Genomic DNA, 52,823 nt, shown 5'->3' with positions numbered 1-52,823 from the left:
CGTCCAGTGCAACACGCTCCACAGCCCAGGGCGCGGCCAGCCCCAATGCCTGGCAGAACAACGCTTCTTGCATGGGGAGGGCTCCTGTTCGGGGGGTGTCAATGGGTTTATTTGTACTGTAGTGTTCCACCCGAAACGGAAGAGAGCCGAAAAAAACGGCCTTACCGCGCGATGGTATTGCCTTTGTAGCTATCAAATTAATAGTATCTACTTGATGCCCAGCCTGCGCGCCAGCTTGTGCAGGTTGCTCGCATCCACCTCCAGCGCCCGCGCGGCCTGGGCCCAGTTGCCCCCGTGCTGCGCCAGGGCGGTGGTGATGCTGGTGCGCTGGCAGGCGTCCACGGCCTCGCGCAGCGGGCCGGTGGGGGCGGCCGGCAGGGCGGCACGCGGCCCGGCGGATTGCGCCGTGGCATCCGGCGGCGTGGCCGGTGTGCGCACGGCATCGGCGTCCAGGTCCAGCAGCGCGGGCTCCAGCGTCACGATGTCGGCGCGGCTCACGCCCCGGCTCAGCGCCTTGAGGGCAGCGCGGCTGACCACGTGTTCCAGCTCGCGGATGTTGCCGGGCCAGGGGTAGCGCCGCAGCGCCTCCTGCGCCGGGCCCGACAGCCGCAGGCTGCGCAGGCCCAGCCGCGCGCGGTTCAGCTCCAGAAAGCGGCCCGCGATCAGCAGCACGTCGTTGCCGCGATCGCGCAGCGGCGGGATGGGCACGGGGTACACCGACAGCCGGTGGTACAGGTCGGCGCGGAAGGCCCCGCCCGTGACCTGCTCGCGCAGGTTGCGGTTGGTGGCGGCGATCACGCGCACATTCACGCGGCGCGGCCGGTCGGCGCCCAGGCGCTGGATCTCGCCGTTCTGCAGCGTGCGCAGCAGCTTGGCCTGTACGGCCAGCGGCAACTCGCCCACTTCATCGAGGAACAGCGTGCCGCCTTCGGCCGCCTCGAAGCGGCCCGGCCGGTCGGCCACTGCGCCCGAGAAAGCGCCGCGCACGTGGCCGAACAGCTCGCTTTCGGCCAGCGACTCGGGCAGGGCCGCGCAGTTCACGTGCACCAGCGGGCGGGCGGCGCGCGGCGACTGGCGGTGCAGCCGCCGTGCGAACAGCTCCTTGCCCACGCCGGTCTCCCCCAGCAGCAGCACCGGCAGGTCGGAGCCTGCCACCACGTCCAGTTCGTGCAGCAGGCGCATCAGGGGCTCGCTCTGGCCGACGATCTCCATGTCTGCATCGCCCGCGCGGGGCGTGCGCTCGTCGTCCACGCTCCGCAGCGGCGGTGCCGTGCGCAGCGCCTGCACCTCGCGCTCCAGCCGGGAGATGCGCACCGCCGCTTCGGCCAGCACGCGGCAGTCGGCCAGCGCGGCGCGCGCGTCGTCGCCGAAGGTGCCGGTCTGCAGCGCATCGAGCGTGAGCACGCCCCAGGGCTGCCCGTCCACCGACAGCCGGATGCCCATGCAGTCGTGCACGGGCAGGGGCTCGCCCACCAGCGTGTCGAGCAGGCCGTCGTAGGGGTCGGGCAGCGTGCTGTCGTGGTGGAACCAGGTCACGTCGGTGCGCGCCAGGATGGCCGCCAGCCGGGGGTGCTGGCTGACGGCGAAGCGCCGGCCCAGCGCCTCGCGCACCAGGCCCTCCACCGCGACCGGGCGCAGGTGGTCTTCCTCCAGTTGCAGCAGCGCCACCGCGCCGCAGTGAAAGCGGTCCCGCAGGTGCGCCACCAGGCGCTGCAGGCGCACGGCCTGGGGCAGGTCGGTCGCCAGGTCGGCAAGCAAGGGCGTGTGAAGCATGGTGAATTTTACCTATCGATGGTGTTTATCACCTGATTTGTGAAGGGTGAAAAAAACCCTGATTGCGCTAAGTCATTGATGTGCATGGGCCAGGCCGCTGGCCTGCCGCTTGCGATAGGAGAGCGAACCGTTTTTGACTTGTTCGTTTTCAGTTTCAGGATTGCCATGACATCGAGCCCTCACCTTCCGCCTGCGCGGCGCACTCCGATGCCGCTCGCGTGGCGCCCCGCCGCCCGCCCGGCCACTGTGGCCCCTTTCACCGCTCTGGAGGCCCGCCATGGGTAACTACCGCAAGCTCTGGTTCACGCTGATCGGCGTGCTCATCGTCACCTTCAGCCTGCTGGGCTACTACGGGGCCGAGGTCTACCGCACCGCGCCACCCATCCCCGCCCGGATCGCCACGGCCGGGGGCGAGATCCTCTACACGCACGACAGCATCCTGGACGGCCAGACCGCCTGGCAGTCGGTGGGGGGCATGCAACTGGGCTCCATCTGGGGCCACGGCGCCTACCAGGCGCCCGACTGGACGGCCGACTGGCTGCACCGCGAGCTGCTCCACTGGCTCGATGTGGCCGCCGAGCGCGCGCACGGCAAGCCGTTTGCCGAGCTGGATGCCGCCGCTCAGGCCGTGCTGAAGGACCGCATGAAGACCGAGTACCGCACCAACACCTACAACCCCGAGACGGGCGTGGCCACGGTGTCGTCCACCCGGGCCGATGCGATCGCGATGACCGCGCTGTACTACGACCAGCTGTTCAGCGACGTGCCCGCGCTGCACAAGACGCGCGAACACTTCGCCATGAAGGAGAACACCCTGCCCAGCGCCGAGCGGCGCGCGCAGATGACGGGCTTCTTCTTCTGGACGGCCTGGGCTGCCGCCACCGAGCGCCCCGGCATCACGGCCACCTACACCAACAACTGGCCGCACGAGCCGCTCATCGGCAACCAACCCACGGCCGAGAACATGGTCTGGTCGGTGATGAGCGTGGTCGTGATGATGGCGGGCGTGGGCTTCCTCGTCTGGGGCTGGGCCTTCCTGCGCAAGCACGACGAGGCCGACCCTGAGCCGCCCAAGCACGACCCGCTCTCGCGCGTGCCGCTCACGCCATCGCAGCGCGCCCTGGGCAAGTATTTGTTCCTCATCGTCGCGTTGTTCAGCTTCCAGGTGCTGCTGGGCGGATTCACGGCGCACTACACGGTGGAAGGCCAGCAGTTCTACGGCATCAACGTGTCGCAGTGGTTCCCGTATTCGCTGGTGCGCACCTGGCACATCCAGAGCGCGCTGTTCTGGATCGCCTCGGGCTTCCTGGCGGCGGGGCTGTTCCTTGCGCCGCTGATCCATGGTGGCAAAGACCCTGCCTACCAGAAGCTGGGCGTGGACATCCTGTTCTGGGCACTGGTCGTGGTGGTGGTGGGCTCGTTCGTGGGCAACTACCTGGCGATTGCGCAGATCATGCCGCCCGAGTGGAACTTCTGGCTCGGCCACCAGGGCTACGAATACGTGGACCTGGGCCGCCTGTGGCAGATCGGCAAGTTCACGGGCGTCGCCTTCTGGCTGGTGCTCATGCTGCGCGGCATCGTGCCCGCGTTCCGCCAGCCTGGCGACAAGAACCTGCTGGCGCTGCTCACTGCCTCGGTGGTGGCCATCGGCCTGTTCTACGGCGCGGGCTTCTTCTACGGCGAGCGCACCCACCTGTCGGTGATGGAGTACTGGCGCTGGTGGGTCGTGCACCTGTGGGTCGAGGGCTTCTTTGAAGTGTTCGCCACCACAGCGCTGGCCTTCATCTTTTCCACGCTCGGCCTCGTGTCGCCCCGCATGGCCACAGCGGCCAGCCTGGCCTCGGCCTCGCTGTTCATGCTGGGCGGCGTGCCTGGCACCTTCCACCACCTGTACTTCGCGGGCACCACCACGCCGGTGATGGCCGTGGGTGCATCGTTCAGCGCGCTCGAAGTGGTGCCGCTCGTGGTGCTGGGCCACGAGGCCTGGGAGCACTGGCGCCTGCAGCACCGCGCGAAGTGGATGGCCAACCTCAAGTGGCCGCTGATGTGCTTCGTGGCCGTTGCTTTCTGGAACATGCTGGGCGCGGGCGTCTTCGGCTTCATGATCAACCCGCCGATTGCGCTGTATTACCTGCAGGGCCTCAACACCACGCCGGTGCACGCCCATGCCGCGCTGTTCGGTGTGTACGGCTTCCTGGCGCTGGGCTTCACGCTGCTGGTGCTGCGCTATATCCGCCCGCAGCTGGTGTTCAGCGAACGGCTCATGAAGGCCGGCTTCTGGTGGCTCAACGCGGGCCTGGTGCTGATGATTGCCACCAGCCTGCTGCCCATCGGCCTGTTCCAGTTCCATGCCAGCGTGAGCGAAGGCCTGTGGTACGCCCGGGGCGAGGCCTTCATGCAGCAGCCCTTCATCCAGACCCTGCGCTGGGTGCGCACCTTCGGCGACGTGGTCTTCATCGTCGGCGCGCTCGCCGTGGCCTGGCAGGTGGTGAGCGGGCTGTTCGGCTCGCGGGCCCCGGCAGCCACCGCAGGGGTTTACCTGGCGGAGTCCCGTCGCTGATCCGCGCCGCGCGCTGCCGCCACCACCCCCGGCGGCAGCGCAGGCCCTTCATCCCTGCATTCATTCATCCCACAAGGAGCGAACATGAACCTCGACAAATTCAAGCACCAGCACACCGACATCCTGCGCAGCATCGCCACCTTGCGCGCCCTGGCCCAGGCGGGTGTGGAAGGCAATGCCAGTGCCATCGCGCAGGGCATCGTGGCCATGAGCGGCACCATCAAGCTGCACCTGGCCGTGGAAGACCAGGTGCTGTACCCCGCGCTGCAGCGCGGCGGCAACGTGGAGCTGGCGCGCCTGGGCCGCCAGTACCAGAGCGAGATGGCCTCGATTGCCAGTGCCTACGACGCGTTTGCGCGCCGCTGGAACACGGCCGAGAACGTGCGCCGCAACGCCCAGGGCTTTCGGAACGAGGCCAACGTGGTGCTGCGCAGCGTGTTCGAGCGCATGCAGCGCGAAGACCACGACTTCTATCCCCGCATCGAGGAAGAGGAAACCGCCGACTGCCATTGAGCCATTGAGTCACCGCGCCATCGCGCACCCATCGCATGCCTTCGCATGCACCCTGATCCATCGGTAGGGCCTGACGGCACCTTCCTTTTGCCGGCCCTTGTGCCGGCTTTTTTTTACCCCTGCTTACCGTCCCGGTTGTGTTGGGTCAAACTACCTATAGTGTTTGATGGGTATCGTGGACACCATAGGTAGTGTTTTAAACCCCTGTTGGATTGTGAGAACCCATGGCGCCCACCCTCGTCACTTTGCCGCGCGAAATCACTTTGCGCAGCGGCCAGCGTGTTCCTTTTGACCCCGAACGCATCCGTGCTGCGCTGGCCAGCGCGGGCCAGGCATCGGGCGAATATGGCGCCGAAGAGGCCGCGCTGCTCACCGCGCAGGTCACCAAGGTGCTGATCCACCGCTTTCACGGCGAAGCGCCCACGGTGGAGCAGATCCAGGACGTGGCCGAGCAGACGCTGATCGCCGCCAACCACCTGGCCACCGCACGCGCCTACATCGTCTACCGCGAGCAGCACGCCACGCTGCGGGCGGACAAGCAGACGCTGGTGGATGTGGAAAGCTCCATCAACGAATACCTCACTCGGGCCGACTGGCGCGTGAATGCCAACGCCAACCAGGGCTACTCGCTGGGCGGGCTGATCCTCAACGTGGCGGGCAAGGTCACGGCCAACTACTGGCTGTCGCACGTCTACACGCCCGAGATCGGCGAGGCGCACAGGAGCGGCGACATCCACATCCACGACCTCGACATGCTCAGCGGCTACTGCGCGGGCTGGTCGCTGCGCACGCTGCTGCACGAGGGCCTGAACGGCGTGCCCGGCAAGGTGGAGGCCGGGCCGCCCAAGCACATGTCCTCGGCCGTGGGGCAGATCGTCAACTTCCTGGGCACGCTGCAGAACGAGTGGGCGGGCGCGCAGGCGTTCTCGTCGTTCGACACCTACATGGCGCCCTTCGTGCGCATCGATGCCATGGACTACGCCGCCGTGCGCCAGTGCATCCAGGAGCTGGTCTACAACCTCAACGTGCCCTCGCGCTGGGGCACGCAGACGCCGTTCACCAACCTCACCTTCGACTGGACCTGCCCCGACGACCTGCGCGAGCAGGTGCCCGTGATCGCTGGCAAAGAGATGCCCTTTGCCTATGGCGACCTGCAGGCCGAGATGGACCTCATCAACCGCGCCTACATCGACGTGATGACCACGGGCGATGCCAAGGGGCGCGTGTTCACCTTTCCCATCCCCACGTACAACATCACCAAGGATTTCCCGTGGGAGAGCGAGAACGCGCAACTGCTGTTCGACATGACCGCCAAGTACGGCCTGCCGTACTTCCAGAACTTCATCAACTCCGAGCTGGAGCCGAACATGGTGCGCTCGATGTGCTGCCGCCTGCAGCTCGATCTGCGCGAGCTTCTGAAGCGCGGCAACGGCCTGTTCGGCAGCGCCGAGCAGACGGGCAGCCTGGGCGTGGTCACCATCAACTGCGCGCGCCTGGGCTACCAGCATGCGGGCGATGAGGCGGGCCTGTTTGCCGCACTCGATCGCTTGATGGAGCTGGGCAAACAAAGCCTGGAGACCAAACGCAAGCTCATCCAGCGGCTCATGGACCAGGGCCTGTTCCCCTACACCAAGCGGTATCTCGGCACGCTGCGCAACCACTTCAGCACGCTGGGTGTGAACGGCATCAACGAGATGGTGCGCAACTTCACGAGCGGCCGCGAAGACATCACCAGCGAAGCAGGCCATCGCCTGGCCTTGCGCCTGCTCGACCATGTACGCGCGCGCATGACCGACTTCCAGGAAGCAACCGGCCACCTCTACAACCTGGAGGCCACGCCCGCCGAGGGCACCACCTACCGCTTCGCCAAGGAAGACAAGAAGCGCTGGCCCGGCATCTTGCAGGCGGGTACGGCCGAGCAGCCGTACTACACCAACTCCTCGCAGTTGCCCGTGGGCTTCACCGACGACCCGTTCGAAGCCCTGATGCGCCAGGAGCAGCTGCAGTCCAAATACACCGGCGGCACTGTGCTGCACCTGTACATGGGCGAACGCGTCTCCAGCGGCGCTGCCTGCCGCGAGCTGGTGAAACGGGCGCTGACGAACTTTCGCCTGCCCTACATCACCGTCACACCCACGTTCTCCATCTGCCCCACGCACGGCTACCTGGCGGGCGAGCACCCGTTCTGCCCACGCTGCGACGAAGAGCGGCTGGCTGCTAAACGCGCGCGTCTGGCGGCATGATTTATGAATAAAAAAGGGCATTTCCGCCCGTCTATCAAGCATTGACAGCTATCAAAACCATAGTATTTCAACCCCAAGGAGCACACCATGAGTCACTTTTCCCCCGCTGAACACACCGCCCTGGCCGCCGTGCAGCTCACCGACGACGAGCGCCAGCCCTGCGAGGTCTGGACCCGCGTAATGGGCTACCACCGCCCGGTGGCCAGCTTCAACACCGGCAAACGCGGCGAGCATGCCGAGCGCCGTTTCTTTGCAGAGCACGCTGGTGGTTGCCGCAGCGGCGCCTGCTGAAGCGCAGTCCTTGCGCCTGGGCGGCCTCACGCCGCTAACCACCATCGACTTCCCCGGCCGTCTTGCGGCGGTGGTCTATTGCCAGGGCTGCCCCTGGCGCTGCGGCTACTGCCACAACCCCGAGCTGCTCGATGCCACGGCGCCGCCCGCGCTGCCGTGGGAGCACGCACTGGCTTTTCTGCAAAGCCGCCGTGGTTTGCTCGACGGCGTGGTGTTTTCCGGCGGCGAGCCCACGCTGCAGGCCGCACTGCCTGCAGCGCTGGCCGAGGTGCGGGCGTTGGGCCTGCAGACGGCGCTGCACACCGGTGGCATGTACCCCGGGCGGCTCGCGGCCCTGCTGGCGCAGCTGGACTGGGTGGGCCTGGACATCAAGGCCTTGCCGCAACGTTACGACGCCATCACCGCCACGCCCGGCAGCGGTGCGCGCGCCTGGGACGCGCTGGAGGTGCTGCTGGCCCACGGCACCGACCACGAATGCCGCACCACCTGGCACGCCGGGCTGTTCGGCGTGGACGAGCTGCTGGACCTTGCCCGCACCCTGGCCGCGCGCGGCGTGCGCCGCTGGGCGCTGCAGGAATGCCGCACGCCCGGCGCACCAGCCTGGGCGCTGACGGACGCGCACCGGCAGCAGCTGGCCGCGCTGTTCCCAAGCTTTGCACTGCGCCGCGCGTGAACGCTGCACGCTTTTTTCCTGCGCAAGAGCGCTTGGTTTGAAATGAACATGCGAACTTCGGCGATACCCCACGCGCTTTGATGCGCATCAGAGGCACCTTGCACAGCCCGCGCGGATCATCCGCCATCGCCGCACAACGGCACCCTCTGCAAGGAACCCTGCCCATGAACCCCCTTGGCCTCCAGCTGCTGCACGCGCTCAAAACCCACGGCGCGCGCGAGATTTTCGGCATCCCCGGCGACTTCATCCTGCCCCTGTTCAAGCAGATTGAAGAGAGCGGCATCCTGCCCCTGGTCACGCTCAGCCACGAGCCCTCGCTGGGCTTTGCCGCCGACGCGGCCGCGCGCATGCACTGCGGGCTGGGCGTGGTGGCCGTCACCTACGGCGCGGGCGCGCTCAACGTGGTCAACGCCGTAGCCGGGGCGTATGCCGAGCGCTCACCCCTGGTGGTGCTGGCCGGCTGCCCGGGCGAGGTCGAGGCGCACTCGGGCCTGGTGCTGCACCACCAGGTGCGGCATGTCGATTCGCAGTGGCGCATCTTCCGCGAGATCACCTGCGACCAGGTGCGCCTGTCCGACCCCGCCACTGCGCCCGCCGATCTCGCCCGCGTGCTGCGCAGCTGCCGCGAATACTCACAGCCCGTGCTCATCGAGGTGCCGCGCGACATGACGCTGCATCCCATGGCCGAGGTGCCCCTGCTGCCGCCCAGCCCCTTCAATGAAGCCGCCGTGGCCGAGTGCGCCGACGAATGGATGGCCCGCATTGACGCCGCCCAGCGCCCCGTGCTGGTGGTGGACGTGGAGGTGCGCCGCTTCGGCCTGGAGGGCCGTGTGGCCGAGCTGGCGCGGCGCCTGCAGCTGCCGGTGCTCACCACCTTCATGGGCCGGGGCTTGCTGGCCGAGGAGGGTGTGCCCTTCCACGGCACCTACCTGGGCGTGGCGGGCGCGCCCGAGACGAGCGCGCTGCTCGACGATTCCGACCTGCCCATGATGCTGGGCGCCATCCTGTCGGACAGCAACTTCGGCGTGAGCGCCCAGCGCATGGACTTCCGCCGCGCGCTCATCGCCGCGCACCGCGAGGCGCGCGTGGGCCACCACCTGTACCCGAACATCCCCCTGGCCGCGCTGGTGGAGGCGCTGTTGGCGCGCGCCCCGGCGGTGGGCCAGCAGGCCACGCGCACACTGCCGCCTGCACCGGTATGCCCCGAAGGCCTGGTGGCTGACGACACCCCCGTGTGCGCGGCCGACCTCTCCCGCGCGCTCAACGACCACATCCGTGCGCAGGGTCCCATGAACATCGTGGCCGACATTGGCGACTGCCTCTTCGCCGCCATGGAGCTGCTGCCCACGCCGCTGGTGGCGCCGGGCTACTACGCGTCCATGGGTTTTGGCGTGCCTGCGGGCATCGGCGCACAGGTGGCCTCGGGCCAGCGCAGCCTGGTCCTGGTGGGCGACGGCGCCTTCCAGATGACGGGCTGGGAGCTGGGCAACTGCCCGCGCCTGGGGCTGGACCCGGTGGTCATCGTGCTCAACAACCAGACCTGGGAGATGATCCGCGCCTTCCAGACCGAATCGCGCTGCGCCGCGCTGGGCGACTGGCACCTGGCCCAGGCCGCCGACGCGCTGGGCGGGCGCGGCCACCGGGTGCATACCCGCGCGCAGTTCAAGGCGGCGCTCGATGCCGCATTTGCCGAGCGCGGGCGGTTTCAGCTCATCGAACTCATGGTGCCGCCGGGGGACAGCACGCCCACGCTGCGGCGGTTTTCCGAAGGCATTCGCGCACTGCGGGCACGGGCGGCGTCGGCTGCCTGAGTTCGAAGGATCTGTTCACGCAGCCCTGCAGCCATCGCATCGCGGTGCAGCCACGCGCGGCCGCTGGGCTACCCCGCGCGCACCACGCGCAGGACGTCCGCTCCGTAGGCTTCCAGCTTTTTCGCCCCCATCCCGCTGATGCCCTGCAGGTCGTCCAGCGACGCGGGGTTGCGCTCGGCAATCGCCGCCAACGTGGCGTCATGAAAGATCACATACGCGGGCAGGTTGTGCTCGCGTGCCACCTCGGCGCGCCAGGACTTGAGGTTGATGAAGCGCACCTGCGCATCCGGGCCCAGGTTGGCTGCGGCGGCGGGCGGCGCGCTGCCCGTGCCTTTGCGGGTGCGTGCGCGCTTGGCCGGTGCGGCAGCGGTGGATTCGCGCAGCTGCACCGGTACCTCGCCCTTGAGCACGGCGCGCGAGCCTTCGGTGAGGCTCAGGGTGTCAAAGCTGTGGCCGCTTTCCAGCATCACTTTGTGCAGGCCCACGGCACCGGTGGCCAGCAGCTGGCGCAGCACGCCGCGCAGTTGCGCTTCGGAATACTCCTTGCCCACACCAAAGGTCGAGAGCTTGTCGTGGCCGAACTGCTGCACTTTCTCGGTGTCCTTGCCACGCACGATGTCCATGATGTGGCCCGTGCCAAAGGTCAGCCCGCTGGCCGCGTGCACCCGGTAGATGGTGGACAGCAGCTTGCGGGCCGCATCGGTGCCGTCCCACACCGCCGGTGGGTTCAGGCAGTTGTCGCAATTACCGCAGGGCGTGGACTCCTCGCCGAAGTAGGCCAGCAGCCGCACGCGGCGGCAGTCGGTGGCCTCGGCCAGCGCGAGCAACGCATCGAGCTTGCCGCGTAGCGCCTGCTTGAACTCCTCGCCCGCCGGGCTCTCGTCGATCATGCGGCGCTGGTTGACCACGTCGTTCAGGCCATAGGCCATCCAGGCATCGGCGTTCAGGCCGTCGCGGCCCGCGCGGCCGGTCTCCTGGTAGTAGCCCTCGATGTTCTTGGGCATGTCCACGTGCGCCACAAAACGCACATCGGGCTTGTCGATGCCCATGCCGAACGCGATGGTGGCCACCATCACGATGCCTTCCTCGCGCAGAAAGCGGTCCTGGTTCTTCTGGCGCACCTTGGTGTCCAGGCCTGCGTGGTAGGGCAGGGCCGTCAGGCCCGCATCGCACAGCGTGGCGGCCAGCTCTTCCACGCGCTTGCGCGACTGGCAATACACCACGCCCGCCTCGCCTGCATGCTCGCGCTCGATGAAGCGCAGCAGCTGCGTGGTGGCATCCTTCTTTTCCTCGATGCGGTAGCGGATGTTGGGCCGGTCGAAGCTGCTGATGAACAGCCGCGCGTCTTCCAGCTGCAGCCGCTCGATGATGTCGGCGCGTGTGAGGTCGTCGGCCGTGGCGGTGAGTGCAATGCGCGGCACGCCCGCATAGCGCTCGTGCAGCACCGTGAGCGCGCGGTACTCCGGGCGAAAATCGTGGCCCCACTGGCTCACGCAATGCGCTTCGTCAATGGCAAACAGCGAGAGGTGCCCGCCCTGGTACAGGCTGTCGAGCAGACCCAGGAAACGCGGCGTGTTCAGCCGCTCGGGCGCGGCGTACAGCAGCGTGATGTCGCCGGTCTGCAGGCGCAGCTCCACATCCTGCGCCTCGTCAAAACTCAGCGTGGAGTTGAGGAATGCCGCATCCACCCCTGCCTCGTGCAGCGCGCCCACCTGGTCGTGCATCAGCGCGATCAGCGGCGAGATCACGATGGTCACCCCGCGCCCCTGCTGCTGGCGCACGATGGCGGGCACCTGGTAGCACAGGCTTTTGCCGCCGCCGGTGGGCATGAGCACCAGGGCGTCGCCGCCACCAATCACATGCTCGACGATGGCCTGCTGCGGGCCGCGGAACTGTTCGTAGCCAAAGACGCCGTGAAGGACGGTGTGGGCGGGGGACGAAGCGGGGGACAGGCGGGAAGACAAACGAATACTCTGAAATTGATAGCTGGTAGCGCTTGTACATCAAGCGCTAGAGGCCAATTTGATCAATGTTTTGCGCAGCAGGCGTTCCCGACTACGAAGGCCGCTATTGTGCGCTTGGCACTGCGCTTTTCAGATAGCCCCGCTTGGGCGTCACTCCAGCGTCAGCGCACGGATGGGCTTGGGTGGGTGGCCGTGTTCCAGCAACTTGCCACGCGGCGCTTGTAGCAACAGCGAGACCAGCCCATCCTGGTCCGTCAGCCGCCGGTACTCAGACACAGCCAATACCACCAAGGCGTCACGACCCTGTTTCGTGATCAGTTGCGGGCCTTCGCGCAGAGCGCACTCCGTGAGTTCGTTGATGCGGTGTTGGGCGTCTTGCAATTGCCAGCGGCGCATGGTGGATTCCTTTCGTCTGGCCAGACCAACAGATGCGTGTGGTGCGGGGTCCGCTGGCGTCAGTCCGTCAGCCTTGATGCAACTTTGTTTTCGCACAGTGCAACTAGATTTGACAGCACGCAGCGCTTGTTCACCAAGCGCTACAGATTGATTTCACCTGGTTTTTAGCGCCATACATAGGTGTTGTTTACGCCGCCAGCCCCGCATCCGCCAGCGCCAACACATACAGCGCCGCCCGCGCCCGGCTGGCCCCCACATACAGGTTCGCAGGGTGGCGCATGCAGCGCAGGTCGATGCCGACCAGAACCACCACATCCGACTCCAGCCCCTTGAAGCCCTGCACCGTGCCCACCCGGACTAGCCCCGGCAACGGCGCAGCCAAAGCATCGGTCGTGGCGCAGGCATCCAGCCCCGCAGCCCAGGCAGATGCGGCGTTGTCACGCCGATAGGGGGACAGCACCACAATCTGCTCGGGGCGTAGGCCTTGGTTGCCCGTGAGGTCGCGCAGCAAGGTGCGCAGCTGCCCCGCCATCTGCGCGAAATCGCTGCTTTGCAACACAGTCGGCGGCACGCCCTGGTCCACGCGAAAGGTCGGAGGCACCGCGCAGCGGCCCATGCGCGCTGCGGCTTCACCGATGGGGCGGGTATTGCGCAAATTGGCGTCCAGCACCATGGGGCTGGCAGTAAACGGCGGCTCCCAATGGTCGGTGGACTGAAACAGGCACTGCTGCCGGTCATAAAAGCAGTACCAGCTGAAGTGCGGTGCACCCAGGGCCTCCAGCGCCACCCACCAAGTAGCGGCAAAGTCGGCCGCCTCATCCACGATCACGGTGTCATACCGGGCACCAGCACCGGTTTCAGCGGCTTGCAGCAACAGCTCGGCAGACCGCTCGTTGAAAAACAGGCCTTGTTCTCGCGAGTCTGTGGGCACTTCATAGGCCAGGCCAGCAGCCAGCGCCTGTGTGCGGGCCAGCTCGTGGAACGGTTGCACCGTCACACCCGGCACATCGGCTAGCAACGCAGTCAATGCCTGCGCCAGGGCCTTGTTGAAACACGTCAACAGCACCGAGCGGCCCAGCGCCGCATGTTCGCGCGCCAGCGCCACCGCCAACACCGTCTTGCCTGTGCCTGCACCGCCCTCTACCAACAGGCGCGGCTGCAAGCGCAACATGCGTAGCACCGCCACCTGCTGCTCGGTGGCCTGGTGCAGGGCGTGTGCCGCGTCGTCCACATGGGTGGCCAGCGGCACCAGTTGCTGGCAGTCGGGCGCTAACAGCTCCTTGAGCGCATGCTGTTGCGCGCGCGTCCATGGCTGCGCATTGGGCGCTGCTTCGCGAAAGATGCGCAGCAACGCGGGCGCCGGGTCGGCCAGCGCCGCGCGGTCGAGCAGGAATGCGCGTGAAGGCGCCTCCGTGCCCGGCAAGCTGCCCTTCCACAACACATCGGGGAACCACACCGCGTGCGTTACCGTCAGCGCATCCGCCGCGTCGCGGCCCAAGCGTTGTCGCAGTTTATCGATCAGTGCGTACCGGGTGCGCCGGGCCTGGGCGAACGGCGACTGCTTCATCTGCAAGCCGGAGGCATAGAACCACTGGCCGTCTTGCACTCGCACTGCGCCCGCCTTGATCTCAAAGACGATCAAACCTTGGTGGGGGTGGAACACCACCATGTCTGCTTCGCCGACTGACTCGCCTCGGTTTTCTAGATGGCGCCATTCGACAGTGGGGAAAGATTGCCATGGTGGTGGAAGTTTGAGAAGAGCCTTCACTACATGCGTCTCGGCGCGCAGACCTGTGGCTGTAACAAAGTCTATAGGTGCATCTTGCGATTGTCTCAGCAGTGAGGGCATAGGCAGTTGGAGTCGCAAGATGCGTTACTTCAGTCGCAGTACAAAACTGTCATTCGAAAGCTGCTCCCGCATTTCGGCGATATCTTTGAATGGTGTGCTTTGGATGGTTTTGACCATTCCGTCCATCACAACATGCAGTGCGTCCACATTGCCGTTATCGATGGCTTTGTCCATCGCTCGGATTTGCGCTTGAAGCCCCGTCTTTCGCAGTTCAAACGCATCTCCCAATGCCTGTTTTATGACATCACGCTGCGCTCGAATCTGCTCAATAGTGGCGTCGCGGTCGGCCAAAATGGCGACCCGTTTCGTCTGTTCCACTTCACGTAGCTTCTGATAGTCAGAATGCGCCTGGTGTATACGCCCCAAGCCTTCGATGAGCGAGAGTCCCGGCACCTGTTTCGCAACGTTCTTCGCACCCTTGCTACCTACGGTACGTGCAACCACGTCCACGATACTTTCTTTTTTCGTCATACATGCTCCAATAGTTGCTGCATTTCTCCGACGATCTTTTCACTCTTTTTGGTGACCCGACCTTGCTTGTCGATAATTTCTATCTTTGCAACCTGATATAGCGCAGAACCGAGAGCAATCATCATGTTGAAACTGTTTTGATCTTTTTCGGTGAGCTTCGCATATTCGACTTTGCGCGTCACTAAGCTTGCGGGAACCGGCTTTCCCTTGTCGAGATAAACGGCCTCGCGTTCACGTCGTACGCGTCCCAGCATGCGTGATACTCGACTTGCGGCGCCTTGAAAACGCTCGTCAAGCGCATCTAGTACCCATGCTATCTCTTGAGAGCGCAGGTCAATTGCATCCAGCGCGATGCGGGCATTCTCAAGTTGTTCCGCCGCTTCGTCTAGTTGGGCCGAGTGCGCTCGGGCCTTGGTCAAGGCTTCTTCTGATTTGCCGGCGGCCAGATAGCCCATCACCAGTAGTACAGGGCCAGCCACCACGCCTCCCAGTACAGCGGTGCCGCCTGCCATACCTAGCCCACCAGAGGCAAGAGAGCCGCCGCCGAGCCAAGCTAGCGTGGCATTGGTAGCTGCCGCGCCCGAAAGACCAGAAATCGCCGCCCCAGTGGAGGCTGCTCCAAACATGCTGACGGCTTGCCCCACACCTGCGCCCACCATTGCGCCAGATGCAGCGCTTTCAAATCCATGTTGTAGGAAATCGGATGCTTGATAGCTTGCTTTTTCAAGCTCTGGTACAGGGATGATTTCAATGGGGAGCTCATGCCCATCCACGCTAATTTCATGGAAATCACTTGCGGCCACCTGATCCATCAAATGTGCGAACTTCGATATGCTTTTGCTCACTACTTGCACTCGCAGCATAGCCAGCGCATTCAACTGAGTACACACTTCCACCCGGCGGGATTCTAGGGCTCGCGCAGATTGGTGCCACTGTTGCTCGGACGCCTTTACCCACTGTTGGGCGTTGGAAAAATTCTGTTTAGCATCCCAAGCCTTCTTGAGCCCAGTGACTGCTGAGGCCAGAGCGCTTGCGCCGAGCGCTACAGGAATTAACGGGAGTACCATTTTCTCTCCTTAGTTCAAAAATCGGATGACATCGCCTGGGTGTGACACTAGGAATAGCAGCACGCCAATTACGCACCCAACCGCCGTCCCGCTGATGCGGATGTATTGAAGATCCGGGCCAATGCTCAATTCAATCTGGCGCGACATGTCTTGTGCGTCCCATTTGCGTACTGTGTCGCTGATGTGACCTGTCAAAAAATCAGCAAACTGAGGAGCTGCATCATTCGCGAGCGATTGCATGTGGTCGTTGATGGATGTACGCAACTCCTCGTCCTCTTCAAGCTTCTGGCCAAGCCATAGACCCATGCGCTCCACCCGCTGCTGCAGTTCTGAGGAGTTGGTCTCCAGGTCATTCGAAAGCCAGTCGCGCAGCGCTGCCCACAGGCTGCGCGCGTACTCCGTCAATTCGGGGTTGTTCTGCACATATGCCTTGATCTCCTCACCCTTGTGGCGAAATTCCTCGTCCGTCTTGAGTTTTGTCACGAGGGTCTTTAGCGCCTGATCAAATGCTTCGCGCAGCTCGTGCGCAGGGCTGTTGGCGACTTCGTCGAGAAAGCGGTTCAGACCAGCACTTGCCGCCTCCGCAGCTTGATCACCAATCCAGTCTGTGGGTAGAAGCAACTGCTTCAATTTGTGCTCCTCCTTCAGCCAGTTGACCACGCGCACTGCTACTTTGCCGCGCAGCTCTGGCTCCCGTAGCTTTTCTGCCAGGTAGTCGAGCGCCGTATCCAATATCTGCTGGTGGCGTCCGCCGTGGGTCAACATTTCCAGCACGGAACCCAGTGCCTGCGAGAAATCCAGTTTTCCCAGCACAGTGCGTGCTGCATCGCCGATAAATGTTTGTATGCGTCGGTCGTCTACTAAATCCAGCCAGCCACTAACAAGATCTGCCGTATGCCGCCCCACTCGCCGAGCATTGGAGGGCTCGGCCAGCCAAGTAGAAAAGCGATGCGCAGGATCACTGCGCTGTATCAGTTCCGTCAGCACCTGAGGGTTGAGAAACTTCTCGCGCACGAAGTCCGCCAGGTTGTCGGCAATACGATCCTTGCTCTGCGGGATGATGGCGGTGTGCGGTATCCGCAAGCCCAGTGGGTGCCGGAACAAAGCCACTACAGCAAACCAGTCAGCAAGCCCGCCAACCATCGCCGCCTCGGCACCCGCCTTAATCAAACGCACGGCGAATGTGGGGGGCATGAATAGAGTGACTATAAAGACAACCATTGCCGACGCCAGGCATCCGAGGGCCAAGTACTGCTTGCGTCGTAACTCGGCTTCTCTATCGATCACTGCTTTCACGTTGTTCATAGTTTTTCGCTATTAAGGTAAAAAATGTCTTTGAGGGTGTTTCGGGTTTGGGCCGGACTGCTACCAAATCGATTCTTTCAGCGCTGAACTGGTCGCACACGTAAAGCCATCTGTGCAATTGCTGCGCGTAAGACATTGGCGGTCACCGTATCAAGCGGTGCATACCCGCAACCCGGACATACACTGAAATACTCTCCTGGCATCAACGCATCGCTCCTGGGGGCGACAGTTTTCGACCACCCGCATGCTGAACACTGGTAAGTCACGGGCGGAGGAGCGATAGGCATGGTGACTTGTCTCTTTGTTTTGTTTGAAGCATCAGCGCACAGGTTTCCCGTTTTCACTCAACGGTCCTTGGACGTTCCATCTGTACACAGCCTTGGTCATAGCCGCCTTCTTTCGGTCAGCAATAGGCTCAAACGGCCCACGAAACCCCACCATAGCCACAGTCACGCCCACCTTCGAATCAAAGGTTGGATAAATGATGTCCGAACAGGTGCCAAATTCCGGCGAAACCCGCAGCACGCCACCCGGGCTGATATTGACGAACCGGAACAGTGCGGGGCAGGCAGTGCCGCCACTGCTTTGCAACAACAGCACGTCGATGGCCCCTAGCTCGTAGTTGGCAACGATGTCCAAGCCGCTATTGCCTTCAATGGCGGGCTTGATGGGCTTGCCTTTGAGCAACAAGGTGTTGTCTTCCTCGCGCACGCTGACCATGCCATGGCGCGTCTTCAGCGTCTTTTCGTAGCCGAACACGACCGGGGCCATGCCGATATTTCGGGCTTGGGTGATTTCGATCCACCCGGCGGGTTGGGTCGCAAATTTCTGGCCCAAGGTGTCACTCAGGGCATCGCTGACGGGGCGGGTGGCTGATTTTTCGATCTTGCAGAGCAGGCCGGGCAGGCAGCTTTGCAAGATCGCCCGGCCCACGGTGGACTGGGTTTTAAAGGCAAAACCGATGAGGTCGCCCGACTCGGGGCTGGCGCTGAAGAGTGCGGAATACGCGGGGCCTTTTTCGAGCACGCCTTGGGTGACTTCGGCGGTGGCGAGGCTGGCAAGGCAGAGGGTGGCAAGAGCAACAGCGGTGGTCTTTTTCATGGTGAGGCGGTCAGTCGCCAAGCGCCGGAGTTTCATAATGTAACCACACAATCTGGGGTTGCTTACGAATGAATGTCAGACGGCTGGCGGGTTGGGTTGAGAACGTTGGGGTGGTGTTGTTGGGCCAGCTTCTCACCACAAGAATGAAAACGGCCCGTCCATGCGCGCGGCCTTCTGCGCGAACTCCGGTTGTTTGAGCGTGAGGTAGCGAATGCCCTCCACCAGTGCCACCAGGGCCGGGATGTACGTCCAGCACAGCACGATGTACACGATGCCCCAGCCCCAAGCGCCCGTGTAGAACTTGTGGATGCCAATGCCGCCCAGCAGCAGCGCCAGCACCCCGGCGGTGACCTTGCTTTTGGGTTCGCTCCGGTTGACGCTGCGCATGGCTTCATCAGGGCCTGGCTGGTTTGACAGGGTTTGAATGGCTCCGCAGTGCGGGCACGACGGTGCAGAGATGTGCAAAGGCTTACCGCAGCCGAAGCAGGGGTTCATGGATGGGTTGTTCATGGTGTTTCCTCACAGGTGGGGTTTCAGGGGCTTTGGACCTCAGGCCAGCAAACCGATTGCGGCGAGCAGGCCGATGCCGCCCAGAACGACCCCGGCAATGGCCATTCCTTTGCCGCGTTTTTGGCGTGCCAGGGAAATGCTTCCGAACACAATGGCGGTCGAAGCAAAAAGGAAGATCCCCAGCACTTGGTCCTTGTCGGGCTCTTTGGGGGCGAGCAGCCCCAGAACGGGGATCAGCCCGCAAATCAGCGCCGGTACCGGGAGCCACAGGGAGCCGTCTGCACTGACCTGCTGGCTGTGGGTGTTGTGTTGGGCCTGCAATGCGCCGCATTGGGGGCAGCTGATGGCGGTTTCGTGAATCTGGTGGCCGCAGCCTCGGCAATAAGACATTGAGATACCTTTGTCTGAAGTGGTTGGTGGATGGAGACGACTTATTTGGGCAAGGCTTCGCCCATCCGGTGCCTGGGCATCGGTTGCAGTAGGAAGGGGGTGTGTGAGAGGCCTGCGCCGCAGTGGCCGCTGAAGGCTGTTAGTCCGTCAGCATTCGGCGCCATAGGCGCCCTTGGCCAGGGCTGGCCGGTGTGATCAGCGACCCGATACTGGGTCGCCTGAGGTGCCGCCTTGTGCTGTTGCCTTGCGCCGCAGTCCGCTGATGTAGGCGCCCAGGCCCGCAGTGGAGACGACACCTGCGACGAACACGATGGCGAAGGCGGCCAGGGTTTCCAGGGGGGAGTTGTTGTTGATCATGGCGAGGGTCTTTCTGAGGGGCTCAAGAAAAGTGGGGTTGTGCGCACTTGGGCCGGGTCAATGCGCATCCAAGTAACCGCGCAACTGCTGCTCCAGCTCAACCTGCAAATGCTCAGGGCTGATGATTCGCACATGGGGCAGCCATGCACGCACCGTGGGCCAAATCTGGTTGGGGTGTGCGATCTGGCCTGACACGATGAGCCCGCCGTCCTCCAGCGCCTTCACAATCTTTTGCCCGCCAATGAGCTTGCGCCGCTCGAAATAGCTGGCCACGTCTTTGTTGATCTTGAGCACCACTTCGGTTTTGACGAAGTTGAGCCAGATGCTGTCTTCCTGCTCCAGCTTTTGGATAACCGAAGGGTCGGGCTCGAAATGGTCGTCGTGGTTCAGCAGCAGGCCCTCTATCTTGGTGAAGGTGTAGGCCTTGAGTTGCCCGGCATCCATGGCGGCCAGGTACCAGATTCCGTCGTGATTCACCAATTGGTAGGGCTGTACGTCGTTCACGTTCTTGGCGCCATCGGCCTTGCGGTAGCGGAACCCCACGGTGCAGCGCTTGGCAATGGCTTCTTTCAGCTGGCTGAACTGCAGTTCCAAGCCGCTCAGGTCTTCGTAGTTGGGGCCTCGGACCAACAAGGCGTTTTGCAGCTTGGTGTTCAGCAAGTCCTGCAAGAGTTCGGTGGACAGGCGCGGGTGCAGCCCATCCAGCCCAGCCAGTTCGGCGAAACGCTCCATGTCATTCATGGACAGCAGACCCAGCCGCGCGGGCTTCACGGTGAAGTAGCCGTCGTTGTTCTCCAGCTCCAGAAACGCCAGCTTCTCGTTCAGATCGCGCTGGATGGTGCGCAGACTGACGGAAAACTCTTCGGCCAGAGCTTCTGGTTCGAGTCTTTTTCCCTCATTGAGCCGACGCAGCATGCTGGTAAGCCGGAAGGCGACGGTTTGGGCGGAGGTTGTTTTGGTGCTCATGTCAGCTGTCGTTCTTTGCTCTTTTGAAAGCGATGGGTGAATCGTAGGGATACGTTTTGCCAAACCATGTCGTTTGCCGGACTGGAAGGGAAAAATGCAGGATTTTTTCGCTCCCACTGCACCGAGCCGTGCTTTCTACAATAGAGGGCTATGCAAGCCCTCCACTACACGCGCGCCGCGCAACTGCCCGACATCCTCGCCCAACGCATCGTCATCCTCGACGGCGCCATGGGCACCATGATCCAGCGCTTCAAGCTGGGCGAGGCGCAGTATCGGGGCGAGGGCTACACGGGCCCGGGCAAAGCGGGCGACCGCTTCAAGGACTTTGCCTACGACGTGAAGGGCAACAACGAGCTGCTCTCGCTCACCCGGCCCGACGTGATCAGCGACATCCACGAGCGCTACCTGGCTGCGGGTGCCGACCTCATCGAGACCAACACCTTCGGCGCGACCACCATCGCCCAGGAGGACTACCACATGGCCAACCTGGCGCGCGAGATGAACCTGCGCTCGGCCGAGCTGGCGCGCGCCGCTTGCGACAAGTACAGCACGCCCGACAAGCCGCGTTTCGTGGCCGGTGCCCTGGGCCCCACGCCCAAGACGGCCAGCATCAGCCCCGACGTGAACGACCCCGGCGCGCGCAATGTGGACTTTGAGGCGCTGCGCGCCGCGTACTACGAGCAAACCGAGGCGCTGGTCGAGGGCGGCAGCGACGTGTTGCTGGTCGAGACCATCTTCGACACTCTGAACGCCAAGGCGGCCTTGTTTGCCATCGACGAGTATTTCGAAAACAGTGGCCAGCGCCTGCCGCTGATCATCAGCGGCACGGTGACCGACGCCTCGGGCCGCATCCTGTCCGGCCAGACCGTGACCGCCTTCTGGCACAGCGTGCGGCATTCGCGCCCGCTGGCCATTGGCCTCAACTGCGCCCTGGGCGCCACGCTGATGCGCCCCTACATCCAGGAGCTGAACCGGGTGGCCGAGGACACCTTCATCAGCTGCTACCCCAACGCCGGGCTGCCCAACCCCATGAGCGACACGGGCTTCGACGAAACGCCCGAGATCACCAGCCGCCTGGTGCACGAGTTCGCGGCCGAGGGGTTGGTGAACATTCTGGGTGGCTGCTGCGGCACCACGCCGGACCACATCGGCGCCATTGCCAAGGCGGTGGAGTCCGTGCCCACCCGCAAGATGTTTTACCCCGCTGAAGCCTGAGAATCTGAACAAAATTGGCCGTCTGCGCGCGACCAGTATACGTTTGTAGCTATTAAATATATAGCAATCAATGCGCCGCCGCCCTGCGGTAGCGCATTGCGGGCTGCCGCAAGCTGCGGCACCCTTGCGCCTTTCCGTTGAAATCTCGTCCGCACCCTTTGCCAGCCCCGGTCTGTTTGCCATGTCCGTTATCGCCACCCTGCCCGACACCCCCCCTGCGGAGGCTGCCGAGAAAGCCGCCGCCCACGCCGCGCTCAAGCTCGAAAAGCGTCTGGTGCGCCAGGTGGCCCAGGCCATCACCGACTTTGGCCTGATTGAAGACGGCGACAAGGTGATGGTGTGCGTGTCCGGCGGCAAGGACAGTTATGGAATGCTCGACGTGCTGCGTATGCTGCAGCAGCGCAACGGCAACAAGTTCGAGCTGATCGCCGTCAACCTCGACCAGAAGCAGCCCGGCTTTCCGGCCCACGTGCTGCCCGACTACCTGGCGAAGGTGGGCGTGCCCTTCCACATCGAGACGCAGGACACCTACAGCGTCGTCAAAGAGCACATCCCCGAAGGGAAGACCATGTGCAGCCTGTGCAGCCGCCTGCGCCGGGGCATTTTGTACCGCGTGGCGGACGAGCTGGGCTGCACCAAAATTGCGCTCGGCCACCACCGCGACGACATGCTGCAGACGTTCTTCTTGAACATGTTCTTTGGCGGCAAGCTCAAGGGCATGCCGCCCAAGGTGCAAAGCGACCGGGGCGACCACCTCATCATCCGCCCGTTGGCCTATGTGGCTGAAGACGATCTGACCCGCTGGGCCGAGATCCGCGCCTTCCCCATCATCCCGTGCACGCTGTGTGGCAGCCAGGAGAACCTGCAGCGCAAGCAGATCGGCCAGATGCTGCGCGACTGGCAGCAGCTGTACCCCGGTCGCATCGAGAACATGGCCGTGGCGCTGCGCAACCTGGTGCCCTCGCACTTCATGGACCCGCGCCAGTTCGACTTCAAGGGCCTGGTGCCCAACGGCGTGGCTGACGCCGATGGCGACAAGGCCTTTGACGCCGAAGAGTTTCCTGCGCAGGCCGTGGGCATGCTTGCGGGCTTGCCGCTGATGCCTGCCACGCCCCGCTGAACCTGACCCCGACGATTTTTAGATTGGGCCACCCCATGACCACCCTCAAAGCCCCCGAACTGCTCCTGCCTGCTGGCTCGCTCGACAAGATGCGCGCCGCCTACGACTTTGGTGCCGACGCGGTGTACGCAGGCCAGCCGCGCTACTCCTTGCGCGCGCGCAACAACGAGTTCCGCCTGGAGCAGATCAAGCAAGGCATTGACGAGGCCCACGCACGCGGCAAGAAGTTCTTCGTGACCAGCAACCTGATTGCGCACAACGACAAGATCCGCACCTACCTGCGCGACATCGAGCCCGTGATCGACTGCAAGCCCGACGCCCTCATCATGGCCGACGCGGGCCTGATCATGATGGTCAAGGAAAAGTGGCCCGAGCAGGTGGTGCACCTCTCGGTGCAGGCCAACACCACCAACTGGGCGGCGGTTAAGTTTTGGCAAAAGATGGGCGTGGAGCGTGTGATCCTGTCGCGCGAACTGAGCCTGGACGAGATCGAAAAAATCCGCCAGGAATGCCCTGACATGGAGCTGGAAGTGTTCGTGCACGGCGCGCTGTGCATTGCGTACTCGGGCCGGTGTTTGCTCAGCGGCTACTTCAACCACCGCGACCCCAACCAGGGCACCTGCACCAACGCCTGCCGCTGGAACTACGCCACGCACGACGCCGACATTGACCCCACCACGGGCGAAGCCATTGCGCAGAAGATGGAAGGCGACTTCAACTTCGAAGCCGCGCAGCAAAAGGCGGAACAATCGTTTGCCTCCACCACCGGCAACGGCGAGCGCCACCCCAAGGCCGACAAGGTCTACCTGATCGAAGAGGCCGGCCGCCCTGGGCAAATGATGCCCATCATGGAAGACGAGCACGGCACGTACATCATGAACAGCAAGGACCTGCGCGCGGTGGAGCACGTGGCGCGCCTGGCGCAGATCGGTGTGGATTCGCTCAAGATCGAAGGCCGCACCAAGAGCCTGTACTACGTGGCCCGCACCGCCCAGGTCTACCGCCGCGCCATCGACGACGCCGTGGCGGGCCGCCCCTTCAACCCCGAGCTGCTCATTGAGCTGGAAGGCCTGTCCAACCGCGGCTACACCGGCGGCCTGCTGGAGCGCCGCCCCAGCAACGACTACCAGAACTACCTCAGCGGCCATTCGGCCACGCAGCGCAGCCAGTTCGTGGGCGAGGTGCTGGGCGCCGAGGGACAGGTGGATGTTGGCTTGCAAGGCGACTGGGTGCAGGTCGAAACCAAGAACCACTTCGCCGTGGGCGACCTGCTCGAAGTGGTGCACCCTAGCGGCAACACCCAAGTGCGCCTGCAAGCAATGCGCAACGTGGAAGGCCAGCCCGTGCAGGTCGCCCAGGGCAACCCCGTGCGCGTGTGGATTCCGCTGCCCGCACGCTACAGCGGCGCGCTGCTGGCCCGGGTGGTGGAGGCCCAGGCGGGCGATGCGAAGGCAGAGCCTGCACTGACCGCGTGAACCAACGCGCCGCTGCGCGTCTGGGTCAACCCCGCAGGGAGAGCACGTGCTCGATGAATGCGTGGCAAGAATGGGCCGGGTTGGCGAACACCTCCGCTTTGACCAGCACACCAAGAGGCCCCACACCCTGGGGTCTCCACGATAGAACGGCCAGATCCCTGCGCCGCACCAACGGCCGCACAAGGCTCGCAGGCACGCAGACCAACATGTCGCTGTCCGCCAGCATCGCGTAGATGATTTCCGTCGAGCGACTCGATACGCGGCACAGTTCCGGCACCCCACCCAAATCGTCGAACAGGCTATCCACCTGTTGAGGGCCCAACCCTGTGAGCGGCGGTGCCAGCCAGCGTTGTGACAGCAGATCTGCGCCCGTGACGGATGTCTGTTGAGCCAGCGGGTGCGTGGGACGGCAGGCAACGACGAATTCATCCTGGAGTGCGGCATGGAACTCGAACCCCTGCGGCAGCGGGGTTGGTTCGCGGCAGATCGCCAAGTCCAGGGTTCCTTCCTGGATGCTCTCCAGCAGGTTGTCGATGGTGACTTCGTGGACATCGATGGCGGCGCTCGGGTGCAAGGCGCAGTAGGCCGGAATGGCGGCGGTCAGCAACCCATTGATGCCCGCCGCAATGCTTCCGATGCGGATCAGCGCGGAAGCGGCGCCTTGCTGCATCAATGCTGCATTGCCAGCAGCTGCCTGCAGAGGCACCAGCGAAGCGCGCAGCAGCGGCAACACCACATCCCCCAGACTGGTCAACCGCATGCCCTTGGAGTGTCTCTCGAACAGGGGGCCGCCCAGAGAGCTTTCCAGCTCGACCAGCGCGTGGGTCGCTGCGGGCTGGCTCATGCCAATGGAAGAGGCCGCGCGGTGCAGGCTTTGCAGGTCGGCAATCGCAATGGCCAGCTGCAGGTGCTTGAGGCGCACGCGCCCCAGGATGCGGTTGAACAGGACCGAGGGCGTCAAGTCTGGCATGGGCTATTCGAAAAATGGATTCAATTGAAAAAGAAGCATTGGCCTTGCTTGGATCGTTGTGGAACGATTCCGGGGCCAGTGGGGTGCAAACCCATGCTGGGTTCATTCAATTAACGAATCTTATTCCCGCGCCAGCCCGCCGCTGGCTGAGCGGTATCTCAGGAGACAAAACCCCATGCCATCGCCTCAGCGCCACCCTGCGCGCACGATCACCTTGCGCCCCACCCGCTTCCTGCTCGCCCCGGTCGTGGGTGCCATCCTGGCCATGGGCCAGGCGCAAGCCGCCGACACGCTCGACACCGCCTGCAAAACCACCGCCGAGTGCCAGGCGCAGGTCGCCAAGATCCAGGGCGTGGTCAAAGGGGATGCCACCAGCGCCTTGGCCAAGTCGCAAGACACGTTCTACTGGTTCGGTCGCATCAACATGGCATCGACCGTGGTGAATGTCGAGCAGGGCATCATCCCCAAGGCCCAGGCCGGCCGCATCGCGCGCGGTGTCGAGCTGTCGATCACCCAGGCCACCACGCCCGGTGGCAAGCGCCCCACCGATGTGCTGCAGGTCGAGAAGATCATCACCGACGCTGTGGGCCCCGAGGCCACGCTCATCCACACCGGGCGCAGCCGCCAGGACATCCATTCCACCTTGAATGCGGCGCAGTTGCGTCTGGAGATGCTGGACTTTGCCGATGCGCTGGACCAGGTGCGCGCACGGCTCATCAACACGGCGCAGGCACACACCGCCACCTATGTGCCCGCGTACACCAATGGCGTGCAGGCCATGCCCATCAGCTACGGGCACTACCTGATGGCCTGGGCCGACTCGTTCGCGCGCGACTCGGCGCGCGTTCGCGAGGCCTATGCCCGCATCAACCTCAGCCCCATGGGCACGGCGGTGCTGTCCAACTCCAGCTGGGGGATCAACCGGGAGCGCCTGGCGCAGTTGCTGGGGTTCGACGGGCTCATCGTGAACTCACTGGATGCCGGGCAGATAAGCACCTATGACATCCCCATCGAGGCCACGTCCATCGCCAGTTCCACGGCCATCCGCGTGGGCGCCTTCATGCAGGATGTGCACACGCAGTACCACCAGACCCGGCCGTGGTTGTTGTTGGCCAGTGGCAAGACCTACACCAGCAGCGCCATGCCCCAGAAGGCCAACCCCGGCATCATCCAGAACACGCGGGCCAAGGCCAGCGACGTGGTGGCCTCGGCCCAGGCATCGCTGTGGCGGGCGCATAACGTCACGCCCGGCATGATCGACTACAAGAACACCTGGAGCCCGGCCAGCGCCAAGACCTTTGTGCAGGGCACGGAGATGCTGCAGCAGTTTGCCGATGTGCTGGACTCATTGCGCATCGACCCCGCGCGTGCGCTGGACGAACTCGAATCCGAGTGGACCACCTCGATGGAACTGGCTGAAGCGCTGCAGCGCAGCCATGGCGTGCCGTTCCGCGTGGGGCACCACTTTGCGTCGGACGTGGTGGTGTTTGCCAAAGAGCGCAGCATTCGCCCCAAGGATTTTCCGTACGCGGAAGCCGTGCGCATCTACCGCGAAGCGGGCAAGAAGTACGACCTTAAGGACCAGCGCCTGCCGCTGGGTGAAGCCGCATTTCGCCGCGCTTTGTCTCCCGCAGACATGGTGACGACCCGCACCGGCACGGGCGGGCCGCAGCCGCAGGAGGTCACGCGCATGGCGACTGTTGCCAAGGACACTCTGGCCAAAGACCGCGTGTGGTCGGGCGAGGCGCGGCAGCGGCTGCTGGCGGCAGAGGCTGCCTTGAACGCGGCTTTTGAGGGTGTGAAGTCGTTGCCTTGAGTGTGGGTTCGCGGGCTGTGCGCTTCAGGCGGGCCGAAGGGCTCGACCGGAGTGGGTCTCTCGGGCGCGCGATACTCACGCCCATCGCGAAGGGAGTCAACACACGTGAGCACGACATCGAAAGCCCGGCGACGCTTCCGAGTTCCCGCCGCGTTCATGGTCGCCATAGCGGCTGCGTCGGTTGCTGCGCTGGCGGGCCTCAGCGCGTGGGCCCAGGCCCCGGCCGTCGCGCCTGCCAAGCAGCGCTACGTGCAGGGCTCCTGGGTCAACCTGCGCGAGTCGGCCCAGTCGCAGGCGCGCGTGGTGGCCCAGGTGCCTGCCAACACCGTGCTGCAACAGCTCACCGAGCGCGACGGCTGGTGCGCCGTGCTGTATGCGGGCGATGCGCGCCTGGGCCCGCCGCTGGCCGAACCCCTGCAAGCCCATGTGGCCTGCAACCTGCTGGCCGACCAGCCCCTCACCCTGGCCCAGGCGGGCAAGGACGCCGCCCGCGCATTCTGGGTCGCGCCATCGCCCAACCGCATGCGCGCCTACGGCAACGCCCTGCCGCGCCCGCCCGCACTGCAGTTGCCCGCGCTGGCCAAGAGCCACGCGCATGACATGCCGGTGTTGTACCCCCAGCGCCCCGAATGGGAGGCCGCCAAAAAGCTCATGCGTACCGGTGTGTTGCTGCGGGCCGAGCAAGAGATCGACCGGGGCCACCCCGTCAACCCGCTGGACGATGTGAAGCTGGCCACCCGCGCCGTAGACCACATCCCCGCCGTGGCCCCTTTGGCCGCCAAGCCGACCTTGCCAGCGATTGCCCCGTCGTACTTTCGCTCCCACACCAGCGTGGCCCTGCTGCACGAGACCGATGCCGACGGCCTGGCCGCTGTGGCGGGAACCCGCATCAGCGTCATCCCCACGGGCGTGCCGGTGGGCCGGTTCAACCGCCACAGCGGGCCGGAGATCGAATACATCACCGGCTTCTGGGACGTGGGCACTGCCGACCAGGCCTTTGCCCCTGCGCTGACCCTCTATGCCATCACCCACCAGGGCCTGGTGGGCGCCCACACCGTGCGCCAGCGCTATTGGGACATCAGCAACGAAGACCATTACTGCGGCGGCCACTACCCCGGCCGGGGGTTCAACGACCCCGGCGAGGAAGCCCAGCCCGTGCGCGGCTACGCCCGGCTGCCGGAAAGCGCCGAGGTGCTGGCTCGCCTGGTGGTGCTCGGCAAGCTGCCGCCCGACGCGGTGAAGGTGCGGTCCAAGCGCTACGCCACCAGCTGGATGCAGCCCGCCGACCCGCCCATCCGCGACAAGCCCACGCGCAAGCACACCGCCGTGACGGTGCACGAGATCGACCTGGACCGCGATGGCGTGGCGGACATCCTGCGCATCGACACCCCTTCGCCGGGCGGCATGAGCTTCGAGCCCATCTTTGAATGGCGCTGGTATCTCAACATCAGCGGCCAGTGGTTCCGGGCCGGGCATTGGGTGGACCAGGAGTGCACCTGAGCGGTCTGTGAGGCCCCCGCCCCCGGCGGTTTTGGGTAGCATGGTTTCCGACACTGCCCATGGGTCTGCCGCCAGCGCCTGGCGTGCCACCCGATCCCACGAAAGGCCTGCCCATGTCCGTCGAGTCCCATCCCCCCTGCGTGCGGGAGTTGCGCCAGGTCCTATTGTGGCCGCTGCGCCTGATGCCGGTGCGGGGCTCCGAGGGGCGGCACGCCAAGCCCTGGGAGCTGCTGGCGGACATGGGCGAGGCCTCGCCCTGGCGCGAGGTGGTGGATGAGTTCACGGGCGACAGCCAGCGGTTTCACGAGCGGCATTACAACGAGTTCGTGACCTTTTTGCCCTATGTGCAGCGTTTTCTGTACGGCGAGGGACGCAGCCAGAAAGGCGGCAGTGCCACGGGCTCGCCCATGCGGGTGTTCCGGCGCAGCGATGTCAGCGCCGTGCGGGCGGTGCTGCACCCCGGCGCGGCGCCGATCACGCTCGACATCGTCCATGTGGACCTGTACTTTTTTCTCGACCTGGACCTGGTGCTGCTCAATGTCGAGGTCAGCGCCCGCGACCTGGCGCTGCCCCAGGCGCAGGAGCTGCTGTACCGCTTTGGCCGGGGCTACCCCGCCGGCTGGGACGCGGACGGCCACGCCCAGCACTGCCTGTTCAGCGCCGAGTGGCTGGACCCCGCCGGGCAGGTGCTGGCCCAGTCCGACGCCAACCAGCGCGACCTGTTCATGGCCCATGTCAGCAGCCACCGCGCGCCGCGCATCGCGGCCCACTGGGCCTGGCTGCTGGAGCCGCTGGTGAGCGACCATTCGGAGCGCAGCGGCCCTCTGCGCTACCGGCAGATCGAGTACTACCGCATGCCGCAGCTGGCGTTTCTGGCGCTGGACGACCCGCGCGCCTTGAGCCGCAGCGACTTCGTGCGTCTCGGGCTGGTGACCGGCGCGGCCCGGCCGGGCGACGACCCTTGTCTGCCCTATGCCGAAGAGCACCTGGCCGACTTTGAACAACGGTTCTGCTACGACCGCTTCTGGAGCAGCAGCGGCGCCGCCCCGCACACGCGGTATCTGTGCAGCGGCCATTCGCTGCTGGTGCTGGGCGATGCCAACAGCCCGTTCTTTGTCTGCCGCGACCGGGGCGTGCTCGCGCAGTTCCGGCACCAGCATTTTTTGCTGTTTCTGATTGCGCATTTCCAGAAAGCGGCGCTGCTGATGTTCTCGGACCGGCTGGCCGAGGCCCTGAAAAACCTGGACATTGCCGACGCGGCCAGCGTGCGCCGCTTCAAGCGCACCATCCGCGACAGCTTTGCGAGTTTTCTGCGCTTCACGCACCGGTACTGGTTCCACGAGGTGTCCGAACAGGCCCAGGTGCGCGCGCTGTTCCGCATGTGCTCCAACCACCTCGGGCTGGACCCGCTCTACACCGAGGTCAAGGAGCGCATCGGCGAAATGAACCAGTACCTGGACGCCGACAGCCTGCGCCGCTAGGCCAACACCGTGGTGCGGCTGACGGTGGTGACCATTTTTGGCCTGATCGGCACCGTGACCACGGGCTTCCTGGGCATGAACCTGCTGGCCGAGGCCGATGCGCCGGTGGGGCAGAAGCTGGGCATCTTTGCGCTGGTGTTTGTGTTCACCACCGCGCTCACGGTCTACACCATGGTCAAGTCCAAGCGCCTGTCGGACTTTCTGGACGTGCTCTCGGACGAACGCGCCAGCGCCTGGCAAAAAATCAGGGCGCTGGGGCTGGTGTGGCGGCGCACGGGGGAGTGATACGGCTTCGCCTTCAACCGCATCACGTCGTTGGTTCGCCTTGCCGTGCTTCAGCACTGTCTGCGGCTTCCCGCCTAGGCCTAGTTGTACGGTCGAATGCAGATCCGTATGAGGGGCCCGCGCTTCACCGCGCCCCTGGCTGCCGCAGCAGCACCGCCAGCACCAGCGCCTCGGCCACCACCTCCAGCGCCTCTTCCAGCGTTGCCAGCCACTGCGGCAGCGCTGGCAGCCAGGGCCTGTGGAGCTGCAGCGCGGGCCACTGGTCCACGGCAATCGCCGCCAGACCCACGGCAAACCCGGCCCACAGCAGGCAGCGGGTGCTGCGGTGGCCCAGGGCGCGGTGCAGCCACGCCAGCATGGCCCCGCCCACCACGGCCACTGCCAGCATCGGCGCCTCGCGCACGGCGGCCCAGCGGCAGGCATCCGTCCATTCGTGGCAGCGGAACTTCCACAGCTCGTGCAGCATGAACTGCTCGTCCACCGCCAGCACCGCAAACGCCAGCGCCAGGCACACGCCCAGCCGCCAGGGCAGGCAGCGCTCGGCCGTGAGGCGCAGCGCAGTGGTGCACAGCGCCAGCAGCAAGGCGCTGGAGAGCCAGGCTGCGGGCGAATGGTCCGAGCGGAAGGCGCGCTCCCAGCCCGGCGCGAACAACCAGGCGGCCAGCAGCAGATAGCCCAGCACCGCACACAGCAGGGCGCTGGCCACCCAGCGGTGGGGCGGGGGCAGGGCGCTGCGGGAAGGGGCGGGAACAGGTTCTGAGGGCATGGCGGGCTGGGCGGGCGTGAGGGGTGTCCGGATTTTGAGTCGAAAACGGCCTCTGCGCGCGATGGTATTGCCTTATAAGCTATAAAAATGATAGTAATTGCAGTGCATGTGCGGTGTACGTGCTGCGCATCCTGCGGGACTGGTCATGCGCAGGGAATGGCGACAGAATCCGGCATCCCCCCGCTTGCCCTGTATGGCCCTCCCCATCGACCCTTCGCGCAGCGCCTTGCCCCCCGTGGCCCAGTTCCTGGCCGAGGCCGCGCTGCAGCGGCAGACGGCGCTGCTGGGGCTGGACAAGAAGCCCGGCGTGGCCCCCGCGCCGCTGCCACCGGCCGATGCCAGCGCCCCGCCGCCTACGGCCACATCGCCCAGCCCGGCAGCCGGGCCGCTGCCTGCACCCGCCGACAAGGCCAGCATCTCGCTCCAGGCGCGCGAGCAGCTGGGGGCCGGTTTTGAGCCCCGGCGCGAAGCGGCGGGCCCCGGTGCGGGTGCTGTGGCGGCTGCGCCGGGCACGCGGCCGGGGCTGGCTGCGCGCGGGCCCCTGCCACCCCCGCCGCTGCCCGTGGGGGCGCCCGCCCCCGCAGCGGGTGCGGCCCCCGTGCGGGGCGCAGACTGGCCCGCCACCGGCCTGGGTGCGCCCCAGATGGGCATGGTGCGTGCGCTGGTGGAGCAGCTCACGGCAGGCAGTGGCGCCCCGCAGCGGGTGGTGGCCGCGCAACCCTGGCCCGTGGGGCTGGCGCAGGCCCTGGAGCGTGGCGGGCTGGACGCAGACGCACCGCCGCTGCAGACCTGGCTGGTGCGCCAGGGTGCGGTGATGACCCCCGAAGGCCCGCGCAGCTTTGCGCTGACCCTGCGCGTGCCGGTGCCCTGGGTTGCATCGCAGCAACCTGCGCCCGCGTCACCCGTGGCTGCGGGCCCCTCGGCGGCCATGCCGCTGCAGGTGCCGTTTGCAGGCCCCGCGCAGGCGCTGCAGTCGGGCGTGCTGGCCCTGGTGCTGCAAGGGGCCGACGCCGCTGCGCCGCGCACCAGCGCGCTGCTGGTGCTGGACTTTCAGCCCCAGCTGGCGGCCACCGTGTATGGCCGCGACATGCTGCAGCAGGCCACGGGCCGCCTCGACCCGTGGACGCAGATGGCCGTGCTGCAGGCCAGCGGCCAGGTGCCCCGCGAGGAAGACCGCGCGCGCAACGGCGCATCGGGCCTGTGCGAGACGGTGGGTTGCCCTTATGCGGCGCGGGCGGCCTGTGTGCAGCCGTTCTGCCTGGCGATGCGGGGCGTGCTGCCGCCCGAGCCGGTGGGGCCGGTGCCTGGTGCTTGATGGGCGGGACCGCGATATTGATGTCGGGGGGGCCGCCGCGCACCCGTCTTTGCGCAGGGCCATTTGCAGCCAGTGGCCCGTGCGAGTTCAAATCCTGCAACCCTGTCTGTCTTGTGAATCAAACGGAGAATCGGATCCATGCCCCCGCTTCCTCTCTCCCCGTCCAACCCCTCCTTCCCCGCCAATTTTGTGCCGCTGGGTGGCACGCCCCGTGACTGCGATGACTGCGGCAAGGCCGTGGGCCTGGGCTTTCAGTTTGACTACGCCTACCAGCCCATCGTGGACGTAGGGCGCCGCGTGGTCTTTGCGCATGAAGCGCTGGTGCGGGGCCCCAACGGCGAGGGTGCTGCGACCGTGCTGTCGCAGGTCAACGACCACAACCGCTACCGCTTCGACCAGGCCTGCCGGGTCAAGGCCATCAAGGGCGCGGCCGAGCTGGGGCTGACGCAGCCGGTGTCGATCAACTTCCTGCCCAACGCGATCTACAAGCCCGAGGTGTGCATCCGCACCACGCTGGAGGCCGCCCGGGCGCATGGGTTTCCGCTGTCTCAGATCATCTTCGAGGTGACCGAAGGCGAGCGCATCGAGGACGGCCCCTGGTTTGCCCAGATCCTGCGCGAATAAAAACGCTGCGGGTTCCAGACCGCCATTGACGACTTTGGCGCCGGTTTTGCGGGCTTGAAGCTGCTGTCGGATTTTCAGCCCGACATCATCAAGATCGACATGGACCTGATCCGCAACGTCGATACCAACCGCGCGCGCCAGGCCATCGTGCGCAACCTGGTGCGCCTGTGCGAAGACATGGGCATCCAGGTCGTGGCCGAGGGCATCGAGACACCCGCAGAGCGTGATTTCCTGTTCGACGCGGGCATCCGTCTGATGCAGGGCTATCTGTTTGCCAAACCGGCTTTTCGCGCAGCGGCCACGGTGGACGCTGCGGCGTTCGACGTCCGGCCCCGCTGAGCGTCTGCGAACAGGTCCTGAGAGCGGCTAACAAAACTCAGCGAAGCGGTTCTGGCTAGGCGCTGCGTCGCAGGCAGTACGAGCAGTACGACAAGACGCGGCAACGACGCCAGAAGAGTTTTGTTAGCCGCTCTACGCCGCCACCACGCGGTTGCGCCCGGATTTCTTGGCGGTGTACAGCGCGGCGTCTGCTCGCGCAAACAGGCTGCTGGCGGTCTCGGCATGGCGCAAGCTGGCGGCGCCAATGCTGATGGTGGTGGGCTGGCTCAGCCAGCTTGCCTGGGCCACTGCGGCGCGCATGCGCTGGGCGACCTCGTGGGCGCCCTGCGCGCCGGTGTGGGGCAGGATCACGGCAAATTCTTCACCGCCCACCCGCGCCACGATGTCGATGATCCGCACGCAGCCACTGAGCACCTGGGCGATGGAGCGCAGCACCTTGTCCCCGGCATCGTGGCCGAAGCTGTCATTGATCTGCTTGAAATGGTCCACGTCCAGCACCAGCAGGCTCAGGGGCGATCGCGTGCGTTCGACGGAGGCGATTTCCAGCCCCAGGCTGTCATCAAAGGCGCGCCGGTTGCGCAAACCGGTGAGCGGGTCGGTCCGGGCCAGCTCGTGGAGCGCCTGGTTCAGCTCGTCCACCTTGTGCAGTTGCTGCACCAGCTGCTGGTTGAGCGCCTCGGCGTCGTGCAATGCGCGGCGCAGCCGGATCTCGCGCATGGCCGAATGGGCCAGCTCCTGCAAGATTTCGATGTCCTGCTCGGTCCACTGCTTGGCCTTGAAATCCACCGCGCAAAAGCTGCCCAACACCTGCCCGGCCTCGGTTTTCAGGGGGATGCCCGCATAGGCCCGCACCCCCAGGGACGCCACGGTGGGCACGTCGCGGAACACTGGCAGCTGCGTGGCGTCTTCCAGCACCAGGGGCCCGTCGGACACCAGGGAATAGTGGCAGAAGGTTCGCCCGGTGAGTTGCCGCAGGGTGCTCAATGGCGCGTCCATGCCGAACGTGCTTTTGTAGAAGTCGCGGTGCGCATCCAGCAACGAGACGAAGGCGACGGGCGCCCCGGTGATCTTGGCGGCCAGCCGGGTCAGCCGGTCAAAGCTCTCTTCCGCAATGCTGTCCAGCAAACCGGTGTCCTGCACCGCTGCCAGCCGCTGGGGATCGATGAGCGCCGCCTGGATGTGGGCGTCGTTGGCGGGTGGGGGCGGCGGCCATTGCGTCATGGGTGTGGTGCAGGGAACCGGGTTGGGTTGTGAGTCCGCTGAAAGGTACACGATCCCCGCAGGTGGCGGCGCCCCTGCGCGCAAAGACCCTCCGCCCAGGCTTTGCGCCGGATCAGCGCATGCCGGTATGGCCCCGAATCTCGGCGTGGCGCGAGCGCGTGATGGGGTACGCCATCAGCAGCGGAATCGCCAGCACCAGGCACAGCCCGGGCAGCACGCCGGTCATCAGGGTGATGCCCTGCAGCGCATCGGCCGACTGCGCGACGTTGGGCACATAGCCCGTCACGTCCAGCATGCCCGCCACCAGCACCGTGGCGAGTGTGCGCGCGAGTTTGTCCATCAGGCCGTAGAGCCCGTAGTACATGCCCGTCTGGCGCTCGCCCGCCTGCATGTGGCCGTGGTCGATGGTGTCGGGCACCATGGCAAAGGGCACGATCCAGTGCGCGCCCATGCCAATGCCCACCACCACCAGGATCGCGGTCATCAGGTGCTGGTCACCGGGCTTCACCCAGTACAGCGCCAGCAGCCCGGCCGCGCACAACACCAGCCCGAGGATGTAGGCCCGGTTCTTCTCCCAGCGGTCCACCACCACCTTCCATACAAACAGCGACAGCCCCACCACCCCGAGCAAGGTGCCCATGAAGCGGGGCAGGTCGCCCTTGTCGCCCTGCAGCTGGTAGATCACGAAGTAGGCCAGCGAGGCCTGCACCAGCGTGAGGCCCAGGCGCACCAGGGTGGCGGCACTCATCAGCAGCAAAAAGGGGCGGTTGTGCAGCGTGGTGCCCAGCGTGGCGCGCACGCTGGCCCACAGGGGCGGTGTGTGGGCCTCGGTGGCCGGTGGGGCGCCCGCTGCGGGCTCGCGCACGCGCCAGGCCACCACGGCCACGGCCATGCCAGCCACCAGGCCAAACACGGCGCCCGCCAGCGCATAGCCCGTGCGCGCATCGGGCGCGGCGCGCACCAGCACGGGCATGAGCACGCTGCCTGCAAAAAAGCCCAGCAGCGCGCCCATCGACGCAAAAGCCGTGAGGCTGGTGCGCTCGTCGTAGTCCTGCGTCATGTTCGCGGCCATGGCCTGGTAGGGCAGCTGCACCAGGGTCATCATGGTGTCGAACACGGTGTAGGTGATGGCGATCCACAGGAAGGCGGCCACGGGCGAGAGGCCCGGCGGCACCATCCACACGGCCGCCGCCGCCAGCCCCAGCGGGATGGCGCCGTAGATCAGGTACACGCGGTGGCGGCCGTGGCGCGAGCGGGTGCGGTCGGTCATCCAGCCAAACAGCGGGTCGTTGATGGTGTCCCACACCTTGCCCACCAGCAGCGCCGCGCCCGCCACGGCGGGCGGCACCAGGGCCACGTCGGTGTAAAAGATCATGAGCAGAAAACTCATGGCGGCAATCAGCATCTGCAGGCCGACGTTGCCCACGGCGTAGCCGAGTTTGGTGCCCAGGCTCAGGCGGCTCGCGGAGGGGCTCATGGGTGCGCGGCTGCGGGTTGGCCGGGGATGTGGTCGGCGACCGCGGGGGCCGGTGTGCGGGGCGGGGCGGCTTCCAGCATCAGGCGCACCTCGCGGCGCAGCATCTTGTTGAGGAAGCTGCGCGGGATCTCGGGCACCACCCGCACATCGTCGGGCTGCATCTGCGCGGGCAGGTGCTGCACCAGGAATTCCGCCAGGTCATGCTCCAGCGGCTGCGTGCTGCGGTCGCTGCGCCAGCTTTGCCGCAGGCTCACCACCAGCACGGCGGCGCTGCCGTGCTGCACCAGGCAGGCTTCTTTCACGGCGGGGTGGCAATGCGCCACCTCTTCGATCTCGCGCGGGTTGAGCGCGTGGCCGTTGCGCGTCACGCGGTCGGCGCTGCGGCCCAGCACATGCAGGTAGCCCGCCGCATCAAAGTAGCCCACGTCGCCCATCACCACCCAGCCGTCGCGCAGGGTTTCGCTGGTCTTCTCGGGGTCGAGCCAGTAGCCCTCAAACCGCACCGGCGTCATCACGGTGATCAGGCCCATCTGGCCCGGGGGCAGCGGCGCAAACTGATCGTCGCGGATCACCACGTCCACCCCTGGCATCACGCGGCCCACGGTGGAAAGGATGTCGTTGCCCAGCGGGTTGCCCTGCGCATCCACATGCTCGTGGGGCAGCAGCCAGGTGATGGGGGGCAGGGCCTCCAGGCAGCCATAGCCCTGCTGGAAGATGGGCCCGAAGCGGCGGATGGCCTCGGCGATCTTGGGCGCGGGCATCATCTCCGAGCCATAGGGCACATGGGTCAGGGACGATAGGTCGTACTGGTCCAGCGTGGGCTCGTCCAGCAGGTCGATGATGGCCGAGGGCGACAGGAAAGCGCGCGACACGCGGTGCTTCTGGATCAGCCCGGCCAGCGTGGTGGCGCGGAAGTCCTCGGGCATCACCAGCGCCGCGCCCGCCAGCAGTGTGGGCAGCACCAGGCCCGAGCCCGGGCCGGTGAGCGGCAGGCCCAGCATGTTCACGTCCGGCCCGTTGGCGGGCGGCTTGAAGTCGATGGCGCGCGAGATCAGGCGCACGCTGTCCAGGTACTTGCGGTTGCTGTAGCCGATGGACTTGGGCAGGCCCGTGGTGCCCGAGGTCATGTGCAGCGCGAACACGTCGTCCTCGTGCACGTCGGCCGTGCCTGCTGCGGGGGCGTGCTGCGCCAGGGCCTGTTCGTATTCATCCCCCAGCGCCAGCACGCGCAGGCCGGGCAGCTGTTCGCGCACGTCCTGCAGGATGGGGGCGCTCAGCAGCGGGTCGTGGATGAACACCGTGGGTTTGACGCGGCCCATGGTAGTGAGCGCCGCGTCGGCGGGCAGGTGCTTGTGAAAGCTCGCAAAGATGGTGCCGTTCTCGAAGGTGGCCAGCCGGGCTTCGTACTGCTCGCCGGTTTCGGGCAGCCAGGTGAAGACCACGTCGCCCTTCTTCACGCCCTGGGCCTGCATCCAGGCCTGCAGGCGGTACACGCGCTCCTGCAGCTGCGCGTAGGTGAGGGTGCCGCGCCGGTCAATCAACGCAGGCTTGTGGGCATGGCGCCGGTAGGCCAGGCGCGCCACCGAGCGCGCGGTGCGCAGGCGGTTGAGCAGAAAACGCGCAACAAGGCTGCGCAAGGATGGAAAAGCCATCGGAGTCTCCCGGGAGAAGGCTTGTAGAAGCAAAGTCCAGGAAGTTTTTCACGCCGATGCGTGTCAAGACATGACCATTTGTATGTGTACGTATCTTTGTGTTTCGGATTCGCCTGCGCGGTCGTTCTGGCCCCACAAACGGTGGCCATGCATTGGGGCCCGCGTCGCCGCAGCACAACAAATCGCAGGTCGGCAGCGGGATGCCGGGCGATGTACCGGCCAGAAAAAACCGCCAGGGCTGGATCGCAGCGGCTGGCGGTGGGTGTGCAGGCCCGTCCCGGGTTGGGGACGTGCGCCTGGATCACGGGCGAGTGCTTATGGGTACAGACCGCGCATTTCGCGGGCGTGCAGGATGCGCTGGCAGGCCACGATGAAGGTGGCGGTGCGCAGGCTCACCTTGTGCTCTTGCGCCACCTGCCAGATGCCCGCAAAGGCCTCTTGCATGATGCGCACCAGGCGGGCGTTGATCTCGTCCTCGCTCCAGAAGAAGCTGGAAAAGTCCTGCACCCATTCAAAGTAGCTCACCGTCACGCCGCCGGCGTTGGCGATCACGTCGGGCAGCACCAGCACGCCCTTGTCGTGCAGGATGTCGTCGGCCTCGGTGGTCGTGGGGCCATTGGCGCCTTCGATCACGAGCTTGGCCTTGATCTGGCCCGCGTTGTCCTTGGTGATCTGGCCTTCGAGGGCGGCAGGGATCAGGATCTCGCAATCCACGCCCCAGAACTCCTCGGCCTTCATCACGTCGGCGCCGGCAAAGCCGCCCACGCCGCCCCGGGCCTTCACATGCGCCAGCAGCGCGGGCACATCCACGCCCTTGCTGTTGAAGATGGTGCCGGTGTGGTCCTGCACAGCCACCACCTTGGCACCGGCTTCGGCAAACAGCTTGGCGGCAATGCCGCCCACGTTGCCAAAGCCCTGCACGGCCACCCGGGCGCCGTCCAGATGCAAGCCGGTCAGCTTGGCGGCTTCCACGCCCACGGTGAACACGCCACGGCCGGTGGCTTCGACACGGCCCAGCGAGCCGCCCAGGTCCACGGGCTTGCCGGTGACCACGCCGGTGGCGGTGGCGCCCACGTTCATCGAGTACGTGTCCATCATCCAGGCCATCACTTGGCCGTTGGTGTTCACATCAGGGGCGGGGATGTCCTTGGAGGGGCCGATCAGTAGGCCGATCTCGCTGGTGTAGCGGCGCGTCAGGCGCTCCAGCTCACCCATCGACAGCTTCTTGGGGTCCACGCGAATGCCGCCCTTGGCGCCGCCGTAGGGCACGTTCACTGCCGCGTTCTTCACCGACATCCAGGCCGACAGGGCCATCACTTCCGACAGCGTCACGTCCTGGTGAAAACGCACGCCGCCCTTGCCCGGGCCCCGGCTCAGGTTGTGCTGCACGCGGTAGCCTTCGTAGTGGGCGATGGTGCCGTTGTCCAGCTCGATCGGCACATCCACGATCAGGATGCGCTTGGGGCGCTTGAGCGTTTCCACCCAACGCGCCAGGTTGCCCAGGTAAGGGGTGACGCGGTCCACCTGCTGCAGGTAGTTGCCCCAGGGGCCGAGGTGGTCGGCCTGCAGGTACGAGGGCAGGGAGTGGGTGGGGCTGGCAGCGCCAGTGGGTGAAGACATGGTGAATTCCTTGTGGGATCAGTTCAAGCCGCGAAGCTTATGCCTGCGGTTGCACGCTGTCTAAGGCCGGAGTGTTTGAGTGCTATGCAAATAATGCATAACCAGTGGAGGGCACCTGTTTATGCGGCGCTGCAGCAAAAGCAGGGGCCCCGGAGCGCGCCGAAAGGCGCGTTGCCTGCCCCCGCCCAGGGGCTGCCCGGGCCCTGCTTGGCAGGCCTATGCGACGGTGACATGCGCCAGCGCCGGGTCGCCCGTCGGGTAGCGCAGGTCCAGGTTCTGCAGCACCGCACGCAGCACCGTGGCAACCATCAGGTTGCGGTGCGTCTTGGAGTCGGCGGGCACGATGGTCCAGGGCGCCCAGGGCGTGTGGGTGGCCGCCAGCAGCGTGTTGTAGGCACGGCGGTAGTCGGCCCACTGCTTGCGCGCATCGATGTCGCCCATGCTGAACTTCCAGTGTTTGGCCGGGTCGTCCAGCCGCTCCTGCAGGCGCTCGCGCTGTTCGTCCTTGCCGATGTGCAGCAAAAACTTCAGCACGATGGTGCCCGTCTCGCTGAGCATGCGTTCAAAGTCGTTGATGTGCGCCAGCCGCTGCTGGTGCTGATCGGGCGTGATCCAGCCGTTGACCACGGGCACCAGCACGTCCTCATAGTGGCTGCGGTTGAACACGGTGATGTCGCCCGCCTGCGGCACCTGCTGGTGGATGCGCCAGAGGTAGTCGTGGGCGCGCTCGGTCTCGGTGGGCGCCTTCCAGCCCACGGCGTGCACGCCCAGGGCGCTCATGCGGGCAAACACGCCCCGGATGGTGCCGTCCTTGCCCGAGGTATCCGTGCCCTGCAGCACCACCAGCAGCTTGTAGCGCTTGTCGGCGTAGAACAGGTTCTGCAGTGCATCCAGCTCCACCGCCAGCTCCTCCACCGCCGCCTTGTCGCGGGCCTTGTCGCCCAGCGAGAACGGCTTGGCGCCGGCGTCGATGTCGTCCAGCGACATCTGCTTGCCCGGCGGCTGCCAGGGCTGCAGGCGCTGCAGCAGGGAGGACGGGGCGGCGGCAAACGGTGAAGGCACGGGCGGGCTCCTGGCAGGGCGGCGCGGTGCGCCGGTAATTTCAACAGGTCCTCAAAGATACCCGCTGTGCGCCGGTGCCTGCTGCCACTGGTCGTGCAGCCCGTCCACCCGCACGACGGCCAGGCGCGCCAGGTCTTCGTCCGCCAGGCCATCAATGCAGCCTACGTTCACGCCATACATCTCGCCCATGGGCGTGTCGGTGCCGTGGCCAAACACGCGCACGCCGCAGTGGCGGCAGAAGTAGTGGTGGTTCTTGTGGCTGCCAAAGGTGTAGCGCGTGAGGTCGTCCTGCCCCCGCACGATGCGAAAGCCGCCCGGCAGCGCCACGGCGGGCCAGAAGCGGGTGCGGCGGCAGATGCTGCAGTTGCAGCGGTAGGTGGGCTGGGCCAGGTCCAGCGTGGCTTCGACGGCAACGGCGCCGCAGTGGCAGGTGGCGGTGTGGGTGGTGGCGGTCATGGCGGGGGTCCTGTTGTTGCGCTGTGGGTGTGGGTGGGCGGGCATGGTTGCAAACCTTGCGCCCGGCGGCATCCTTCGGGTGAACGATGCCGCGACCACCGGCCGACTGTCAATCCGGGGGCTTCAGCCATGCGCCATGCGGTAGGCCAGCGGCGTTTGCCCCGTGGCCTGCTGGAACGCGCGGTGCAGGCCCGCCTCGCTGGCAAAGCCCAAATCTTCGGCAATGCGTTTGAGGGGCAGGGGCGTGTCGCACAGCGCCTCGCCCACCTGGCGCAGCTTGATGCGCCGCATCCACAGCGCGGCCGACAGCCCCGTGTGCGCCTGCACCCGGCGCGCCAGTGTGCGGGGCGACAGCGCCAGCGCCTCGGCCAGAGCGGGCAGGCGCAGCGCGGTGGCGGGGCAACGCTGCACCCACAGCAGCGCGCGGCGCAGGGTGGGATCGGTCACAGCCATCAGGTCGTGCTCCGCAAACGCGGGGTGGGTGGTGCGCGGGCGCGGCAGCATCAGCAGCGACTGCAGATCGCCCAGCGCGGCGGCATCAAGCCGCTGGGCCAGCGCGTGCAGCATCAGCGGCAGGTGTCCGTTGGCGCCTGCGGCGGTGGTGGCGGGGCCGTCTTCCACCAGCGGCTCGTCAAAGCGCCAATGCACCGCGCCAAACTGCTGTTCCAGCGCCGCGCGCAGCCACCAGGTGGCCGTGGCGCCGCGCCCGCGCAAGCGGCCGCTGGCGGCGGCCAGCGCCACCCCGGCGCAGTAGCTCCACACCCGGGTGCGGCGGGGCACGGCGCGCAGCGCCGCCACGGCGGGTGCCAGCTGCTGCTGCAGCGCGGGCGCCTGCCAGCCGTCGGGCGACGACAGCCACAGGCCGGGCACCAGCACCGCATCCACCTCGGCCTGCGCCAGCGCCACGCCGGGCGTGAGGGCCGGGCCCTGCCAGGTGGGCACGGGCTGCAGGTCCACCCCCGCCCAGCAGGTGGTGACCACGGCACGCTGCGCGCGCAGGTTGGCGGCCCGCGCCAGGTCGGCCGTGGCAAACAGGCCGGCGGGCATGCAGCCGGGGTACAGCAGCAGGGCCAGGCGCAGGGGAGGCAAGGGTGGCTGAGGCATGGTAACGGTGAGGTGGCAGAAATTGGAAAGAAGTTGTCCAACCTGGCCATTCTCGTCGCACCCGCAAATCCCAACAATCCATGGCATCCCCACCGGCTCTGGAGCCCCGCCATGCAGATCACCCAATTGCGCAACGCCACCGTGTTGCTGGAATTCACCTCCGCCGAAGGCCGCCCCGTGGGCCTGCTGGTGGACCCCATGCTCGCGCCCCGGGGCAGCCTGCCCGCGCTGCGCTACCTGGGCGCAGGGCGCCAGCGCAATCCCATCGTGGAACTGCCCGCAGGCACAGACGCGCTGCTGCAGCGTGTGACCCACGCCCTCATCACCCACTGCCAGCGCGGCCACTTCGACCACCTGGACCGCATGGGCAAGCGCTTTCTGCGCGAGCGGCAGATTCCCGTGCTGTGCATGCCGCGCGATGCCGGCTACCTTGCGCAGCGGGGCCTGCAGGTGCTGCCGCTGGCGGGGCCGGGGCGCCAGCCGCTGGTGCTGGGCGGCCACATCACGCCCATCCCCTGTGTGCACGGCACCGGCTGGGTGGGCCGCCTGATGGAGCATGGCCATGGCTACCTGCTGGAGCTGCCGGGCGAGCCCAGCGTCTACCTGGCGGGCGACACCATGCTCACGCCCACCGTGCGCGACTGCCTGGCGCGCCTGCAGCCCGAGGTGTCGGTGCTGCCTGCGGGCGGGGCCCGGTTCGATGTGGGAGCCGAAATCCTCATGGACGCCGCCGACATGGCCGAGGCCGCACGGCTGACCCCCGGGACGCTGGTGGTGAACCACCTGGAAGCGCTGGACCACTGCCCCACCACCCGCGCTGCCGTGCGCCAGCGGGCGGTGGACGGCGGCTGGGCCGACCGCCTCTGGGTGCCCGAGGACGGCGAGTGCCGGGAGTACCAGGCTGTGATGGCGTAGTTTGCTATATAAATAAGAGCTAATGAGGCAATATGGACGCGCGCAGAGGCCGTTTTTGACCCCTGTTTATGGCCCTGGGTGCGTTACCGGGCCGCGCCCTGCGGCGTGGCGCTGTCGCGCATCAGCGCCACAAACCGCGCCGCGCCCAGGCCCAGCGGCCGCTCTTTGGACCACACCACATCCACCCACAGCGCCGTGCCGTTGCTGAGGTTTTCAAACGGCATCTCCACCAGCGTGCCCGCCGCAATGCGCGGCTGCACCAGCGCGCGCGGCTGCCAGCCCCAGCCCAGCCCGGCCTCGATCAGGCCCAGCGCCGCCAGGTGGTTGTCGGTGCGCCAGTGGTGGCGGGCAAACACAAAACGCGGGTCGGTCTGGCCCAGGTCGCGGCTGGCCACCACGATCTGGCGCGTGGTGGTCAGGTGCTCCTCGCGCAGCATCGCGCCCTCGGGCGGCTCGCCGCGCGCCTGGGCGGCGGCGCGGGCCCCGGCCAGCACGGGGTGATCCGGCGCGATCACGGCCACCAGGGTTTCGGTGCCCACTTCCTGAAACCCCTCGCGCCCGTCGATGCTGGGCCGCTCGAACACCAGCGCCAGCTGCGCCCGGCCGCTGTGCAGCAGCGCCAGCGCGTCCACCTGCGGCGCAGCCAGCACCTCGACCTGCAGCAGCGGGTATTCGTGCGCCAGCGCCGCCAGCGGGCCCCGCCAGCGTGCGGCCAGCAGCTCGGGGGCAATGGCCAGGGTCAGGCGCTCCTCCAGCCCCTGGGTCAGCGCCAGTGCCTGGGCGTTGAGCTGCTGCAGCTGCTGGGCCAGCAGCCGCGCCTGGGGCTCCAGCGCGCGCGCCGCCGCCGTGGGCCGGGGCTCGCGGCCGCTGCGGTCGAAGAGTTGCACATCCAGCTCGGCCTCCAGGTGCGCCATCGTCATGCTCACGGCCGAGGGCACGCGCGACAGCGCCCGCGCGGCGGCCGAAAACGAGCCCTGGTCGAGCACGGTCAGAAACACCTGCACGCTGTCGGAGTTGAAGGCCATGGCGGTTTGATCTATCAATAAAACTGAAACAAGCTGACTTTATGTGTCAGTGCGGCGAATATAAAGTACCGGCCATGGACAAGACACCCACTCTTTTTGGCCTGCAAGGCGTCAAGCGCCGCGTGATCTACGTGACCCTGTACGAGCTGATCGCCATTGGCGCCGCCACGGTGGGCCTGGCGCTGCTCACGGGCCAGGGCGCGGGGCATTCGAGCGTGGTGGCGGTGGCGGCCTCGGTGATCGCCATCGTCTGGAACATCGTCTTCAACTGGGCGTTCGAGCGCTGGGAGGCGCGCCAGCCGGTGCGCGGGCGCAGCGTGGCGCGGCGCGTGGCGCACGCCATCGGGTTCGAGGGGGGGCTGGTCTTCACGCTGGTGCCGCTGTTTGCCTGGTGGTTTGGCGTGAGCCTGTGGCACGCGTTTGTGATGGACCTGGGGCTGATCGTGTTCTTCCTCTGCTACACCTTTGTCTTCAACTGGGTGTTTGACCACCTGTTCGGCCTGCCCGCATCGGCCATGGCGGCGTCGTAACAACAGCCCAGAGCGCGCTTCTTCAAACAATGTCAACCGCCGTTCGGCAGCGGCCAGGGGCGCTCTGCCGCCACCCATAATCGGCCCCATGCGTGGGCCGTTTTTATTGCTGCTGCGGGGGTTGCCGGGTTGGTGGGCTGGCGTGGTGGCCTGCTGCGTGCTGGCAGGCTGTGCCAGCAACGCCCCCACGCCGCGTGGCGAGGTGAAGGGTGCGCCCACCCATGCCGCCGAGCTGGCCCAGGCCGACGCCAACCGCATGGCCACCCTGGCCATGCAGGAGAACCTGGACGGCCTGCTGCGCCTGGCCGACAAGCTCTACCGCCGCAACCCCGCCGAATGGCGCAAGGGCACCGCCACCAGCCGCGAACAGGCGCTGGAGCAGCTGCGCACCGCCGTGTTGCAGCGCCAGCCCTGGGCCCCACTGCAGGGCCGCCGCGACATCGCCGCCATGGCACTGGCCCTGGCGCCCGAGTTCGCGGGCGACCGCGTGGCGGCCTTCATCCATGCCACGGCCGACATGGTCATCACCGCCCATGGCGGCAAGACGGAGTTCTTCCTGCTCGACGGCGTGGATGCCCAGCACCTCTACAACGCCGCGCGCAATGTCGAAACCGCCGCCTGGCTGCTCGCCCAGCGCCGCAATGCCCAGGGCCAGCCGCTGCTGCTGGCCGACGAGATCGGCGCCCAGGGCCGCAACCTGAGCTTCGAGCGCGAGTTCGGCAAGATCATTGCGCGGCTGGACCTGCTGGCCGCCTTTACCACCGAAAAGTACCGCCGCGCGGCCATCAGCTATGTGCAGGGCATTGTGGGCGGCACCTTCTTGCAGTTCCTGCCCGTGCGCTGATGCGGCGAACGCCTGCTCGTATCACCCGGTAAAATCCGCACCTGCCCAAGGAGCGTTGCAGCGGCCTCTCACCACGACGGGGCCGTCAGGCTTGGGCACCCAAAAGCTATTCAAGCCCCACCGCAACGACGCTCACCTGTTTTTCTGCTGCCCCTGCACAGGTGAGTCCTATGTCCGCGTCTGCCCCGTCCCTGCCCCCCATGAAGCTGTCCGGCCTGGAGCCCGTCTCCATTGGCGAGGGCACGCTGTTCGTCAACATCGGCGAGCGCACCAACGTCACCGGCTCCAAGGCCTTTGCCCGCATGATCCTCAACGGGCAGTACGAGGAGGCCCTGGCCGTGGCCCGCCAGCAGGTGGAAAACGGCGCCCAGGTCATCGACATCAACATGGACGAGGCCATGCTCGACAGCAAGGCGGCCATGGTGCGCTTTCTGCAGCTCATCGCCTCCGAGCCCGACATCGCGCGTGTGCCCATCATGGTGGACAGCTCCAAGTGGGACGTGATCGAGGCCGGTCTGCGCTGCATCCAGGGCAAGGGCATCGTCAACTCCATCAGCATGAAAGAGGGCGTGGAGAAGTTCAAGCACGAGGCACGCCTGGTGCGCCGCTACGGCGCCGCCGCCGTGGTGATGGCGTTTGACGAAGTGGGCCAGGCCGACACCTACGCCCGCAAGATCGAGATCTGCGAACGCGCCTACCGCGTGCTGGTCGATGAGGTGGGCTTCCCACCCGAAGACATCATCTTCGACCCCAACATCTTCGCGGTGGCTACCGGCATTGAAGAGCACAACAACTACGCGGTCGATTTCATCGAAGCCACGCGCTGGATCAAGCAGAACCTGCCGGGCGCCAAGGTGTCGGGCGGTGTGTCCAACGTATCGTTCAGCTTCCGTGGCAACGACCCGGTGCGCGAGGCCATCCACACCGTGTTCCTGTACCACGCCATCCAGGCGGGCATGGACATGGGCATCGTCAACGCGGGCATGGTGGGCGTGTACGACGACCTCGAACCCGTGCTGCGCGAGCGTGTGGAAGACGTGGTGCTCAACCGCCGCGCCGATGCGGGCGAGCGCCTGGTGGAGATTGCCGAAACCGCCAAGAGCGGCGCCAAGGACGAGAGCAAGAAGCTCGAATGGCGCGGCACGCCCGAGCACCCCAAGACCGTGGGCGAGCGCCTCTCCCACGCGCTGGTGCACGGCATCACCGATTTCATCGTCGAAGACACCGAAGAGGCCTACCAGGCCATCGTTGCCAAGGGCGGCCGCCCGCTGCACGTGATCGAAGGCCCGCTCATGGACGGCATGAACGTGGTGGGCGACTTGTTCGGCGCGGGCAAGATGTTCCTGCCCCAGGTGGTGAAGTCGGCGCGCGTGATGAAAAGCGCCGTGGCCCACCTGATCCCCTACATCGAAGAAGAAAAGCGCCAGGACGAACTCGCCGGGCGCGATGTGCGCAGCAAGGGCAAGATCATCATCGCCACCGTGAAGGGCGACGTGCACGACATCGGCAAGAACATCGTCACCGTTGTGCTCCAGTGCAACAACTTCGAAGTCGTGAACATGGGCGTGATGGTGCCCTGCCACGAGATCCTGGCGCGCGCCAAGGTCGAGGGCGCGGACATCGTGGGTCTGTCGGGCCTCATCACGCCCAGCCTCGAAGAAATGCAGTACGTGGCGGGCGAGATGCAGAAGGACGACCACTTTCGCATCAAGAAGATCCCGCTGCTGATTGGCGGCGCCACCACCAGCCGCGTGCACACCGCCGTCAAGATCGCGCCGCACTACGAAGGCCCCGTGGTCTACGTGCCCGACGCATCGCGCAGCGTGAGCGTGGCGCAAAGCCTGCTGGGCGATGGCGTGCAGAACTACGTTCAGGAGCTGAACGCCGACTACGAAAAAGTGCGCACCCAGCACGCCAACAAAAAGCAGACCCCCATGTGGTCGCTGGAGAAAGCCCGCGCCAACCGCACGCCCGTCAACTTCAGCACCTACGTGCCGCCCACGCCGCGCTTGCTGGGCCGCCGCGTGTTCAAGAACTTCGACCTGGCCGAGCTGGCCAAATACATCGACTGGGGCCCGTTCTTCCAGACCTGGGATCTGGCTGGGCCCTACCCCGCCATCCTGACCGATGAGGTGGTGGGCGTGGAAGCCACGCGCGTGTTTGCCGACGGCCAGGCCATGCTGAAAAAGCTCATCGAAGGCCGCTGGCTCAGCGCCAGTGGCGTGATGGCGCTCTACCCCGCCAACAGCGTGGGCGACGACATCGAGTTCTACACCGACGAAACACGCACCCAGGTCGCCATGACCTGGTACGGCATGCGCCAGCAGACCGAAAAGCAGATGATCGACGGCGTGATGCGCCCCAGCCGGTGTCTCGCCGACTTCGTTGCGCCCAAGGACAGCGGCATTGCCGACTACGCAGGCCTGTTCGCCGTCACGGCCGGCCTGGGCGTGGAGAAGAAGGAACAGGCCTTTGTGGATGCGCTGGACGACTACAGCGCCATCATGCTCAAGAGCCTGGCCGACCGCCTGGCCGAGGCCTTTGCCGAATGCCTGCACCAGCGCGTGCGCACCGACCTGTGGGGCTACGCAGCGGGTGAGCAACTCAGCAACGACGAGATGATTGCCGAGAAGTACGCTGGCATCCGCCCCGCGCCCGGCTACCCCGCCTGCCCGGACCACAGCGCCAAGCAGGAGCTGTTCCGCGTGCTGCAGTGCGAAGAGATCGGCATGGGCCTGACCGAGAGCCTGGCCATGACGCCCGCCGCGAGCGTGAGCGGCTTCTACATCGGCCACCCCGACAGCGTGTACTTCAACGTGGGCAAGATCGGCGAAGACCAGCTGCACGACATGGCCGAGCGCCGGGGCATGGATGAGAAGGTGCTGGAGCGGTTGCTGGCGCCGAATCTGTGATGCCGTTGCTGCCGTTGGATGCTTTTGCAATTCACTGTGTGGCAGCTTGCGATTGTGGACAAAGCGCTGGAGGCTAGTTCGGTTTGATTTTGAGGACCTTGTGACCACAGGTCACACCCGTTTTCCTCGTCCTTTGTCCCGTCCGTTTCCCCCCGCCCGTTGGGGCTCGGCCTGTCGAAGCCTGGGTGTTTCCACTGAGCAGCTCCTCGACGGGCAGAGCGAAAGCTCGGGCTGCCCGATCAGGCGCCTGGCCAGACTTTCCGGTAGATCGAACGCAGAGCCTCGCCCCGAGCCCTGGGTGTGGCCGGGCGGTTCTTCTCTCTGTGGGTAGGTGTTCTTCCCAGCTAGGGAGATTCCTAGCTAGGAATCGCCTGTATAGCTGTACGAAGGTAAAACCGGTTCAATCACGTTCATCCCTCACGGCTGCATCCAGTGGCAGATGCCCCAAGGGATGGCACGAGGCCCAGTGCCCATCGTGCCCAGGGATGGATCAATACCGACAGCTCTTCACCATGCAAATCAATACCAGCACCAGTACTTGGGCACTTTCCGGCAGTGGCACGGCTGCAGCGCCTGCGGACCCCAGTTTGTCTCAGGAGACGGGCTTTGCCAACGGAAACACCTCGGCGGCTGCGCAATCCGGTTTGATGCTGGCGCAGGCCGATACCCTCAACCCCACCGCCAGCAGCAACACCACGCAAAGCGCCAACTCCACGCCGTTCTGGGGGGCTGGCACCGTGCCAGCGCCCAATGCCCTGACCGCGTTGCGGCATGCCGAGCGCGACCGGACCGATCCATTGCGGCTGGGCGTGAACGAGGTTTACCGCGACGCCATTACCCTGGCTGCGGATCGCACGGGCTACCCACGCGCCACGATTGCGGCCGTGATATCTGCAGAAGCGGGCCCGCTGCGCGGCAAGCGCCTGGACGACGCCGCCAACCAGCGCTTTTTTGGCGAGCTGCATCCGCAGCTGGACCCCAAAGCCAAGCTGGACAAGGCGGGGGCCGCCGAGTGGAAGGCCTTGCGCAGAGAACTCTCTGCCACCTGGGACCCGCAGAGCTACAACACCACCAGCAAGGCTGGGGGCTTGACGCAGTTTCTGGAAAGTACCTGGATCGAATCGGCCACCAAGCCGGGCAGCTACGTCAACGAACAGGCCAAGTCCCTGGGGCTGGTGAACGATGCCAACCAGGTGGTGGACCGGGCTGCGCTGCTGGACTTGCGCTTTGACGCCACCACCTCCATCGTGGCTGCGGCTGAGCTGGACAAGGGTTATTTCACCCAGCTGAGCGCCCGCTCCAACAACGACGGCACCCCTTTGGTGTCTGCCGATCTGCCCGCAGACAAGAAAGCGCAGTACATCTACCTGGTCCACCACGAGGGCGCGAATGGTGCGGCGCAAATCCTCAAAGGCACGCTGACCGATGCGCGCGCTGAAGGCCTGCTGAAAAACCACGTGGCTGATGCCGACAAGCGCCAGACGATGATCGACGCCCACGAAGGCAGCGCAGCCAAGGCTTACACGGCGTACCTGTGGCAGTACATTGAGCAGCGCATAGTGCCCGCCAACTTCCGTTGAAACGCCCGATTCCTGCAATGACTTGTACCTTGTCCGCCCGACTTCGCTCCCTTGTACGTTGTGGTGCCGTGGCGCGCAGCGTGGCGCGTGCTGGGGCACGAAAAGCGCTGTGGGCCGCGCTGGCACTGACCCAGCCCGTCTGCTGGGCCCAGGCTCCGGCCCCTGCTCTTGCTGCCAGTTCCACCTTGCCAGCCAGCCGCCTCGCGGCGCAATGGGAAGGCCCGGCCTTGGTGGGGCAGTTGCAGTTACGACTCATCGTCTTGGATGCTGAACGCGGCGCGGTGGCGGCAGCGCTCACGGTTGGATCGCCGCAGTGCAGCGGCGGTCTGGACAGCCTGGGGCAATGGCAACGAGGCATCCTGGTGCTCAAGCCCTACCGGCCCGAACCCGACGCTGCCGCTTGCGAGGTCCAGGTGCGGGTGGATGCCGACGGGCGCCGGGCCTGGGTGTCCGAGACGGGTTGCGGTGCCTATCGGGGCGCTGCCTGTGTGTTTGAGGGGCAGTTACAGGCGCGGTAGAAGGGCCTGCTCACTGCTTCAGGAGCCATGAATCTCATTCAGATTTCTCAAGGCAAACCGATCAGCCCCGGCTGTCCGGCAGCTGCGCAATCACCTTGATCTCGAACTGAAACCCATACAGCCAGGTCACCCCGATGCCCGTCAGCGTGGGGTAGGGCGCCTCGCCCCAGAATTCGGGCACGACGCCCCAGACGGTTGCGAAGTTCGCCTCGGGGTTGACCACAAACATCGTCACATCCACCACATCGTCAAACGTGCAGCCCGCAGCCCGCAGCCTGCAGTACGGCATTGAGGTTGGTGAACGCCAGGCGCACCTGGGCGGCCAGGTCGGGCTCGGGCGAGCCGTCCTCACGGCTGCCGACCTGGCCAGAGACAAACAAGAAACCGTTGGAGCGCACTGCGGGCGAATAGCGGTTGCGCTCGTACAGCGCCTGGCGGCCTGCGGGGAAGACAACATCACGGTGGGGCATGGGATTCCTTTCGTTCTGCGGGGCAGATGATTGCGATGAAGGCACTGTAGAAGCGCGCGTTGTTCTGATAAACACGCTAATCTGCGCACCACTGTTCCTGATTGCCAAACAATGGCGGGCGTGTTGCTGCTTCAACATGCCTCAACTACCTCTACGCCATGGACCGTTTTGACGCCCTGCAGGCCTTCGCCCGCGTGGTGGAATCCGGCAGCTTCACCAAGGCCGCCCTCACCCTGCACCTGAGCCGCACCACCGTCACGCAGCTGGTGCAGCAGCTCGAAGCCCGCTTGCGCGTGAAGCTCCTGCACCGCACCACCCGGCGGGTGCAGGTCACGCCCGACGGCGCCGCGTACTACGAGCGCGTGGTGCGCCTGCTGGCCGACCTGGACGACGCCGATGCCAGCGTTTCCACCGCCGCCGCCGCGCCCCGGGGCCGCCTGCGGGTGGACGTGCCCAGCCCCCTGGCGCGCCTGGTTCTCATCCCGGCGCTGCCCGCGTTCCACGCGCAGTACCCCGACATCCTCCTGCACATGGGCGTGAGCGACCGCCCCGTGGACATGGTGGGCGACAACGTGGACTGCGTGGTGCGCGGCGGCGCCATCACCAACCCCGCGCTGGTCGCACGCCATGTGGGCGACCTGCAACTGCGCGTGTACGCAGCCCCCAGCTACCTGCAGCGCGCGGGCACGCCCGAGCACCCGCAGGCGCTGGAAGGCCCGCACCACCGCACCGTGGGTTTTCTGTGGGCACGCACCGGCCAGCCCCTGCCGTTCGAGATGCGCCGTGGCACCGAACATGTGCGCGCCCAGGGCCACGATGTTTGCGCGGTGGACGATGGCAACGCCTACCTGGCCGCAGGCCTGGCGGGCCTGGGCGTGCTCTGGCTGCCTGACTACATGGCCCGCCCCCACGTGGCCACCGGCGAACTGGTGCCCCTGCTGCAGGACTGGACGCTGGCGCCCATGCCGCTGTACGTGGCCTACCCACCCCAACGGCATGTGAGCGCCAAGGTGCGGGTGTTCATTGACTGGGTGGTGGGGTTGATGGCGCTGCATGCGCCGGTGGCAGTGCGCAGCAGGTGAAATGCTATTGAATAGATAGCTAAAAAAGAAAACTGGACAGGCGCAAGGCAGGGTTTTGAGTCAAAAAATGCGCCGCACAAAGTGAAAAATTTGCGGCACCGCCATCACCCAGGTCACCCAGGTCACCCAGGTCACCCAGGTCACCCAGGTCACCCAGGTCACCCACGCCACGCCGCCTCAATCGCCGCCACATCGATCTTGCGCATGCCCATCATCGCGTCAAAGGCCCGCTTGGCCGCTGCGCGGTCCGGGTCATTGATGGCCTGCGTCAACACCCGTGGCGTGATCTGCCACGACAGCCCCCACCGGTCCTTGCACCAGCCGCAGGCGCTCTCCTGCCCGCCATTGCCCACAATCGCGTTCCACAGCCGGTCGGTTTCGGCTTGATCGTCCGTCGCGATCTGGAACGAAAACGCCTCGCTGTGCGTGAAGGCCGGGCCGCCGTTCAGCCCCAGGCACGGGATGCCCAGCACCGTGAACTCCACCGTCAGCACATCGCCCTGGTGCCCTGCGGGGTAGTCGCCGGGCGCATGCATCACCCGCCCTACGGCGCTGTCGGGAAAGGTGGCCGCGTAGAACGTCGCCGCCTCCAGTGCCGTGCCGTTGAACCAGAGGCAGAGGGTGGTTTTGGGGGGCATGGGGAGCTCCTGTGGGGGGCGGAGGATGCTCGGGTGGAGCAGGATGGAACCGAGATTTTGGCAGTTTGTGGAATGCCGAATTGCCCGCTGAAATGCTGCAGCAATGGGCGCTCAACAGATACCGAAGCTATTCAGACAGTTAAAAGTCGATTGGAGCGGGAGCTGACAGCCGCCGACGATGCTTCCTAACGGAATTGATCGAGTTGCCTGCGCATTTCACGAAGCTCACAGAGGGCCTCTGATACAGACCGAGAAGAGTGTGGCGCTCCTCCGCCATAAAACTTGTTTTGGGTCTCTTGGTAAGTAGAGAGCAGCGTTTGAATCTCCGCGCATAGCAATTTCACGCCTTGACCAGTCGCCTCCACTTCAATATCGCAAATCGCGGCGGCAAGAACTTTATCTAAATGATGTAAATACGCAGCCCCTAGGGATGTCCTGAACAACTCGAATTCGTGAGTGCTACAAGGCCGCAGTTTTCAGATCGCGCAGAGACCGCCCTTTTTGCCTGCTGGTGGGCCTTGCTTTTGGGTTGCCCCGAGGCCCTTCTTGCCGCCTTCGCGGCCATTTGCCT

General features: G+C 65.8%; 42 protein-coding genes, 3 pseudogenes and 1 riboswitch. Of the genes and pseudogenes, 21 read left to right on the top strand and 24 right to left on the bottom strand.

The features are described 5' to 3' along the window. Positions 1 to 207: 207 nt before the first annotated feature. Positions 208 to 1,773: a nitric oxide reductase transcriptional regulator NorR gene (gene norR, locus A1D30_RS24210; RefSeq protein ID WP_063463284.1), complete on the bottom strand. Its 1,566-nt coding sequence runs from the start codon at positions 1,771 to 1,773 to the stop codon at positions 208 to 210. Between the two features lie 277 nt (positions 1,774 to 2,050). On the opposite strand from norR, the gene A1D30_RS24205 reads away from it, so the two are divergent. The 6 genes from A1D30_RS24205 (at position 2,051) to ipdC (ending at position 9,864) form a co-directional block, all read left to right on the top strand. Beyond that, the gene (locus A1D30_RS24205; RefSeq protein ID WP_063463283.1) at positions 2,051 to 4,333 is read left to right on the top strand and encodes a nitric-oxide reductase large subunit; all 2,283 of its coding nucleotides are present in this window, start codon (positions 2,051 to 2,053) and stop codon (positions 4,331 to 4,333) included. Positions 4,334 to 4,417: 84 nt separating this feature from the next. Then, a complete protein-coding gene (locus A1D30_RS24200; protein WP_063463282.1) occupies positions 4,418 to 4,846 on the top strand; it encodes a hemerythrin domain-containing protein in 429 nt (142 codons plus the stop codon). Between the two features lie 224 nt (positions 4,847 to 5,070). Further along, positions 5,071 to 7,089, top strand: a complete 2,019-nt coding sequence (locus A1D30_RS24195) for a ribonucleoside triphosphate reductase (RefSeq protein ID WP_063463281.1) — start codon at positions 5,071 to 5,073, stop codon at positions 7,087 to 7,089. A gap of 87 nt (positions 7,090 to 7,176) precedes the next feature. Next, entirely contained in the window at positions 7,177 to 7,380 is a 204-nt protein-coding gene (gene nrdD, locus A1D30_RS24190; protein ID WP_063463280.1) for an anaerobic ribonucleoside-triphosphate reductase, read from the top strand. Then, positions 7,355 to 8,053 carry an anaerobic ribonucleoside-triphosphate reductase activating protein gene (locus A1D30_RS24185; RefSeq protein ID WP_242422028.1) on the top strand — a complete coding sequence of 233 codons (699 nt, stop codon included), beginning with the start codon at positions 7,355 to 7,357 and terminating at the stop codon, positions 8,051 to 8,053. Before nrdD ends, A1D30_RS24185 begins: the two co-directional genes overlap by 26 nt. 164 nt (positions 8,054 to 8,217) lie before the next feature. Continuing rightward, positions 8,218 to 9,864, top strand: a complete 1,647-nt coding sequence (gene ipdC, locus A1D30_RS24180; protein ID WP_063463278.1) for an indolepyruvate/phenylpyruvate decarboxylase — start codon at positions 8,218 to 8,220, stop codon at positions 9,862 to 9,864. Positions 9,865 to 9,932: 68 nt separating this feature from the next. On the opposite strand, the gene recQ is transcribed toward ipdC, so the two are convergent. From recQ to A1D30_RS24125, 11 genes are all read right to left on the bottom strand, one after another. Continuing rightward, on the bottom strand, positions 9,933 to 11,828 hold the full coding sequence (recQ, locus tag A1D30_RS24175) for a DNA helicase RecQ (RefSeq protein ID WP_242422027.1): 1,896 nt from the start codon (positions 11,826 to 11,828) through the stop codon (positions 9,933 to 9,935). Positions 11,829 to 11,978: 150 nt separating this feature from the next. Further along, the gene (locus A1D30_RS24170) at positions 11,979 to 12,224 is read right to left on the bottom strand and encodes a type II toxin-antitoxin system prevent-host-death family antitoxin (protein WP_063463277.1); all 246 of its coding nucleotides are present in this window, start codon (positions 12,222 to 12,224) and stop codon (positions 11,979 to 11,981) included. Between the two features lie 187 nt (positions 12,225 to 12,411). Next, on the bottom strand, positions 12,412 to 14,073 hold the full coding sequence (locus tag A1D30_RS24165) for an NERD domain-containing protein (RefSeq protein WP_082836612.1): 1,662 nt from the start codon (positions 14,071 to 14,073) through the stop codon (positions 12,412 to 12,414). A 24-nt stretch (positions 14,074 to 14,097) separates the two neighbouring features. After that, a complete protein-coding gene (locus A1D30_RS24160) occupies positions 14,098 to 14,544 on the bottom strand; it encodes a hypothetical protein (protein ID WP_063463275.1) in 447 nt (148 codons plus the stop codon). Beyond that, complete coding sequence (locus tag A1D30_RS25750; protein WP_131798540.1) at positions 14,541 to 15,611, bottom strand: hypothetical protein; 1,071 nt, start codon at positions 15,609 to 15,611, stop codon at positions 14,541 to 14,543. The genes A1D30_RS24160 and A1D30_RS25750 overlap by 4 nt, the downstream gene beginning before the upstream one ends. Positions 15,612 to 15,620: 9 nt before the next feature. Next, positions 15,621 to 16,916 (bottom strand): DUF445 domain-containing protein, encoded by a 1,296-nt coding sequence (locus tag A1D30_RS24145; RefSeq protein ID WP_063463272.1) that lies wholly within the window; start codon positions 16,914 to 16,916, stop codon positions 15,621 to 15,623. Between the two features lie 318 nt (positions 16,917 to 17,234). Beyond that, a complete protein-coding gene (locus A1D30_RS24140; RefSeq protein ID WP_063463271.1) occupies positions 17,235 to 18,017 on the bottom strand; it encodes a hypothetical protein in 783 nt (260 codons plus the stop codon). A gap of 132 nt (positions 18,018 to 18,149) precedes the next feature. Further along, positions 18,150 to 18,527, bottom strand: coding sequence for a TM2 domain-containing protein (locus A1D30_RS24135; protein ID WP_082836610.1), 378 nt, complete (start codon positions 18,525 to 18,527; stop codon positions 18,150 to 18,152). A gap of 39 nt (positions 18,528 to 18,566) precedes the next feature. After that, positions 18,567 to 18,917, bottom strand: a complete 351-nt coding sequence (locus A1D30_RS24130; protein WP_082836609.1) for a DUF4190 domain-containing protein — start codon at positions 18,915 to 18,917, stop codon at positions 18,567 to 18,569. Between the two features lie 195 nt (positions 18,918 to 19,112). Continuing rightward, positions 19,113 to 19,274: a hypothetical protein gene (locus A1D30_RS26165; protein WP_199866046.1), complete on the bottom strand. Its 162-nt coding sequence runs from the start codon at positions 19,272 to 19,274 to the stop codon at positions 19,113 to 19,115. 57 nt (positions 19,275 to 19,331) lie between these two features. Beyond that, positions 19,332 to 20,240, bottom strand: a complete 909-nt coding sequence (locus A1D30_RS24125) for a WYL domain-containing protein (RefSeq protein WP_063463268.1) — start codon at positions 20,238 to 20,240, stop codon at positions 19,332 to 19,334. A gap of 150 nt (positions 20,241 to 20,390) precedes the next feature. Here A1D30_RS24125 and A1D30_RS24120 point away from each other — a divergent pair, with 150 nt between their 5' ends. The 3 genes from A1D30_RS24120 (at position 20,391) to yegQ (ending at position 24,050) form a co-directional block, all read left to right on the top strand. Then, positions 20,391 to 21,455 carry a homocysteine S-methyltransferase family protein gene (locus tag A1D30_RS24120; protein WP_063463267.1) on the top strand — a complete coding sequence of 355 codons (1,065 nt, stop codon included), beginning with the start codon at positions 20,391 to 20,393 and terminating at the stop codon, positions 21,453 to 21,455. Between the two features lie 181 nt (positions 21,456 to 21,636). Beyond that, entirely contained in the window at positions 21,637 to 22,575 is a 939-nt protein-coding gene (gene ttcA / locus A1D30_RS24115; RefSeq protein WP_063463286.1) for a tRNA 2-thiocytidine(32) synthetase TtcA, read from the top strand. Positions 22,576 to 22,610: 35 nt separating this feature from the next. After that, positions 22,611 to 24,050 (top strand): tRNA 5-hydroxyuridine modification protein YegQ, encoded by a 1,440-nt coding sequence (yegQ, locus tag A1D30_RS24110; RefSeq protein WP_063463266.1) that lies wholly within the window; start codon positions 22,611 to 22,613, stop codon positions 24,048 to 24,050. A 25-nt stretch (positions 24,051 to 24,075) separates the two neighbouring features. On the opposite strand, the gene A1D30_RS24105 is transcribed toward yegQ, so the two are convergent. Continuing rightward, entirely contained in the window at positions 24,076 to 24,972 is an 897-nt protein-coding gene (locus tag A1D30_RS24105) for a LysR family transcriptional regulator (RefSeq protein WP_242422026.1), read from the bottom strand. A 223-nt stretch (positions 24,973 to 25,195) separates the two neighbouring features. On the opposite strand from A1D30_RS24105, the gene A1D30_RS24100 reads away from it, so the two are divergent. The 3 genes and pseudogenes from A1D30_RS24100 to A1D30_RS24090 all read left to right on the top strand — a co-directional run bounded on the left by A1D30_RS24100 (position 25,196) and on the right by A1D30_RS24090 (position 30,102). Then, complete coding sequence (locus tag A1D30_RS24100) at positions 25,196 to 26,836, top strand: argininosuccinate lyase (protein WP_063463264.1); 1,641 nt, start codon at positions 25,196 to 25,198, stop codon at positions 26,834 to 26,836. A 105-nt stretch (positions 26,837 to 26,941) separates the two neighbouring features. Further along, positions 26,942 to 28,336, top strand: a complete 1,395-nt coding sequence (locus A1D30_RS24095; RefSeq protein WP_242422025.1) for an SH3 domain-containing protein — start codon at positions 26,942 to 26,944, stop codon at positions 28,334 to 28,336. 113 nt (positions 28,337 to 28,449) lie between these two features. Next, a pseudogene (locus A1D30_RS24090) lies at positions 28,450 to 30,102 on the top strand (hypothetical protein). Positions 30,103 to 30,226: 124 nt separating this feature from the next. Here A1D30_RS24090 and A1D30_RS24085 read toward each other — a convergent pair. Beyond that, on the bottom strand, positions 30,227 to 30,868 hold the full coding sequence (locus A1D30_RS24085; RefSeq protein ID WP_063463262.1) for a hypothetical protein: 642 nt from the start codon (positions 30,866 to 30,868) through the stop codon (positions 30,227 to 30,229). 193 nt (positions 30,869 to 31,061) lie between these two features. On the opposite strand from A1D30_RS24085, the gene A1D30_RS24080 reads away from it, so the two are divergent. Both A1D30_RS24080 and A1D30_RS24075 read left to right on the top strand, forming a co-directional pair. Beyond that, positions 31,062 to 32,183: a hypothetical protein gene (locus A1D30_RS24080; RefSeq protein ID WP_063463261.1), complete on the top strand. Its 1,122-nt coding sequence runs from the start codon at positions 31,062 to 31,064 to the stop codon at positions 32,181 to 32,183. Positions 32,184 to 32,321: 138 nt separating this feature from the next. Further along, positions 32,322 to 33,146: pseudogene (locus A1D30_RS24075) on the top strand (EAL domain-containing protein). Positions 33,147 to 33,278: 132 nt separating this feature from the next. Here A1D30_RS24075 and A1D30_RS24070 read toward each other — a convergent pair. From A1D30_RS24070 to A1D30_RS24040, 7 genes are all read right to left on the bottom strand, one after another. Continuing rightward, the gene (locus A1D30_RS24070) at positions 33,279 to 34,367 is read right to left on the bottom strand and encodes a sensor domain-containing diguanylate cyclase (RefSeq protein WP_063463260.1); all 1,089 of its coding nucleotides are present in this window, start codon (positions 34,365 to 34,367) and stop codon (positions 33,279 to 33,281) included. 112 nt (positions 34,368 to 34,479) lie between these two features. After that, the gene (locus A1D30_RS24065) at positions 34,480 to 35,844 is read right to left on the bottom strand and encodes a glycoside-pentoside-hexuronide (GPH):cation symporter (RefSeq protein WP_063463259.1); all 1,365 of its coding nucleotides are present in this window, start codon (positions 35,842 to 35,844) and stop codon (positions 34,480 to 34,482) included. Continuing rightward, positions 35,841 to 37,496 (bottom strand): AMP-binding protein, encoded by a 1,656-nt coding sequence (locus A1D30_RS24060; protein WP_063463258.1) that lies wholly within the window; start codon positions 37,494 to 37,496, stop codon positions 35,841 to 35,843. Before A1D30_RS24060 ends, A1D30_RS24065 begins: the two co-directional genes overlap by 4 nt. Positions 37,497 to 37,811: 315 nt before the next feature. Then, positions 37,812 to 39,116, bottom strand: a complete 1,305-nt coding sequence (locus tag A1D30_RS24055; protein ID WP_063463257.1) for a Glu/Leu/Phe/Val dehydrogenase — start codon at positions 39,114 to 39,116, stop codon at positions 37,812 to 37,814. A gap of 216 nt (positions 39,117 to 39,332) precedes the next feature. Next, entirely contained in the window at positions 39,333 to 40,133 is an 801-nt protein-coding gene (locus tag A1D30_RS24050) for a PPK2 family polyphosphate kinase (protein ID WP_242422029.1), read from the bottom strand. A 96-nt stretch (positions 40,134 to 40,229) separates the two neighbouring features. Further along, positions 40,230 to 40,634 (bottom strand): GFA family protein, encoded by a 405-nt coding sequence (locus tag A1D30_RS24045; RefSeq protein ID WP_063463285.1) that lies wholly within the window; start codon positions 40,632 to 40,634, stop codon positions 40,230 to 40,232. Positions 40,635 to 40,757: 123 nt separating this feature from the next. Next, complete coding sequence (locus tag A1D30_RS24040; protein ID WP_063463255.1) at positions 40,758 to 41,738, bottom strand: helix-turn-helix domain-containing protein; 981 nt, start codon at positions 41,736 to 41,738, stop codon at positions 40,758 to 40,760. 111 nt (positions 41,739 to 41,849) lie between these two features. On the opposite strand from A1D30_RS24040, the gene A1D30_RS24035 reads away from it, so the two are divergent. Then, entirely contained in the window at positions 41,850 to 42,653 is an 804-nt protein-coding gene (locus tag A1D30_RS24035; RefSeq protein ID WP_063463254.1) for an MBL fold metallo-hydrolase, read from the top strand. 83 nt (positions 42,654 to 42,736) lie between these two features. Here A1D30_RS24035 and A1D30_RS24030 read toward each other — a convergent pair whose 3' ends face one another. Then, complete coding sequence (locus A1D30_RS24030; protein ID WP_063463253.1) at positions 42,737 to 43,678, bottom strand: LysR family transcriptional regulator; 942 nt, start codon at positions 43,676 to 43,678, stop codon at positions 42,737 to 42,739. A gap of 74 nt (positions 43,679 to 43,752) precedes the next feature. Here A1D30_RS24030 and A1D30_RS24025 point away from each other — a divergent pair, with 74 nt between their 5' ends. The 5 genes from A1D30_RS24025 to A1D30_RS24005 all read left to right on the top strand — a co-directional run bounded on the left by A1D30_RS24025 (position 43,753) and on the right by A1D30_RS24005 (position 50,062). Continuing rightward, entirely contained in the window at positions 43,753 to 44,208 is a 456-nt protein-coding gene (locus tag A1D30_RS24025; RefSeq protein WP_056057131.1) for a PACE efflux transporter, read from the top strand. A gap of 88 nt (positions 44,209 to 44,296) precedes the next feature. Next, on the top strand, positions 44,297 to 45,052 hold the full coding sequence (locus A1D30_RS24020; protein WP_063463252.1) for a hypothetical protein: 756 nt from the start codon (positions 44,297 to 44,299) through the stop codon (positions 45,050 to 45,052). A 41-nt stretch (positions 45,053 to 45,093) separates the two neighbouring features. Next, a riboswitch (S-adenosyl-L-homocysteine riboswitch) is annotated at positions 45,094 to 45,193 on the top strand. Between the two features lie 20 nt (positions 45,194 to 45,213). Continuing rightward, entirely contained in the window at positions 45,214 to 47,964 is a 2,751-nt protein-coding gene (gene metH / locus A1D30_RS24015) for a methionine synthase (protein WP_277922030.1), read from the top strand. Positions 47,965 to 48,476: 512 nt separating this feature from the next. Continuing rightward, positions 48,477 to 49,544, top strand: a complete 1,068-nt coding sequence (locus A1D30_RS24010; protein WP_131798539.1) for a hypothetical protein — start codon at positions 48,477 to 48,479, stop codon at positions 49,542 to 49,544. Between the two features lie 29 nt (positions 49,545 to 49,573). Then, positions 49,574 to 50,062, top strand: coding sequence for a hypothetical protein (locus tag A1D30_RS24005; RefSeq protein ID WP_131798538.1), 489 nt, complete (start codon positions 49,574 to 49,576; stop codon positions 50,060 to 50,062). A gap of 61 nt (positions 50,063 to 50,123) precedes the next feature. On the opposite strand, the pseudogene A1D30_RS24000 reads toward A1D30_RS24005, so the two are convergent. Then, positions 50,124 to 50,532, bottom strand: a pseudogene (locus A1D30_RS24000) (RidA family protein). A gap of 158 nt (positions 50,533 to 50,690) precedes the next feature. Between A1D30_RS24000 and A1D30_RS23995 the strand changes: the two are divergent. Beyond that, positions 50,691 to 51,614 (top strand): LysR family transcriptional regulator, encoded by a 924-nt coding sequence (locus A1D30_RS23995; protein ID WP_063463249.1) that lies wholly within the window; start codon positions 50,691 to 50,693, stop codon positions 51,612 to 51,614. A 158-nt stretch (positions 51,615 to 51,772) separates the two neighbouring features. Here the strand turns inward: A1D30_RS23995 and A1D30_RS23990 are convergent, their stop codons facing one another. Continuing rightward, complete coding sequence (locus tag A1D30_RS23990; protein WP_063463248.1) at positions 51,773 to 52,252, bottom strand: VOC family protein; 480 nt, start codon at positions 52,250 to 52,252, stop codon at positions 51,773 to 51,775. Positions 52,253 to 52,823: the final 571 nt, after the last annotated feature.

It is taken from the genome of Acidovorax sp. GW101-3H11 (assembly GCF_001633105.1).
GTDB lineage: Bacteria > Pseudomonadota > Gammaproteobacteria > Burkholderiales > Burkholderiaceae_C > Acidovorax.
The sequence above is the reverse complement of the archived record's forward strand: the minus strand, read 5'-3'. Positions and strand labels throughout refer to the sequence as shown.

What these genes read in the sequence shown, in the direction of transcription:
- norR (WP_063463284.1), bottom strand. Translation starts at nt 1,773, where the DNA reads ATGCTTCACACGCCCTTGCTTGCCGACCTGGCGACCGACCTGCCCCAG.
- A1D30_RS24205 (WP_063463283.1), top strand. Translation starts at nt 2,051, where the DNA reads ATGGGTAACTACCGCAAGCTCTGGTTCACGCTGATCGGCGTGCTCATC.
- A1D30_RS24200 (WP_063463282.1), top strand. Translation starts at nt 4,418, where the DNA reads ATGAACCTCGACAAATTCAAGCACCAGCACACCGACATCCTGCGCAGC.
- A1D30_RS24195 (WP_063463281.1), top strand. Translation starts at nt 5,071, where the DNA reads ATGGCGCCCACCCTCGTCACTTTGCCGCGCGAAATCACTTTGCGCAGC.
- nrdD (WP_063463280.1), top strand. Translation starts at nt 7,177, where the DNA reads ATGAGTCACTTTTCCCCCGCTGAACACACCGCCCTGGCCGCCGTGCAG.
- ipdC (WP_063463278.1), top strand. Translation starts at nt 8,218, where the DNA reads ATGAACCCCCTTGGCCTCCAGCTGCTGCACGCGCTCAAAACCCACGGC.
- A1D30_RS24170 (WP_063463277.1), bottom strand. Translation starts at nt 12,224, where the DNA reads ATGCGCCGCTGGCAATTGCAAGACGCCCAACACCGCATCAACGAACTC.
- A1D30_RS24165 (WP_082836612.1), bottom strand. Translation starts at nt 14,073, where the DNA reads ATGCCCTCACTGCTGAGACAATCGCAAGATGCACCTATAGACTTTGTT.
- A1D30_RS24160 (WP_063463275.1), bottom strand. Translation starts at nt 14,544, where the DNA reads ATGACGAAAAAAGAAAGTATCGTGGACGTGGTTGCACGTACCGTAGGT.
- A1D30_RS25750 (WP_131798540.1), bottom strand. Translation starts at nt 15,611, where the DNA reads ATGGTACTCCCGTTAATTCCTGTAGCGCTCGGCGCAAGCGCTCTGGCC.
- A1D30_RS24145 (WP_063463272.1), bottom strand. Translation starts at nt 16,916, where the DNA reads ATGAACAACGTGAAAGCAGTGATCGATAGAGAAGCCGAGTTACGACGC.
- A1D30_RS24140 (WP_063463271.1), bottom strand. Translation starts at nt 18,017, where the DNA reads ATGAAAAAGACCACCGCTGTTGCTCTTGCCACCCTCTGCCTTGCCAGC.
- A1D30_RS24135 (WP_082836610.1), bottom strand. Translation starts at nt 18,527, where the DNA reads ATGAACAACCCATCCATGAACCCCTGCTTCGGCTGCGGTAAGCCTTTG.
- A1D30_RS24130 (WP_082836609.1), bottom strand. Translation starts at nt 18,917, where the DNA reads ATGTCTTATTGCCGAGGCTGCGGCCACCAGATTCACGAAACCGCCATC.
- A1D30_RS26165 (WP_199866046.1), bottom strand. Translation starts at nt 19,274, where the DNA reads ATGATCAACAACAACTCCCCCCTGGAAACCCTGGCCGCCTTCGCCATC.
- A1D30_RS24125 (WP_063463268.1), bottom strand. Translation starts at nt 20,240, where the DNA reads ATGAGCACCAAAACAACCTCCGCCCAAACCGTCGCCTTCCGGCTTACC.
- A1D30_RS24120 (WP_063463267.1), top strand. Translation starts at nt 20,391, where the DNA reads ATGCAAGCCCTCCACTACACGCGCGCCGCGCAACTGCCCGACATCCTC.
- ttcA (WP_063463286.1), top strand. Translation starts at nt 21,637, where the DNA reads ATGTCCGTTATCGCCACCCTGCCCGACACCCCCCCTGCGGAGGCTGCC.
- yegQ (WP_063463266.1), top strand. Translation starts at nt 22,611, where the DNA reads ATGACCACCCTCAAAGCCCCCGAACTGCTCCTGCCTGCTGGCTCGCTC.
- A1D30_RS24100 (WP_063463264.1), top strand. Translation starts at nt 25,196, where the DNA reads ATGCCATCGCCTCAGCGCCACCCTGCGCGCACGATCACCTTGCGCCCC.
- A1D30_RS24085 (WP_063463262.1), bottom strand. Translation starts at nt 30,868, where the DNA reads ATGCCCTCAGAACCTGTTCCCGCCCCTTCCCGCAGCGCCCTGCCCCCG.
- A1D30_RS24080 (WP_063463261.1), top strand. Translation starts at nt 31,062, where the DNA reads ATGGCCCTCCCCATCGACCCTTCGCGCAGCGCCTTGCCCCCCGTGGCC.
- A1D30_RS24070 (WP_063463260.1), bottom strand. Translation starts at nt 34,367, where the DNA reads ATGACGCAATGGCCGCCGCCCCCACCCGCCAACGACGCCCACATCCAG.
- A1D30_RS24065 (WP_063463259.1), bottom strand. Translation starts at nt 35,844, where the DNA reads ATGAGCCCCTCCGCGAGCCGCCTGAGCCTGGGCACCAAACTCGGCTAC.
- A1D30_RS24060 (WP_063463258.1), bottom strand. Translation starts at nt 37,496, where the DNA reads ATGGCTTTTCCATCCTTGCGCAGCCTTGTTGCGCGTTTTCTGCTCAAC.
- A1D30_RS24055 (WP_063463257.1), bottom strand. Translation starts at nt 39,116, where the DNA reads ATGTCTTCACCCACTGGCGCTGCCAGCCCCACCCACTCCCTGCCCTCG.
- A1D30_RS24045 (WP_063463285.1), bottom strand. Translation starts at nt 40,634, where the DNA reads ATGACCGCCACCACCCACACCGCCACCTGCCACTGCGGCGCCGTTGCC.
- A1D30_RS24040 (WP_063463255.1), bottom strand. Translation starts at nt 41,738, where the DNA reads ATGCCTCAGCCACCCTTGCCTCCCCTGCGCCTGGCCCTGCTGCTGTAC.
- A1D30_RS24035 (WP_063463254.1), top strand. Translation starts at nt 41,850, where the DNA reads ATGCAGATCACCCAATTGCGCAACGCCACCGTGTTGCTGGAATTCACC.
- A1D30_RS24030 (WP_063463253.1), bottom strand. Translation starts at nt 43,678, where the DNA reads ATGGCCTTCAACTCCGACAGCGTGCAGGTGTTTCTGACCGTGCTCGAC.
- A1D30_RS24025 (WP_056057131.1), top strand. Translation starts at nt 43,753, where the DNA reads ATGGACAAGACACCCACTCTTTTTGGCCTGCAAGGCGTCAAGCGCCGC.
- A1D30_RS24020 (WP_063463252.1), top strand. Translation starts at nt 44,297, where the DNA reads ATGCGTGGGCCGTTTTTATTGCTGCTGCGGGGGTTGCCGGGTTGGTGG.
- A1D30_RS24010 (WP_131798539.1), top strand. Translation starts at nt 48,477, where the DNA reads ATGCAAATCAATACCAGCACCAGTACTTGGGCACTTTCCGGCAGTGGC.
- A1D30_RS23995 (WP_063463249.1), top strand. Translation starts at nt 50,691, where the DNA reads ATGGACCGTTTTGACGCCCTGCAGGCCTTCGCCCGCGTGGTGGAATCC.
- A1D30_RS23990 (WP_063463248.1), bottom strand. Translation starts at nt 52,252, where the DNA reads ATGCCCCCCAAAACCACCCTCTGCCTCTGGTTCAACGGCACGGCACTG.